General features: G+C 61.0%; 55 protein-coding genes and 1 riboswitch. Of the genes, 41 read left to right on the top strand and 14 right to left on the bottom strand.

From position 1 onward, the window contains the following. Nucleotides 1–122: 122 nt before the first annotated feature. Nucleotides 123–560: a hypothetical protein gene (locus K2Y42_RS00350; RefSeq protein ID WP_291147231.1), complete on the top strand. Its 438-nt coding sequence runs from the start codon at nucleotides 123–125 to the stop codon at nucleotides 558–560. 87 nt (nucleotides 561–647) lie between these two features. Here K2Y42_RS00350 and K2Y42_RS00345 read toward each other — a convergent pair whose 3' ends face one another. The 3 genes from K2Y42_RS00345 to K2Y42_RS00335 all read right to left on the bottom strand — a co-directional run bounded on the left by K2Y42_RS00345 (nucleotide 648) and on the right by K2Y42_RS00335 (nucleotide 2937). After that, nucleotides 648–920, bottom strand: a complete 273-nt coding sequence (locus K2Y42_RS00345) for a hypothetical protein (protein ID WP_291147228.1) — start codon at nucleotides 918–920, stop codon at nucleotides 648–650. A 310-nt stretch (nucleotides 921–1230) separates the two neighbouring features. Further along, nucleotides 1231–1566 (bottom strand): hypothetical protein, encoded by a 336-nt coding sequence (locus K2Y42_RS00340; RefSeq protein ID WP_291147226.1) that lies wholly within the window; start codon nucleotides 1564–1566, stop codon nucleotides 1231–1233. Between the two features lie 138 nt (nucleotides 1567–1704). Next, nucleotides 1705–2937, bottom strand: coding sequence for a DUF3644 domain-containing protein (locus K2Y42_RS00335; protein ID WP_291147223.1), 1233 nt, complete (start codon nucleotides 2935–2937; stop codon nucleotides 1705–1707). A gap of 290 nt (nucleotides 2938–3227) precedes the next feature. Between K2Y42_RS00335 and parA the strand changes: the two genes are divergently transcribed. From parA to K2Y42_RS00235, 20 genes are all read left to right on the top strand, one after another. Next, a complete protein-coding gene (gene parA / locus K2Y42_RS00330; protein WP_291147220.1) occupies nucleotides 3228–3860 on the top strand; it encodes a ParA family partition ATPase in 633 nt (210 codons plus the stop codon). A gap of 36 nt (nucleotides 3861–3896) precedes the next feature. Beyond that, nucleotides 3897–4178, top strand: coding sequence for a ribbon-helix-helix domain-containing protein (locus K2Y42_RS00325; protein WP_291147217.1), 282 nt, complete (start codon nucleotides 3897–3899; stop codon nucleotides 4176–4178). Further along, nucleotides 4178–5200, top strand: coding sequence for a replication protein RepA (locus tag K2Y42_RS00320; RefSeq protein WP_291147214.1), 1023 nt, complete (start codon nucleotides 4178–4180; stop codon nucleotides 5198–5200). Before K2Y42_RS00325 ends, K2Y42_RS00320 begins: the two co-directional genes overlap by 1 nt. A gap of 628 nt (nucleotides 5201–5828) precedes the next feature. Further along, entirely contained in the window at nucleotides 5829–7496 is a 1668-nt protein-coding gene (locus tag K2Y42_RS00315; RefSeq protein WP_291147211.1) for a ShlB/FhaC/HecB family hemolysin secretion/activation protein, read from the top strand. Between the two features lie 8 nt (nucleotides 7497–7504). Next, complete coding sequence (locus K2Y42_RS00310) at nucleotides 7505–9904, top strand: filamentous hemagglutinin N-terminal domain-containing protein (RefSeq protein ID WP_291147208.1); 2400 nt, start codon at nucleotides 7505–7507, stop codon at nucleotides 9902–9904. A 1642-nt stretch (nucleotides 9905–11546) separates the two neighbouring features. Next, entirely contained in the window at nucleotides 11547–12350 is an 804-nt protein-coding gene (locus tag K2Y42_RS00305) for a protein rep (RefSeq protein WP_291147206.1), read from the top strand. Nucleotides 12351–12398: 48 nt separating this feature from the next. Beyond that, complete coding sequence (locus tag K2Y42_RS00300) at nucleotides 12399–12647, top strand: helix-turn-helix domain-containing protein (RefSeq protein ID WP_291147204.1); 249 nt, start codon at nucleotides 12399–12401, stop codon at nucleotides 12645–12647. Continuing rightward, nucleotides 12644–13528, top strand: a complete 885-nt coding sequence (locus tag K2Y42_RS00295; protein WP_291147202.1) for a protein rep — start codon at nucleotides 12644–12646, stop codon at nucleotides 13526–13528. The genes K2Y42_RS00300 and K2Y42_RS00295 overlap by 4 nt, the downstream gene beginning before the upstream one ends. Beyond that, nucleotides 13525–13932 (top strand): hypothetical protein, encoded by a 408-nt coding sequence (locus K2Y42_RS00290; protein WP_291147201.1) that lies wholly within the window; start codon nucleotides 13525–13527, stop codon nucleotides 13930–13932. Before K2Y42_RS00295 ends, K2Y42_RS00290 begins: the two co-directional genes overlap by 4 nt. 1 nt (nucleotide 13933) lies before the next feature. Further along, entirely contained in the window at nucleotides 13934–14239 is a 306-nt protein-coding gene (locus K2Y42_RS00285) for a hypothetical protein (protein WP_291147199.1), read from the top strand. A gap of 56 nt (nucleotides 14240–14295) precedes the next feature. Further along, nucleotides 14296–14529 (top strand): hypothetical protein, encoded by a 234-nt coding sequence (locus K2Y42_RS00280; protein WP_291147195.1) that lies wholly within the window; start codon nucleotides 14296–14298, stop codon nucleotides 14527–14529. Nucleotides 14530–14599: 70 nt separating this feature from the next. Then, entirely contained in the window at nucleotides 14600–15454 is an 855-nt protein-coding gene (locus K2Y42_RS00275) for an AAA family ATPase (RefSeq protein WP_291147192.1), read from the top strand. A gap of 12 nt (nucleotides 15455–15466) precedes the next feature. Continuing rightward, a complete protein-coding gene (locus K2Y42_RS00270; protein ID WP_291147190.1) occupies nucleotides 15467–16147 on the top strand; it encodes a hypothetical protein in 681 nt (226 codons plus the stop codon). Nucleotides 16148–16152: 5 nt separating this feature from the next. Next, nucleotides 16153–16422: a hypothetical protein gene (locus tag K2Y42_RS00265; protein ID WP_291147187.1), complete on the top strand. Its 270-nt coding sequence runs from the start codon at nucleotides 16153–16155 to the stop codon at nucleotides 16420–16422. Beyond that, on the top strand, nucleotides 16419–17759 hold the full coding sequence (locus K2Y42_RS00260; protein WP_291147184.1) for an FtsK/SpoIIIE domain-containing protein: 1341 nt from the start codon (nucleotides 16419–16421) through the stop codon (nucleotides 17757–17759). Before K2Y42_RS00265 ends, K2Y42_RS00260 begins: the two co-directional genes overlap by 4 nt. Then, nucleotides 17756–18541, top strand: coding sequence for a hypothetical protein (locus tag K2Y42_RS00255; RefSeq protein WP_291147181.1), 786 nt, complete (start codon nucleotides 17756–17758; stop codon nucleotides 18539–18541). Before K2Y42_RS00260 ends, K2Y42_RS00255 begins: the two co-directional genes overlap by 4 nt. Further along, nucleotides 18538–19095, top strand: a complete 558-nt coding sequence (locus K2Y42_RS00250; protein ID WP_291147178.1) for a hypothetical protein — start codon at nucleotides 18538–18540, stop codon at nucleotides 19093–19095. The genes K2Y42_RS00255 and K2Y42_RS00250 overlap by 4 nt, the downstream gene beginning before the upstream one ends. Nucleotides 19096–19158: 63 nt before the next feature. Beyond that, nucleotides 19159–20238, top strand: a complete 1080-nt coding sequence (locus K2Y42_RS00245; RefSeq protein WP_291147175.1) for a virulence RhuM family protein — start codon at nucleotides 19159–19161, stop codon at nucleotides 20236–20238. Nucleotides 20239–20393: 155 nt separating this feature from the next. After that, complete coding sequence (locus tag K2Y42_RS00240; protein ID WP_291147172.1) at nucleotides 20394–22025, top strand: serine hydrolase domain-containing protein; 1632 nt, start codon at nucleotides 20394–20396, stop codon at nucleotides 22023–22025. Then, a complete protein-coding gene (locus K2Y42_RS00235; RefSeq protein WP_291147169.1) occupies nucleotides 22006–22980 on the top strand; it encodes a hypothetical protein in 975 nt (324 codons plus the stop codon). The genes K2Y42_RS00240 and K2Y42_RS00235 overlap by 20 nt, the downstream gene beginning before the upstream one ends. A 310-nt stretch (nucleotides 22981–23290) precedes the next feature. Here the strand turns inward: K2Y42_RS00235 and K2Y42_RS00230 are convergent, their stop codons facing one another. Then, nucleotides 23291–23701, bottom strand: a complete 411-nt coding sequence (locus K2Y42_RS00230) for a hypothetical protein (protein WP_291147167.1) — start codon at nucleotides 23699–23701, stop codon at nucleotides 23291–23293. A gap of 195 nt (nucleotides 23702–23896) precedes the next feature. Here K2Y42_RS00230 and K2Y42_RS00225 point away from each other — a divergent pair, with 195 nt between their 5' ends. Then, entirely contained in the window at nucleotides 23897–24301 is a 405-nt protein-coding gene (locus K2Y42_RS00225; protein WP_291147164.1) for a hypothetical protein, read from the top strand. 69 nt (nucleotides 24302–24370) lie between these two features. Then, complete coding sequence (locus tag K2Y42_RS00220; protein WP_291147161.1) at nucleotides 24371–24778, top strand: hypothetical protein; 408 nt, start codon at nucleotides 24371–24373, stop codon at nucleotides 24776–24778. On the opposite strand, the gene K2Y42_RS00215 is transcribed toward K2Y42_RS00220, so the two are convergent. Continuing rightward, on the bottom strand, nucleotides 24775–25164 hold the full coding sequence (locus K2Y42_RS00215) for a response regulator (RefSeq protein WP_291147159.1): 390 nt from the start codon (nucleotides 25162–25164) through the stop codon (nucleotides 24775–24777). The genes K2Y42_RS00220 and K2Y42_RS00215 overlap by 4 nt on opposite strands. 112 nt (nucleotides 25165–25276) lie before the next feature. After that, the gene (locus tag K2Y42_RS00210; protein ID WP_291147156.1) at nucleotides 25277–25957 is read right to left on the bottom strand and encodes a hypothetical protein; all 681 of its coding nucleotides are present in this window, start codon (nucleotides 25955–25957) and stop codon (nucleotides 25277–25279) included. A gap of 490 nt (nucleotides 25958–26447) precedes the next feature. Here K2Y42_RS00210 and K2Y42_RS00205 point away from each other — a divergent pair, with 490 nt between their 5' ends. From K2Y42_RS00205 to K2Y42_RS00180, 6 genes are all read left to right on the top strand, one after another. Beyond that, on the top strand, nucleotides 26448–26756 hold the full coding sequence (locus K2Y42_RS00205; RefSeq protein ID WP_291147154.1) for a MobC family plasmid mobilization relaxosome protein: 309 nt from the start codon (nucleotides 26448–26450) through the stop codon (nucleotides 26754–26756). Continuing rightward, nucleotides 26756–27835, top strand: coding sequence for a relaxase/mobilization nuclease domain-containing protein (locus tag K2Y42_RS00200; protein WP_291147151.1), 1080 nt, complete (start codon nucleotides 26756–26758; stop codon nucleotides 27833–27835). Before K2Y42_RS00205 ends, K2Y42_RS00200 begins: the two co-directional genes overlap by 1 nt. Before the next feature lie 160 nt (nucleotides 27836–27995). Further along, entirely contained in the window at nucleotides 27996–28757 is a 762-nt protein-coding gene (locus K2Y42_RS00195) for a hypothetical protein (protein ID WP_291147148.1), read from the top strand. Nucleotides 28758–29051: 294 nt separating this feature from the next. Further along, nucleotides 29052–31850, top strand: coding sequence for a DNA methyltransferase (locus K2Y42_RS00190; RefSeq protein WP_291147145.1), 2799 nt, complete (start codon nucleotides 29052–29054; stop codon nucleotides 31848–31850). Then, entirely contained in the window at nucleotides 31847–33925 is a 2079-nt protein-coding gene (locus K2Y42_RS00185) for a DEAD/DEAH box helicase (RefSeq protein ID WP_291147143.1), read from the top strand. The genes K2Y42_RS00190 and K2Y42_RS00185 overlap by 4 nt, the downstream gene beginning before the upstream one ends. Then, nucleotides 33906–35084, top strand: a complete 1179-nt coding sequence (locus K2Y42_RS00180) for a GIY-YIG nuclease family protein (protein ID WP_291150101.1) — start codon at nucleotides 33906–33908, stop codon at nucleotides 35082–35084. The genes K2Y42_RS00185 and K2Y42_RS00180 overlap by 20 nt, the downstream gene beginning before the upstream one ends. A 540-nt stretch (nucleotides 35085–35624) precedes the next feature. On the opposite strand, the gene K2Y42_RS00175 is transcribed toward K2Y42_RS00180, so the two are convergent. The 5 genes from K2Y42_RS00175 to K2Y42_RS00155 form a co-directional block, all read right to left on the bottom strand. After that, nucleotides 35625–36272 (bottom strand): hypothetical protein, encoded by a 648-nt coding sequence (locus K2Y42_RS00175; protein WP_291147140.1) that lies wholly within the window; start codon nucleotides 36270–36272, stop codon nucleotides 35625–35627. Continuing rightward, nucleotides 36269–36907, bottom strand: a complete 639-nt coding sequence (locus tag K2Y42_RS00170) for a hypothetical protein (protein ID WP_291147138.1) — start codon at nucleotides 36905–36907, stop codon at nucleotides 36269–36271. The genes K2Y42_RS00175 and K2Y42_RS00170 overlap by 4 nt, the downstream gene beginning before the upstream one ends. Further along, on the bottom strand, nucleotides 36904–37710 hold the full coding sequence (locus K2Y42_RS00165) for a MotA/TolQ/ExbB proton channel family protein (RefSeq protein WP_291147136.1): 807 nt from the start codon (nucleotides 37708–37710) through the stop codon (nucleotides 36904–36906). The genes K2Y42_RS00170 and K2Y42_RS00165 overlap by 4 nt, the downstream gene beginning before the upstream one ends. Before the next feature lie 123 nt (nucleotides 37711–37833). Continuing rightward, nucleotides 37834–38502 (bottom strand): response regulator transcription factor, encoded by a 669-nt coding sequence (locus tag K2Y42_RS00160; protein WP_291147134.1) that lies wholly within the window; start codon nucleotides 38500–38502, stop codon nucleotides 37834–37836. Further along, nucleotides 38499–39896 (bottom strand): histidine kinase, encoded by a 1398-nt coding sequence (locus K2Y42_RS00155; RefSeq protein ID WP_291147131.1) that lies wholly within the window; start codon nucleotides 39894–39896, stop codon nucleotides 38499–38501. The genes K2Y42_RS00160 and K2Y42_RS00155 overlap by 4 nt, the downstream gene beginning before the upstream one ends. A 447-nt stretch (nucleotides 39897–40343) precedes the next feature. Here K2Y42_RS00155 and K2Y42_RS00150 point away from each other — a divergent pair, with 447 nt between their 5' ends. The 10 genes from K2Y42_RS00150 to K2Y42_RS00105 all read left to right on the top strand — a co-directional run bounded on the left by K2Y42_RS00150 (nucleotide 40344) and on the right by K2Y42_RS00105 (nucleotide 50132). Further along, the gene (locus K2Y42_RS00150; protein ID WP_291147128.1) at nucleotides 40344–40487 is read left to right on the top strand and encodes a hypothetical protein; all 144 of its coding nucleotides are present in this window, start codon (nucleotides 40344–40346) and stop codon (nucleotides 40485–40487) included. A 292-nt stretch (nucleotides 40488–40779) separates the two neighbouring features. After that, on the top strand, nucleotides 40780–41463 hold the full coding sequence (locus tag K2Y42_RS00145; RefSeq protein ID WP_291147125.1) for a hypothetical protein: 684 nt from the start codon (nucleotides 40780–40782) through the stop codon (nucleotides 41461–41463). A 219-nt stretch (nucleotides 41464–41682) separates the two neighbouring features. After that, nucleotides 41683–42705 (top strand): sulfate ABC transporter substrate-binding protein, encoded by a 1023-nt coding sequence (locus K2Y42_RS00140; protein WP_291147123.1) that lies wholly within the window; start codon nucleotides 41683–41685, stop codon nucleotides 42703–42705. 414 nt (nucleotides 42706–43119) lie between these two features. Then, the gene (locus K2Y42_RS00135; protein ID WP_291147121.1) at nucleotides 43120–43731 is read left to right on the top strand and encodes an alpha/beta hydrolase; all 612 of its coding nucleotides are present in this window, start codon (nucleotides 43120–43122) and stop codon (nucleotides 43729–43731) included. A 203-nt stretch (nucleotides 43732–43934) separates the two neighbouring features. Next, entirely contained in the window at nucleotides 43935–45314 is a 1380-nt protein-coding gene (locus K2Y42_RS00130) for a porin (RefSeq protein ID WP_291147118.1), read from the top strand. A gap of 196 nt (nucleotides 45315–45510) precedes the next feature. Next, nucleotides 45511–46140 (top strand): XRE family transcriptional regulator, encoded by a 630-nt coding sequence (locus K2Y42_RS00125; protein ID WP_291147116.1) that lies wholly within the window; start codon nucleotides 45511–45513, stop codon nucleotides 46138–46140. Nucleotides 46141–46372: 232 nt separating this feature from the next. Continuing rightward, nucleotides 46373–47203: a sulfate ABC transporter permease subunit CysT gene (gene cysT / locus K2Y42_RS00120; protein ID WP_291147114.1), complete on the top strand. Its 831-nt coding sequence runs from the start codon at nucleotides 46373–46375 to the stop codon at nucleotides 47201–47203. A 65-nt stretch (nucleotides 47204–47268) separates the two neighbouring features. Next, nucleotides 47269–48099, top strand: a complete 831-nt coding sequence (gene cysW, locus K2Y42_RS00115) for a sulfate ABC transporter permease subunit CysW (protein ID WP_291150098.1) — start codon at nucleotides 47269–47271, stop codon at nucleotides 48097–48099. Continuing rightward, a complete protein-coding gene (locus tag K2Y42_RS00110; protein WP_291147112.1) occupies nucleotides 48099–49184 on the top strand; it encodes a sulfate ABC transporter ATP-binding protein in 1086 nt (361 codons plus the stop codon). Before cysW ends, K2Y42_RS00110 begins: the two co-directional genes overlap by 1 nt. A 6-nt stretch (nucleotides 49185–49190) precedes the next feature. Then, nucleotides 49191–50132, top strand: coding sequence for a CysB family HTH-type transcriptional regulator (locus tag K2Y42_RS00105; RefSeq protein WP_291147110.1), 942 nt, complete (start codon nucleotides 49191–49193; stop codon nucleotides 50130–50132). Between the two features lie 49 nt (nucleotides 50133–50181). Here the strand turns inward: K2Y42_RS00105 and K2Y42_RS00100 are convergent, their stop codons facing one another. From K2Y42_RS00100 to K2Y42_RS00090, 3 genes are all read right to left on the bottom strand, one after another. Continuing rightward, complete coding sequence (locus K2Y42_RS00100) at nucleotides 50182–51255, bottom strand: class I SAM-dependent methyltransferase (RefSeq protein ID WP_291147108.1); 1074 nt, start codon at nucleotides 51253–51255, stop codon at nucleotides 50182–50184. Between the two features lie 234 nt (nucleotides 51256–51489). Beyond that, on the bottom strand, nucleotides 51490–52920 hold the full coding sequence (locus K2Y42_RS00095) for a DUF6513 domain-containing protein (RefSeq protein ID WP_291147104.1): 1431 nt from the start codon (nucleotides 52918–52920) through the stop codon (nucleotides 51490–51492). A gap of 56 nt (nucleotides 52921–52976) precedes the next feature. Then, a complete protein-coding gene (locus K2Y42_RS00090) occupies nucleotides 52977–53729 on the bottom strand; it encodes an adenosylcobinamide amidohydrolase (RefSeq protein ID WP_291147102.1) in 753 nt (250 codons plus the stop codon). 146 nt (nucleotides 53730–53875) lie between these two features. Further along, a riboswitch (cobalamin riboswitch) is annotated at nucleotides 53876–54109 on the top strand. A 244-nt stretch (nucleotides 54110–54353) separates the two neighbouring features. On the opposite strand from K2Y42_RS00090, the gene K2Y42_RS00085 reads away from it, so the two are divergent. After that, nucleotides 54354–56273: a TonB-dependent receptor gene (locus tag K2Y42_RS00085; protein ID WP_291147099.1), complete on the top strand. Its 1920-nt coding sequence runs from the start codon at nucleotides 54354–54356 to the stop codon at nucleotides 56271–56273. 182 nt (nucleotides 56274–56455) lie between these two features. Beyond that, nucleotides 56456–57364, top strand: coding sequence for a TonB family protein (locus tag K2Y42_RS00080; protein ID WP_291147098.1), 909 nt, complete (start codon nucleotides 56456–56458; stop codon nucleotides 57362–57364). Nucleotides 57365–57452 lie beyond the last annotated feature (88 nt).

The following is a 57452-nucleotide window of genomic DNA, read 5'->3' as shown; positions in this document are numbered from 1 at the left end:
GCTATGCGGGGCATGCGGACAATAAACGGGGTGCAACATTGAAGTACGACGTATATGGAGGCTTCGAACTCGCGCGTAGGAACAATCGGCTAGGAAGTTACGAGAAAACGTTCTGGACACAGGTGGACGAAGCAAAAGATGGCCTCTCTCGCGCGTGCGGGTGCTACGTTTTTGCGATGAAGAACGGCTCAAACCTTAAGCCATGGTACGTCGGCAAAGCAGAGCGCCAACCATTTTACAAAGAGTGCTTCTCACCAGCTAAACGTCTCATTTTCAATGAGGTTCTCATTGAACGCAATGGAACCCCCCTGCTCTTCTTCCTTCCTCGAGTGACTCCCAAACGCAAACTTTGCAAACCAACGGTGTGGAAACTTGCAGACATCGAGTTCCTAGAGACGATGCTCATAGGCATTGCCCTTGAGCAAAACGCGGATCTGGCCAACATCCAAAAGACCAAGATGCTGCGCGAAATGTGCGTTCCCGGCGTTATAAATAGCCCACAAGCTGCTCCGACCCTGCCCGTCCGAGACTTGCGAAACGCGCTTGGCCTCTCCGTCTAACGATAGAAATTGGAGCCGACGTGATCTCTCACGTCGGCTCTGACGCAATGGTTCACACGCCAAACCGGATTGAACCCCTGCGCAATCTCATGTGGCCGCTTGCGGCTGTGGCCAGCCCACGTTGCGCCATGTAGCCAACTCCCCTTCCGGCCCTTCCAGCGCAGCAATGCGCTGTTGCAAGGCCAGCCGACGACCGGCGGCAACCTGCACGTCGGCCTGCGCTTCACGAAAAGCCTTATGACAACCGCTGTCAGGGGCATCGGCGCGCATGCTCAGCATCTCGTCCACCCGCAGCAGGCAATCAAACCAGTCCCGTTCCGCCTGCTTCTCCAAAGCCCGAAGTTCCCTTAGTGACGCCATCTGAATCTCCTTTGTGTTCTTGCTTTGTTCTATTTGGCAAAATGAAGGGAGTCCAGTTTGAATCCGGCGCTTTCCACCGGTGCGGGACACACACCACACATTAGGGGTTCCCACCTCAACCTCCCCTCGTGTCCAACTTTGGACGAGCCCACCGCGTTCTTTCGTTCCGAAACCTGCACGCTGACGTCAGCGGCACGGTGAAGGTGGCGGGCACGGGCAACGAGATTGTGATGGCGGTTCGCTCGGCACCATCCGCTTCAACCCCGTGACCGGCGCGCCGCAGATTTGCGTGCAGCGATAGCGCGTGCCCTCAAGCTAATAGATGCGAGAGGTCCGTTTCGGCGGCGATGAGATGCGGTTGCGTGCGAAGCCTCTCTGCTAGCTTTGCAGAATTCCGCACGGCAAATCGCATCACGTCTCGCGGCGATAGTAGCCCTGACGTCGACAGATGCCGCAACACCATGCTCGCAACCGCTTTACGCGCATCAGCAGAGAGCGGCTTGTCGACATCAATCAGCAGAAGCTCGATGGCCGCGATTGTCGACGAGCGAAGGTCACTCTCCGTAGCCAGTGCGGCAAACGATGGATTGTCTGTGGTAGCTACGACCGCGTCGAGCGCTTGCGTCGTCAAAATCTGAAAGGGCAAGTCGCCATCCATCACTGCAGAGAGTATTGAGCGGCAATAGCAATCTTTCAAGGCTCGCGTCGACGCAACGGTGAAAGCCCCATCCGCCTCATACCCAGCGACGGAAGAGCCGCATATTTGCGTAGAACGGTAGCAAGGCTAGCTACGATACTTCCACTCAAACAACCTGCCGCCTGGATCCGCATACTTCTGTTTGTTCGCTGCACAGTGCGCGCGCACATTATCGAGCCATTTATCATACCAGACCCATGCGTTTTTATAGTCGCCTTCCCGCCCGTACCCTTTTGAAGGATTCTTGGCGTCCTCCGCCTGCCACAACTCTGTGTGGTCGTGTATCCGAAAGCGCGGGAAGCCTTCCTCTTGCATCTTCGTGACAATCTGGCTGGGCGTGTAGCGCGCTTTATCTACCTCCTTCAGCAGAACGCGACTGATCTCCTTCGCTTCATCGCTTCCAGCTTTAACAAACTCGACGGCTAAGTCCGAGTTGGACGCCTTGCTACCTACCTTCGGCACAAAGGCAACGCGATAGGCAAAGCGGGGGTCTGCTTGTTGATCGGCAGTCAGTCCGCCGTGAAAGTGCTCCATCATCGTTTCGACGTGTTTCGGCAGGTTCGCAGGCTTAAGGTTCTCCCGCTGGTCCGCGCTAAATGTTACGAACTGCAGGGCGATAGGCAGTCGATGTTCTAGCCCGAACTGGGTGCCAAACAGGGCTTTGATGGCGTCGTTGAAATTGATGCAAGCAGCTTGAAGCTTCGAACTTACCGCGTTGTCTATGCGGCTTGTCGAGCGGTGCTCAATCTCATGCCGAAGCTCGATGAGAAAATCCAGGTTGCTTTTTACCTCTATCTCCAATGGACATTTTTGATGCCGCAAGCAGAAGCCCAAGTCCCAATGACAGTCGGCACCATGCTTCGTTTTCTTAACGTCGCCATTCTTCTCCTTGTAAGTGTAATCGATGCCCTCGCGTTTAAACCAGGCGTGTAGCAGGTATGTCCAAGCGATGATGGATGTCACGATGAAAAGCTCGGCACGAAACGTGAGACCGGCCGCATTGAAAATATGAACGGCGCCGATCATGGCTTCACGAGCTTTGATCAGCAATTCATCTCCTCGCAGGCTCAGCCCGCTTGCGGGGTCAATGTCCGGCCAGTTTAACAAGAACTCGTCAAGCTCCTCTTCGCTGGCAGCCACCACATCAGCGTGCAGTTCACCGTTGCGGATTTCTCCAATTTCACGGTGGTTCACCGATCGCGACGGGCGTGAGAAGTACGGCAGAATATCTTGGTCGTTGATATCTTTCGTTCGGGCCTGCATTGCCTTGATTAGGGCGGCCTCCCAAGCCTCAAGCTTCCCTTTTCTCCGTGGCGGCACGTTCTGGTCCCCCCTGAGCGAACACTATCGCTTCGAAGATATGCGTAGCACGAAGCTCATCTCTACTCTTTCAAGCTCATATCTGCTCATATCTGTGGGAAGAGGTAGAAGAGATTGGAAACAATGCTGGGTGCCCATTTCCAGCAACAACCCAGCAGTTTCTAGCGACCAATCTTCGACTGCGGGAACTCCCCGCACATAGCGGCACTCCATCGATCAACGACGCTGCCTAAGCCGTAAGCAATCATCTGCGGCCACATCTTCATCCCCGCGCGCCTACGTGTCAGCGTGTGGATGTGAAGACAATCGTACTCCTCTCGCAGAAAGGTGGTTCCGGCAAAACCACGCTCTCGCTCAATATGGCCATTGCCGCCGCCAACGCCAAGCTTTCCACGGTGGTCATCGATCTCGACCCGCAGCAAAGCGCGTCAAGGTGGGCACGCATACGCAACGACGACAACCCCGTGATCATCAGCGGCCACGCGCCCAACCTCGCAGCCCTCCTTAACCAAGCGCGCGACGGCGGTGCCGACATCGCCATCATTGATACGGCGCCGAAATCCGAAAGCGCCTCTCTTACTGCCGCCAAGGCGGCAGACCTCATCCTCATCCCCTGCCAGCCATCCAGCCTCGACCTCGATGCCGTAGCGGACAGCGTGAACATCGCAAAGCTGTCCGGCCGACCGGCAGCGTTCGTGCTCAACGGTTGCAAGGCAGGCAGCTCCCTAACCGAGATGGCAGCCGAGGCCCTTGGCGATTATGGCCTCACCATAGCGCCGGTTCGCATCGGCAACCGCGTCGCCTTCATCAAGTCGCTCACCGAGGGCAAGGGCGTCGTGGAATACGAACCGTCCGGCCGTTCCGCCCAAGAAATCCGACAACTCTTCACGCATGCACGCAAGCTCGTTGCGTTGAAGCGATGAAGACCTGATGTCGTGAAAACATGAAGGAGTGAAGACATGAAGCAACAAAACAAACTCCGCGAAGCCATGCGCGGCTTGCAGACGACCGCCGAACAGCCAGCAGCGCAGGGCGCCGAAACCGCACAACCACCAACATGGAAAACGCGGCCGACACCTTCAACGCGCGTAAACCGGCGCGCCGTAACGGTCTGGATCAGCCCAGAAGCCTACCGCCAGCTTCACCTTATCGGATTGGACACAGACGCCTCGGTTCAGGACATGGGCGTTGAGGCCGTGAACGATTTCTTCCGTAAGCACAACAAAAGCGCCGTGGCCTGATGCTGCAAGGCGAGATACGCGACGCCGACCTGCTTGCCGAACTTGACGCGGCCCTCGACACCGCAGGCTTTGCGTTCAAGAAAATGGAGCTGGCGCAGAAACAAGCCGCGCGCGACAAGCTTTCCGGCCTCTCCCGCGACGCCCGCCGACGCGAAGTTGTGCGGCGGAACCTCGCCGAAACTCCTAACGATACCGAAGACCTTCGGCACATCCATTCGGTGCTGGCGATGTGCGGACTGCCTTACAGCCGCCAACCGTTGGCCGTCCGCGAATACGAACGCAAGCAAGGCCGCATGTCGCTTGTCGTGGAAGCGGGCAAACTGCGCGACCCTGACGGCAACCGCATCGAGCAACCACTGCCGTTCGGCCCCAAGGCACGCCTGCTCCTGATGCACCTCTGTTCCGAAGCCATCCGCCAAAAAGGCCCGACCATTGAAGTTGCAGATAGCCTCACCGGCTTCATCCGCGACATGGGCTTTCCAGTCACCGGCGGCACGAAGGGAACGCTGCGAGCGTTCAAGGAACAAATCAACGCACTGGCTGCGTGCAAGCTGAGCGTCGGCATGTGGGACGGTCGTCACGCCGTCGAGTATCAGGGAATGCCGTTTTCCAAAATCGACGTGTGGTTGCCGACCAGCCCCGACCAAATGATGCTCTGGCCGTCCACGCTCACGTTCAGCATGGACTTCTACACCACGCTGGCCAAGCACGCGCTGCCGATCCGCGCCGAAGCTGTGCGCGCGTTTGCGGGTTCGGCCCGCAAGCTGGATATGTATTTCTGGTTCAACTACCGGCTCCACCGGCTCAAGGAGCCGACCACGCTGTCATGGAACGCACTTGCCGATCAGTTCGGCGGCGGCTTCGACCGCCAACGCGCGTTTAAGGCACAGTTCGCCGACGACCTGAATGACATCAAGGATGTGTTCCCAAAACTGCCTGTGAAGCTCACCGACGAAGGCATGGAGTTATCACCGGCTGGCCCTGACCTCCTCGCCCTTCCCCCGATGCGCAAAGGTAAGTGACCGCTTACGCAGAATTGCTGGCGCCCTGTGAATAACTCACCACCAAACATTCAAGCACTTAGCAGGGCGCCTACGCAGAATTGGTGGCGACCCTACGCAGAATTGCTGGCGCTCAACCCGCCTCGCTACGCAGAATTGCTGGCGCCTTTACGCAGAATTGGTGGCGCCCTCTATATAGAACAGAACACTTCAGAACACTCTCTCCAGAACACTTCCCAGAATTTTCAGAACACAAGCGCGAGCGAATGTTTTTTTGAAGAAGTCTGAGAAGGGGAGCGTTTTGGTTCTCGTTACGGCAACCAGCCATTCGCCGTTTTAGACGCTCGCCTCCCGGCGGCCACCTCTCCCTTTCGTTCTGTGCCGTAAAATGCTCTAGCGCTCGTTGTGAGGCGCTCACGCGCCGCTTTGACGCGGAGGGACGATGCCGCCGCGGATGACCTGTGGACCTACAGGCTAAGCAAGCCCATGGCAGACGATGACATCACCGCACTGCTCACAAAGAAATCGTTGACTCGCTCCACACAGTTAATACTCTGACGGCGTGCAGAAAGTCGGATATTAAGGGTCTAGTTTCATCACCTACACGTTGAGTGGCATGCGGCCAATTTAGGCCGTGGCGGGGGCCGTAATGCGTCTTATTGCAAGTGTCCTGGCGACTATTGTCGCCATCGCCACCGTTCCATGCGTTGCGCAGCAACATATTCCCCAAGACGACATCGGACAGGTGCGCAAGCGCTTTGAAGCTCCCGACACACCACTTTCGCAGCCCCGCGCAGGTTTCATTCAGATCCAGCCAGGCGAAGAACCCACCGGCGCCGCAGAAGCCGGCATTCTTGTCCGGGCCTTCTCGATCACAGGCAGCAGCGTCTACAGCAAAGCCACGCTTGAGGCGGAATTGTCCGACCTAACCGGACGCCCCATCACCGTTGCAGACCTCTATGTCGCCGTCCAACGCATTACCGCTCTTTACGGCAACGACGGATACGTCCTTTCGCGAGCTATACTTCCGCCGCAAGAACTGGACGAAGATGGCGCACACGTCAACATCACGGTCATCGAGGGCTACGTAGACCGGGTGCGGTGGCCCATCCACATTGAATCGCACCGCAATGTCTTCAATCACTATGCGGAATCCATCACACGGGATCGCCCCGTCAATATCAAGACCATCGAACGGTATCTGCTGCTGGCGAACGACCTGCCCGGCCTGGAACTCACTTCGACACTAACCCCTTCACCCACGCAATCCGGCGCCGCGACGTTGGTCGTTGACGCGAAATCGAAACCCATCGATGCAGTGGCGACGATCGACAACCGGGGCAGCGAGGGCAGAGGCCCAGTGCAGTATGTGCTCCAGGGAACGGCCAACAACGCTTTTGGGCTGAACGAATCCATAGGCGTCACTTATGCCAGCGTTCCTGATGCCGACGAACTCACCTATATCGCGCTGGACGCGGCCGCCGTCTTGAACGGTGAAGGGTTGCGCCTCGCATTTTCCGCCTACCACAGCGACGGTGTGCCCGGCCTCAATGACCTGCAGGAACTCCGCTTCGCCAGCAACAGCCAGGGCGTCCGTGCCGCACTTAGCTATCCGCTCATCCGCACACGCGAAGAAAACCTCGCCGTTTCGGGAACGCTCTTTGCCGACGACGTTTCCTCCGACCTGCTCGGTGCACCCAATTCACGTGACCATGTGCGGGGCATCAGGGCCGCCGTGGTCTATGACCGCGCCGACGAATTCGCGGGCGTGAGTTTGCTGTCCCTGACCGTAAGCCAAGGTTTGGACATCCTGGGCAGCAGCGGGAACCAGAACCCCCTTGCCACGCGCGCCCATGGACAAGCCGATTTCAGCAAGCTTGAGGGTACAGTCTCCCGCCTTCAGGGCCTTCCGGGCGGTTTGTCTTTGTTGGGCTCGCTTGAATGGCAGTATGCCTTTGATCCCTTGCTTTCATCCGAAGAATGCACTTATGGCGGCTTGCGCATAGGCCGTGCGTTTGATCCCGCCTATCTGACAGGTGACAGCTGCGTTGCCGCGCTACTGGAGATCCGCGTAGAACCGTCTTTGCTCACCGGCCACGGCATTCAAACTCAGCTCTATGCCTTCACGGATTACGGCTACGTTCACCGCATTGCCCCGGCCGCTGGAGGCGACGCATCAGACAATGCCGCATCCCTAGGAACAGGTCTTCGCTTCAGGCTACCTCATGGCGCCGAAGCAAGTTTTGAAGCCGCCCGCGCGATCGTCGGCGTTGACGACGGATGGCGCGGATTTTTCAGCGTGACAGCACGGTACTGAGGCACACCATGGTCGCATCTCCTTGTGCAAGAGCATCCGCCGCGGCCATTGTCCTTCTGGCTGCATCCCCGGCCACGAGCAATCCCAACGCCGCGGACGTGGTTGCTGGAAAAGTCTCCATCGAGCAAAGCGGGTCCAAGCTCAACGTCTTCCAGCAAACCGACAAGGCCATCATCAACTGGCAAAGCTTCAACATCGCCCCCAACGAACACACCCAGTTCCACCAGCCCAGCGCGTCCTCCATCGCGCTCAATCGCATCACCGGCACCCAAAAGCCGTCGCAGATTTTCGGACAGCTCTCGGCCAACGGCCGCATTCTCATCATCAACCCGGATGGCGTGCTGTTCGGCCCGGGTTCCCGCGTTGACGTGGCAGGCCTTGTCGTTACCACCAGCGATATCCGTAACGAGGATTTCCTCGGCGGCCGCTACCTATTCAACATACCCGGCAACCCGAACGCCTCCATAGTCAACCTCGGTACAATCTCCGTTACCGAGCATGGCATCGCCGCGCTGGTAGCACCGGCCGTCCGCAATGCCGGAACTGTTTCGGCGCGTCTCGGAAAGGTCAGCCTTGCAAGCGGAAGCCGGTTCACGCTCGACCTTTACGGCGACAACCTGATCAATCTGGCCGTCGGTGATGAAATCACCCACGCGGTTGTGGATGTGGGCACGGGAAGACCTGTTGCCGACCTCGTTACGAATACCGGGAAGATCAGCGCCGATGGCGGTACGGTCGCATTGTCCGCCGCCACGGCGCGGGTTGCGGTGGACAGCGTCATCAACAACAGGGGCATTATTGAAGCCCGCACCATAGCCCGCAGCAAGGGTAAGATCATCCTTGGAGCGCAAACCGCCACTTCGAAAACGGCTGGTGCTCCGAAGCAGCACGTCAACGTGTCGGGCGTGCTCGATGCATCCGGAAGGGGCGAAGGGGATAGCGGTGGCAGCGTTCTCGTACTGGGCGAAGACATTACTCTCGCCGGTACGTTGATAGACGCCTCAGGGCATTCCGGTGGCGGAAAGGTCCTTGTCGGTGGCGACTATGGCGGCGGGACGCTCACGCCCGCGCGAATGACGTTGGAAGCTGATGCCGTTCCGACCGCGTATTCCGTACGCGTGGACAAGGACAGCATTATCGATGTGTCAGCGTTGCAAAGCGGTGATGGCGGTAAAGCCGTCGCCTGGGCTGACCACGACATGACGTTCAGCGGCACTATGTACGGCCGTGGCGGTGTTCAGGGTGGAAATGGCGGGTTTGCTGAGGTGTCGGGCCTTTCTTCCCTCGTGTTTTCTGGCATCCGCGCCGATCTCTCCGCTCCCTACGGCAATAACGGCCTCATCCTTTTCGATCCCGCCACGCCGGTGACGATTAACGCCACCATGGCCCAGGATTTTTCCAACATCCTCAACAGCAACACCGACGTTGAATATGAAAGCGCCGGAGCCATCACCCTCGCCGCCAACATCCTCCGCACAGCGGGCAACGACCAGGTGCAATTCAAATTGGTGTCGGAAGGAAGCATCACCGTCCTCCCCGGCATCACCATCGGGTCATCGGCCGGGCCGCTCGACGTGCATTTCCGGGCAGGAACCCTCGACAGCTGCGTCGCTGTACTCTGCGATGCCGCGGTGACTTTTGGAACTGGCGCCCGCATCTACACTGCGGGCGGCGCAGCGACGATGATCCAGGGCACCAGCTATTTCACCGAAACTCAAACGTATGCCACCTACGAGCAGGCGGAAGCACAATGGGAACTCTGGTGGGATGACGACCCTACATTCGGGATTGGATTTGGCGAATTTGACTCGGTAACGAACACCATCTCACGCACCGGCCTGCGAAAGGAGCATATGCCGAGCAGCGTTGTATCCACCGGTCCGTTGCCCGGCATATCAGTTGACTACGAGGGCAATACGATCCCGCTGACCTTCAACCAGCTTGTTCAACTCAGTAAAGGTTTGGATATTCCTCCACCACAACTGCTCGACATTGCCAGATCCTTGGATGGCACTGACATTACGCCGTCAACCTATCTTGTTGTCCTTGGGAACCCTACCCCCACGCCCCAAAATAAGAATAAATACCTCGTTGGCGGCACCGGCACACTCAATGACCCCTACGTTATAAACTTTGATGCTGCGGATATTCGTGGAGTATTTATCGACTTAGCGACAGACGCCATTATTCGAAAAATACTGAATCCAGCGCGAATGTCCCAAATACAAGATTTTCTTCCAATACCAAACGCCAAGAAAGAAGCAAGAAAGGAACTCATTCGAGACATCGTGAATAACGGTGAGTATTTTCTAGACACTACGACCGGCGTGCGTTACAAAGTTGACAATGGGTATATTTATGAAATCGACCCCAACGGCAAGGTCATTTGCTCTGCTAATTGCGCTTAGCTCTAGCACCGCGGCATCTCCGGGGCATTCGGACGAAATCCAAAAAAGACGGTTTCACGGTCTGAATTACACAATTGCAGAATGCATCAATAATGTGGAAGACGTGGTTTGGAACGAATTCATTGTGCCAGTCCTACCCGACCGCGATTTAATTGACGATCTGACACACCTCATCAGTATAGCTGCCGAAGCCAGCGCCACCCGCACGTCCTGTAATGTCCATCCAAGAGAAGCCGTCCGCGCTGAGTTTATCAGACGTATGGGCACTAGGCTGAAAGCTGTTGATCGAACAGACATACCTCTTCCCCTCGCCTCCGACACTCCTAAACCAGCGCCAGATAGCCGGTATGTTCGCGAGGGGCTTAACCAACAAATGGATGACCGATCTATGGCCGGACCACTCTACTGACAGTCGCTCACGTTCACTGATTACTGCCCTCCAGCAAGGTTCACCGAAATAGCCGCATCGAGCCATCACCATTCCGCTAATCCAGCTGCCGCGTAGGCAGCGTCACCACTCGGGTTAGTAACGGACAGTAGTACCGGGTGTGCCGGTCATCGCTGAAGAGCATCACAACAAAATGCCCGTTACCGAAAAGAGGATTGCGGATGTTGGCAATCGCCAACCGCCACAATACGTGTCCTCCCCTGCGTCGAGTACCGGCATATGTTCTGCGGCATGTTTCGACAGCCGCTCATGGCAGGTGCCAAGCTTAGGAATCGCATTGAGCTCGGCGCCCAGCACCTCCTAGCGCATACGTGTACGCCCACGCGATCGCGCTGACCAACGCCATTAGTTCCCTTCACTTGATACAAGTACGCCGTAACGCCGCAAATCAGGCGGGCAAGCGATGACGACGGCGGACGACGACACGGCCCGAAGGCCGGGGAGGAGGACGACGGTGGCAGAGCGCCGCCTGTTCGTGTCGGCACCGTCGTTTATTAGCAATGTTAGGCACGTGGCGGCGGATTTTTGCGCGCTCCGTGACGCTGGCACAAATCCGCCTGCCAACGGGCCGCGCGTGAAGAAGCTAAGACGTTCTTCTTCTGCCGCCTTGCCGATGGCCCCATACCGCCCAGCGAAGCCGCCGAAACATCCCGCGCGCAAGCTGAACACCGCGCCAAACGGCAAAGCACCAAGCAAGCGCGCCGGACACAGCGAGAAACGTCACCGTGCCGCTCATGGTCTGCCCGGCAACGCCGCCAGACTTCGTCCAACATCAGCTGCGCGTTCCGCACGCTTGCCATGACGTAGCTTCGAGCAAGCACTAGCACCCGCGCGTCGCTGCTGCCAAAGGGTGGCCACCAGCTCAAGAAAGTAGTTCATGCCTGCTCTTTCGCATGTCCGCGTGCCCGGCGGCGGGTCTACATCGCCCTGACGTAGCAAAACGCACCATGCCACGAACCTTCACTTGCTACCCTTCGCGCGCAATTGTTGTGCAGCCGCTTTCAGGAAAAGCAATTTTGTTTCCATTCCCCATGCGGCGCCCACGTTGTGGGAGGTGTTGGCGACAGAAACAAATCCGTCAATCACACAGAAACATCCCATCATCCGAGCAACTTACGAGGCAGGTTGTTTGCCCTATAGTCACTGTGGGGAGCGCGGTACGCTGAAACACGGTGAAGTAAGGAGTTCCACCACATGAGCGAGGTACCGATTTTAAGAGACTATGCCCGCGCGATCCTCAACGCGTATCGCAACGACGCGACGCACATGCCCGCGTTGGCGGCCGAGCTGGAACGCATGGAGGCGTGTCACCGCAACTGGTTGGCCCACCACGGCGCCGCCGAGACCGGAACGGCCGATCAGGAAGACTTTTGGCGCAGGTGCCGCAGCTCGCTTTGCGCCCCGTGCCATACGGCACGCACGCGCGATGATGCCGCCGACATTCTGTCGGTGTTCTTGGATGCGATGGACGACGATGAGGAAGAGGGCGAGGGCCTGCGCCCCACCATCGTCACGTTTAAGAACCGCGCCTATCCGCTGGATGATGCGGAGCAGTGCGTGGACGATACCATCACGCAGTGGCGCAGGTTCTCGTCGCGCAAACACTTCAAGCATGCCGTTGCGGGCTACGTGCGCGGCGTTGAGCTGATGACAAACCACGAGAACGGTACGGTTTATACCGAAGTCAGCGCGTTGATGCTGGTCCGCAAGACCAGCCAGATCGAGCACGCTGGGGGCTGGCTCAAACTTTGGCGCAAGGCCGACGACAACAATCCTGCAGAAAAAGCCACGTTCGAGCAGCCTGACATCGATACACGAGAAGGCTACCTGAGCCTCGTCGATTTCGTGAGCCGCGTCGCCACCGTTGCCGTTCGTCCCGTGCATCTCTGCGAGGAACATCCACACGGGGTCGTGTGTGATGCCCGCAAGCTGAAGAAGATAAAAGCGGCCCTGTCGGGACGACGGCTGATCCTCTTCTCAAGAAGAATGCGCCGCTAACAGGCAACCCCACTTTCCATCGCTGCAACCATTCAACGGAGCGAACCCATGTCCGCTGCGAACGGCACAGCCGTGTCTGAACCCAGCACCACCTTGATGAACACCGCCCGCCTGTCCGGCTATCTCGGATTGTCGGTGCCAACACTGGAACGCTTAAGAGGGACGGGCGAAGGCCCACCCTACATGAAACTCGGCTCCGGCCGCACCTCGCGGGTCATGTACGACAAACGCGACGTGGATGCGTGGCTTGCCTCCAAGCGCCGGAACAGCACCGGCGATGGAGACGCCGATGCATGACGCACCCCACCGCTTACAGGTCGCCGATCACCAAGCGGTTCCGCCGCTGGAAATTCCAACAAGCCGCATCCGCAGCTGTCGGTGCGGCCTTGCACCGCGCACCGCCGTTGGGCGGCATCAACGGCCGCCGCATCGAAACCTTGGCGCGCCGCATCTCGCAATGCGCGGCATCGGCTACGATCAAATTGGAAACGCCGCCCGGCGAGCCGACTTCCATCGTCTTCCGCAACAAGCGGAGCTGCCGCAACGGGCTTTGCCCGCAGTGCGCCCGACGCCGCGCGCGCGACACGGTGCGCAGGGGCGCCGAAAAACTGGATGCCCTGATGGCCGCCGCACCCGGCACGCGCTTCGCATTCCTTACGCTCACGTCAAAGAACATGCCCATCGCCGAGGTCGCCACCATGCTCTCTAACCACGAACGCGCCCTCACCCGCTTTTGGCGACGGCGCCAGGTCGCTGCAGCATTCACCGGCCATATCACCGGCATCGAAATTGCCATTCGGCGCAATGGCGATTCTTGGGAAGCCGGTGTGCATAGCCACTCCACGGTTGTCCTCGGCGAGGGATATTTCGACAGGCGCGCAACAACCTACCTACGGCAACCTGCCATCGTGGCTCATTGGCGGAGGGCATTGGGCGTGGACTACAACCCCATCTGTCACGTCAAGGCCATCGCGGTCGGCGATGCCGTGCGCGCCACGCTTACGGAAACCCTCAAGTATGCGGTTGCGCCGCATCGGCTGTTCGAACGCGGCGATACCGGATTCAGCGTAGATCCCGCCGTGGCCGCGCACCTTGCAAGCGCACTTTACAAGCGCCGCCTCTGCCGCATGGGCGGAGTGCTCATTAAACGCCGCCCCAAGCAGGGAGGCACGTCATGAGCGTACTGCAACCCGCCGACCCTTCGCTGTTTCTTGTCGTCACCGGAAGCGCGCTTCCCGCAGCGGTCATGCGCACCGATGCGGAACTGTTCGCCCACGGCCTGACCTTCCGCTTCCCGTCGGTCCAAGGCGCCATCGATCTCGCCCTCGCCGCGCCAACCGACCTCGCCGCGTTCTCTGACCTCTCGGCCGCCGCCATCCTGAAGCCGGTGTGCATTCCCATCGCGCTCACGCATGTCCGCCACGGCATCGTGCACGCACGGCTCAATGAGCAACCAGCGGCCCACAAGCTCGCGCAACGCTTTCTCGCGGCCATGACCGCGACCAACCATCCGGCGCCCCCGTGCCGGTGTCTTCACGACCGCACGCCCCCACAACCACGCACGGACACAAAGGAGCAATGACATGTCCACACGCCTGCAAGGCCACGTTCTGTTCGGTAAGTTCGAGAAGAACGACAGCTTCCAGTGGACCGATCCGCTGACCGGCACGCCGAAGCCGATCAACTCATTCAAGGTGCTCGTCGCCCACAGTGACGGAACCGTCACGCGCGAATCCATCACCCTTCCGCCGAATTACCGCATCCCCAACCTCGAAAGCGGAGAGATGTACGGCTTCCCCGTGACGGTTCGCCTGAACAAGAAGCGCCAGCAGGTTTCTTGGGACGCACGCCAAGACCTCATGCCGTTCCCAGCACCCGAAATGGGCTGATCAAAACCACCCGGCGGCAATCGCCGCCGGTATCCTCGCGCACAGGGAGACAAGCAATGAGCACCGAACCGCCGCCGCCCGTTTGGCCGCCGGAACCGACACCGCCTCACGCGGACACGACACCACAGCAGCACGCCGACACGCCTGCACCAATACCGATGACCGCTGCGGAGCAGGCCACCGAGCGCGCCGCTTTCGCCGAGCTGATCGCCTTCGTCGCGCAGCACAAGGACGCCGACACCACCGTCACGCACGTTTCAGCCGACGAATACGCCAGCACACTGGAATAGGAGCCAGACCATGAGCACCAAATTTCCCGACCTCGCCGCCGTACCTCCCGCGAAGACACGCTTCACCGGATTGATCAGATCGGCCGATGACGCCGCCGTGCGCCATTACATCGATGTGCCTTCGCTCACGCTCGAAATCCGCAAGTTCGCCGCCTTGCAAATCGCCGCCAGCACGCGCGACGTCGCCCCCCGCATCATGGTCATTGCCGGGCCACCCGGCGCGGGCAAGTCGCAAGGCGCACTCAAGGCGGCGCTGTCGTGCGGCTATGACGTGGCGACTATCTCGTGCAGCTTGTTTGCGTCCGATGTTGAAGGCGGCGCCACCAGCACCCTCAACGCCATGCTGGAAGAGTTCGAAGGCTACTCTGCCCAGCATAGGAAACGCGTCCTCGCCATCTTCGATGATTTTGACCTGTCCATCGTTGCCCGCGATGACAAGACCGGCGTGTCCTCCAACACCAACCTGCTCACCGAACGATTACAGTATCTGGCGGACAACCGGCATGTCTACCGCAACGCCGATGGGACCAACCTCGCGTTCATCTTCACCATCAACAACGCCGAGCCGCTGCGGGCTAGCCTCTTGCGCGACATGCGCGCCACGTGGGTGGAGCACGACCCCTGCAGGGTCACGAAAGCCAACATTGCCTTCCGCATATTGGACCCGCAGACGGCACAGGAACGCACGCTCGTAGAGAAACTGATCCGGCGCCACGCCAACCAACCGGTGGCGTTCTGGAAGGCGCTGCGCCTCGACCTTGATGCTGCCCGGTTGGACGACCTGCTCGGCAACGGCATGCCTTCTGCTCATGTCATCGACGCCGCCATGGCCCAACGCGCGCCGATTGACGAAGCCGTTCTTATGCGCGCAGCCCGCAAACGCAGCGGCAGCCGCATCCGCAATTACCTGTTCACACGCCGCTAGGAGCAAAACGCCATGTCCACGCCCAAGGTCAAGTTGTCGTTGCAGCCGGTGCCGAAGTCGCTCGTGCGCGTGTCGGTGGCAGGTGAGTTCTTAAAAAACATGGGCCTCACCGACGAAGGCGAAATCCGCAACATCCAGCAGGCCGTTGCGGAGGGCCTCGTCTCCGAGCTGATGGTGCTCGGCGTCAACGGCGCCAACATCGGCAAGGAACGGTTTATCCTGCGCTTCGATCCTCTCGGCCGGGACGACACCATTTCCCTCGACCTCAGCAACGGCAAGAGCACCACGGAAGCCCTCGACACCGGATTTGCCGGGGCGGTCGCCTACAGCGTGCAACTGCTCAAGCGCCGCGCGCTCTCGCCAAGATTTTACATCATCTGGAGCGCGCAGGCGCTCGCCGACAAAAACGAATTGGCTGCTGCCTGCCGCCGCCTCGGTCTTACCATGGACGCCGGGCAGCAGCCCGCTTTCTCGCCCGACACCATGCCACCGGCACTCATCGACATGCCCCGTGTTCCAACGGCACCGTCCTACGATTCCGAGCCATCGTTCATGCCGCCCACCGTCGCCCGCTATCTGGCGAGCTTGCCGCCAGCAGCATCCGGATACACCTACAAGCCCGTACTTTCCATCACGCCCGCGAAGGGAACCGGCATCTCGTACCGCATTGAATCCGCCACCCGCAAAAAGTGACCGTCATGTTCCGTTGGCTGCAAGGCAAGAAGCACGCGCGCGCTCAAGACCTGCTCCCCCGGCCGGACATGCTGGCGCCGTTGCCGCCGCATGCGGCATGCACGGACGACGTCGACGCGCGCTTACTCGCCATGCTGGATGCCGAGGATGGCTTCCGGTCATGGCCGGAGGTGATCGAATGGCTGGAAAACCGTGTCCGCACGCTGCGGTCGGAGAAGGCCGACCTCCAACGCCAATTGGCGGCCACCCAATCGTTCGTGAGGTTCCGGCGATGACGGGATCGATGCAACAGCGCCATCACGCCCGCGCCTTGCTCCGCGAGTGCGATCGGCTGCACAACGAGGTGGCGGGCATCAAGCAGCTCATCCAAAACGCCGACATCCTCCGGCGGGCGCACGACACGGCGCGCTTCGAGAGACTTCTTTTCACTCTCGACGCAAACCGTCTCGCCGGATTGGTGGAACTGCTGCGCACCACCGATCACGAAAGCGCGCGCCTCGCGCCAATCCGCTACCACCACCTGCTGCAAGCCCTTCATCCCGCCACAACGCTAGGCAAGGTCATCCAGCACATCGACTACGCGGCCCTACGGCCCGACGCGCGTCCCTACCTCCTCGGCCCGTTCCTTAATCTCTCGTTCGGCAACGCGTTCCCGCGCCTTTGCCTGCAACGCTCCAACCCGGCATCCGGCCGCTTGGTCTACATTTCGCCGAATGGCCCGAGCGAAGAAGACGCATGGCGCGCCCATTTGCCAGCCATCCGCGATTGGCTCGGCGGCGATTGGGAACTCATCCGCCACACCGTGAGCGTCGCCGAGCTGGAACAGCGCACACCGCTTCCCGCCGCATTCCCATTCAACAGCCGAAGCCTCGCACCCGGCCATCTTTATGCCGGTGTGGACGTGAAGACACGACAGCATGTCCACATACCATTCGCCGACCTGCCATCGGGGACACTCCTCGCCGGAGCGACGGGCACGGGTAAAAGCAACGCGCTCCACATCCTCCTGCAATCCATCTTAGCCAACCTCCGCTTCTTCTCTTCGGTCTATCTGGTGGACGGCAAGGATGGCGTCACCCTGCAACGGTATGCCCGCATCGCGCCGGGGAAGGTTCATGTGCTGTGGGCGGAGCCGCACCTTTGGAAACTCACCACACACTTGGTGGAGTTCATGCGTGCGCGCAACGCCGATCAGCGTGCCCGCAACATCGATAACGCCACCGGCAACTTCGTGGCCCTCATCATCGATGAGATGTCCACGTTCACCGCCAAACCTTCGGGCGACGCCAAACATCCCGACAACAAGCTCCACGCGCGGTTTCTTGATGAACTGGCCATGGTCGCGCGCCGGGGACGCTCCACCGGCATCCGCCTGTTCGTCACCGCGCAGGAACCGGTTGCCGAACAAATCCCGCCGACCATTCGCGCGAATTGCCTCAACACCATCAGCTTCAAGCTGCCCATCGATGCCCACGCCACGGCGCTGTTCGGCCAGCTCGAGGGCCTGCCCGCAGACCCGCGCCATTTGCAACGCGGCCGGGCACTGCTCAAGAACGGTGTCACCGGCGAGATCCGCCACGTGCAATTTCCGGTCATGGGAACGCCGCGATGATGTTTTTGCGCCTCGCCTCTCTCGTTGCAGCGGCCGTGACCATCACGCTCAATGCAACGTATGGGTTCAAGACCTCGGCCGTTCTGCAGTACGCCATCCTGTTCGCAGCCCTCAACGCGGCTTTGGACATCGCCAAATGCGCCTGCCTCGTGGGCGCGAGCCGCGCATGGCGAACCAGACAACCGGTCGCGGCCGTCCTCCTGTTTCTCCTCTTCTGGCCACTGCTCGCGAACTCGCTGTGGTGCGGCCTGTCCGAGGTTGCGTTCAACCGCGCCAGTGAGCAAAGCCAATTTAATACCGACGACGGCAACCGAACGCGCGCCGCCGCAACGCACCAGCGCGCCGGCGCCGAGTTGCAAACACTCGAAGCCAACCCGCTGTTTAAATCCAGCACAGCCTGCGCCCTGCCGAAGACACAGCGCGAACGCGCACTGTGCAGCTCCCATGCATCCGCAAAGAATACGCTTCGCGAAGCCGACGCCATCCTCATCGCGACACCCGCCGCCGACCCGTCACCGCAAATCACGCTGCTGGCCACATGGACAGGGTACGACATGGCGACCCTGCTGCTCGCCACCGCGCTGTGGCCGATTGCGCTGGCCGAGCTATGCAGCAGCGTCGGATTCTACCTTTCCGCATCGCCAGCCCGCACAGGGAGTCGCTGGAATCGGTTTCGGAGGCAAAACGAAATAACCCCTGCCCAGACACCCAAAACGTCTCCAAAACCTCAACCAACACCCCATGCGCAAGAAGGACTGCGCTGGCCGGTGATCGCATCATGACCCGCACTGGCTCACCATTCCGCGCTCCGAACGACTATTATCCGACTCCGCCGGAGGGTACGCGCGCACTGCTTGCCGTGGAACGCTTCAGCGGCGCCATCTGGGAACCGGCCTGCGGAGAGGGCGCCATCAGCAAAGTGCTAGCGGCGCACGGCTATCAGGTGGTCTCCACCGATCTCATTGATCGCGGCTTCGGCTCCGGCGGCGTCAACTTCCTCGCCGAGCCCACAAGCCGCGCCCGCAACATCGTAACCAATCCGCCTTACGGCAGCGGACTCGCCGATGCGTTCGTGCGCCATGCGCTCCGTCTCGTCCAGCCCACCGGCGGCAGCGTTGCCATGCTGCTCAACCTCGCCTCACTGGCGCATCCCATGCGCCATGCCCAATGGGTTAGCCGCCCACCGGCATCTCTTTATGTCCTTGACGACCTGACCTGCTGGCCCAACGGCATCGAGCGTGGATTTGCTGCGGAACATCGGTATTGCTGGGCGGTCTGGCGACCAGGCCACGTCGGCCGCCCTTCCCTGTGGTGGCTCTCGACCTCCGTGCAGTAGGCCTTTGTTCCCATTATGTTCGCATCATGCTATTAGGACGATTCCAGCAAGAAAGCCCTTCCCATGGTCAAGCCCACTCGCCCCAATGATAGTGAAGAGACCGAAGGCAAGGGCCTTGGCGAACTCGTCATCTACAAGACCGAGGACGGCCGCGACCAGATTCACCTGCGGCTAGAGCATGGTTCGGTCTGGCTTACGCAGGCAGAAATCGCCGGGCTTTTTGAGACGACGAAGCAGAATGTCAGCCTGCATCTCAAAGCCATTTTTGCTGAGGAGGAGTTGGCTGAGGGAGCAGTTGTCAAGGAATCCTTGACTACTGCCGCCGACGGCAAGCGGTACAAAACCAAGCTCTACAACCTCAAAGCCATTCTCGCGGTCGGATACCGCGTGCGCAGCCCGCGCGGTGCGCAATTCCGCCGCTGGGCATCCACAACGCTGGAAGAGTACCTGATCAAAGGCTTCGTCATGAACGACGAACGCCTGAAGGAGCCGGGCGGCCTCGATTACTTCGACGAACTGTTGGAGCGCATCCGCGACATCCGGGCGTCGGAAAAGCGCTTCTACCAAAAGGTCAGGGATCTATTCGCGCAGACCAGCGCCGACTACGACAAGGCGAGCGATTTGGCAAAGACGTTCTTCGCCACCATTCAGAACAAGCTTGTCTACGCCGTAACGGGAAACACGGCCGCAGAACTCATCGTCGCGCGGGCCGATCCTGCCAAGCCCAACATGGCCTTGACCAATTGGAAAGGCGAACGCGTCCGCAAGGGTGACGTCTCCACCGCGAAGAACTACCTGACGGGTGATGAGATCGGCCAATTGAACCTGCTCACCACCGCATTTCTGGATTTTGCGGAACTCCGCGCCCGAAACCGGCAGCAAACCACCATGGCCGACTGGGTAACGCAGACCGACCGCTTCGTGTCCTTCAATGAACGCCCGGTGCTCCGTGGCGCTGGTCGCGTTTCCCACGCGAAGATGGAAGAGATCGCGCATCAGCGATACGAAACGTTTGATCAGAATCGCCACGCCGCCGAAGCGGCCCACGCCGAGCGAGAGGCACTTGACGAACTGGCCGACATGGAACGGCAAGCCAAGGCACTTCCAAAAGCAGCCCCAAAGACCAAGCTAAAGAAAAAATGAGCTTCTCCGGAAACCAGACCCAAGCTTCTAGTGGTAACGTCTTCGCCGAACTGACGCGGCCGGATGTCAAAGCGCACATGCATAAGTCTCAAATTGCGGCTGAGCTTTACCGGCTCACGCGCGCGAGAACCTTGTTGCTGCGATGGTAACGCAATATGTTGGAATCCATGTCTTCAGATCGTTTCCATCCGCACCTCAACTCCCTCATCTCGCAAGCGCTTGAGCACGTCGGAATCAATCCGATAGGTCTACGGCCATCAATAACATTTGCGATCTTGGAGGGAACACGGACCCACATCGACACGTGGGGACTTTCCAACCTAAATTATAACTCACCGGCGACAGACCAAACTCCGTTCCACCTAGCGTCCCTAGCGAAGCAGATTTGCGCACTCGTCATTCTGATCGCGGAAAATGACGGAAGGCTCGACCTTTCCGATCATCTGGGTCGTTACATCAAACGCCTGCCCGCTGTTATTTCAGCTCAAAAAATATCGGACCTGCTCTTTCATCGCGGCGGGGTACGCGATCATTGGGCTTTGGCAACGGCCCTAGGTTGGCGAGCGGGCGATCGCATCGATACATCCGACGTCATGAGACTCGTTCAAAATGAACGCACGTTGAACTTTGAGCCGGGCGCCCGTTTTCTGTATTCCAACACCGGCTATGTTCTTTTAGCTGAACTGGCCGCACACCTTTATAAGACGCCCTTCGACACGCTTGCGCGACAACTCGTCTTCGCGCCAGCAAACATGCCCACAGCCTCATTCCACCTTTCATTCGGTGTGCCGATGCTCAATAGGATCGTCGGCTATCAACTTAGTTCGACCGACGATCAATGGACTGAACGCGATCCCCCCTATGCTGTAGCTGGTGCTACCTGTCTCAGGGCATCCGCGAATGACATGATGTCTTTTGCCAGAGCTCTCACAAGCGAGAACGTTTTCCCGAAAGCCGTTCTCAGTAAATTCAACAGCAGCGCAGAAGAGTTAGGGTATTTCCCGCAACCCTACGGCTTCGGTCAGTTCATCCTACGTGATGCAGCGTCAAATGGGGCCTATGCCCGTCACGGTGGCTTCGACTATGGCTTCAATTCTGTATTCTTAAGGCATCTGCGACAACCATTCGCTGTCTTTGCCGCGAGCGCAGCAAGTGAACCCGAAATTGAAGTCGCCGCAGATCGCGTCTTCAGGTCTTTATGTGGCGAACTGTTGCCTACGCACGCAGTCGTACCAGCGCATCGTGCTTCCTCGCTTACCACTCGCCCCGAACTTCGGCCGGGATGCTATCGCTCTAAACTTGGCGATGACGTTCGCGTCATCGAGAAGGTTGGCGACAACCGATTTCGTCTCAAGTGGATGCAAGGCTTTGATCTCCGTCCCAGCGCGACTTGCTGGATTCTCGACGGCACACCTTGGGAACTGCGCCAAGCCATGGATGGAACTTCGATCACTCTGGAAAATACCGTCTCAGGACAGCAGGATCAGTTAGACATTCTTCCCTCGCAGAGGTCATGGGAAATGCCAATCGATGCACTCTTCCTCAACAGAGAGCACCAAGCTATCCTGCGGCTAACTGGCGGTACATCGCCTAATGTGAAGCTCTCGTTCGCCAAGGGTTGCGAGCATACCGCAACGGCGGTTTCGGAAAATCTGCTCGTCTGGGATGGAGGATTCTGGGCCGAGATCTATAGAGAGGCGGGCGAGGTGGTCAAATTAATAGTCAATCACCCAAGGTGCTTGAAAGTCGTTTTCAGCAGGGTCAGCGATGTTGCGGGATATCAATAGATTTCTGTTATTTACGATTGTCGGTTTTCTTATTTATGTGGCGGCTTCAGCGTATCTCGTTTGGCATCGATACGAGTCTCTCAGTCAACGCACCAATGAAGCTTTAGACGAACTCGCGATCAGCCACGTCTCCAACATCCTGTTTTTCATCTTGGTTGGAGCGGTAGGGGTTGCGGCGCAGTTTTTCGGAGAGCGGGGAGATGTCCTACGCGAAAGACTACGAAAAATGTTCGCAAGCCGGACCGTTAGCTATCCCGTAATTGAATACTTCGAGGAGGTTGTTCGCTCAACCTGCGTGTTTGCCGAGGTGGCAAGCCACAAAATTACCGTCATGGAATACAATCCGACCCTTCATGCGTATCGCGGCGGCTTCCACAACGTCTATCAACTTCGCAACGCGTTTGGTGATGTCCCCTATGATGCGGAGCTATCGGTGGAGATAGCGCCGGACATGGTGCGAGACGACGTGTTTCCTCTGGCATACATATCTGAGCTTTGCATCACCACACCCGATGGAAAGCGAACCCGACACCTAAAAGGCGGAAGAGAGATCGGTAGATCTGGGTTCAAGCATCCAATACGAATAACGCTTCCACCGAACGGCGTAGCCACGTTCGAAATGGCATGGTGGTCTTGGATTGAAGTGGGCGGAGAGTCCGGCTTCAGCCAGAAACGGTTTTCAGAGCACTTCGTTGTGCTGCTTGAGAACCGATCCATGGTAACCCCGATGATCCACGTAGCTGGGGAAGAGCGATATCGTACCTTGCCTTACGGGCAGGTCGAGCATGTCGCCGACTTGCGCAATCATCCACCAAGGGTGAGGGTTGGATTCAATTGGGGTCCACCGTTGGAGTACGCCCATCTTGGAACTGGGCAAACTGCTCGCGATGCCCGGGCCGAGGGACTCCTTGACTTCGAGAGGCACATTCACGAGCCAAACGAATTGAAATTCTAGAACAGTAGGCAAGGAGCCAACGATAGCTCTGCCTCCATATTGCCGCCGTCGACGTATGACGCCACTCTTCGCACCCCGCGCAGAAATCTCCGCCAGACCGTAGACACCACTCTCAGTTATCGCTCCTGCTCCCACCAAAGAAACACCCCTGTTGGGCTGGATCTCCGCCGATCCCTCGCGGGGCCGCGCTGAAGCGCCCCGGAGGGTAAGGCCCCGCGACGGCTCGGCTCCGAAGAAACAGCCCGGTGAGGCTTGGGCTTTCGCCACACATTTTGGGAACGTCACCTCACCTAATCACGGTCGTCCGAGCCTAAGCAAAGGTTGCGTCGGATTTTACTCGCACCATCAGCTCCACCCGCTCGGCAAAAGGATAAGTACTGGCCACCGCGCGCAGCAGTTCGTCGGAGTGCTCGACCTCGATCCAATGCTTCAGGAAAGCCGCTGGCACCGAAAGGATCAGGACACCTGCGCGGTACTCCTCAAACTCAAGAACGTGGGGCAGCCCATCATACATATCCCGATTAGGTAGGTTTCGCCGGAATGCTTTGCGCATGGCTTCGAACGCCTCGCAGGCATGTTCTTTTAGGATCGGCGACGTGTCCGCGATTGGGGCAACCAACGGCCTCCCCTCGGCGGCGTTCGGAAAGTGGCAGCCAATTATCACAACTCCGCCAAACCCGCAGAGCACGGAGAAAAACCCGCGCCGTGACAGCTCGTTCATGGCAACCTCGATGTGTTGAATACCGAACATGACGCACAACTGTGGCGGCATTTGCTCGCCCCACCAACGAGCATTCCAACCGTGATGCGGGGCTGCCACACGTCGTCGGGCCAAGCACCTTTCTAAGACGCGAACCCGCACACCCAATGAGCACCGACCATTGCTCTCATTGTTCGGCACGCCTCAGGCTTCTGCATGATCATCACGCACACGCGCAACGCCCAAGGTCACACCCGCGTCTATCTCGGCGGCAAGGCCAGCGTGGAGTGCTGGATTGAACCGGCCGCTAATGGCATAGCCTGGTCATTCCACATGGACACGGCTCCTACCGCCTATCCCCTCCCTGTCGAGGAGATGCGCGGATGGGCCAAACGAGTCCTCTTCCAACTTGCCGCCGAAGTCGGCACCGAACCCGAGACCCTCAAGGCCGTGCCGTTCGAACGCATTGCCGCGCTTCATACGACCAACCCGGCCGACTATGGCCGCGCACCCGCTCCACGCCGTCAAGCGTACGCACATGCCTTCTTCACGATGCCGCCGGAGACGAAACAGCCCGCCGAGACATCCTCAAACTTCTCCGGTGGCAGGTTCCGCCGCTAGCCCGCGCCGTCGGCGAAAACCGCCACAATCCTCCGATACGTCTCACGCAAGCTCGTTGGAGGTATGGACATGGAAAACGTATCACGGCGCGGACTATTCAGCCTCATGTGTGGTCTCGGCGGTGCCGCCATCGCCAGCAGCCAACAATCACGCGCTGGAACGACAGCGGCAATGCAAGCGGACAGTGCATCGCCAGCATCCCCGGCGCCACGTGAAGTGCTCCGCCGAACTCCAATGGACGACGATGCCGAAGTGTTTGAAACGCTCGGCCGGTTTGAATGGCTGGATCTCGACGGCCGCCATGGATTCCTGCGCGAAGTGGGAAGCGACCGACGAATCTTGGTGCACGGGTCAACGCTTCACGCCTCGGGCATAAAAAAAGTGACGACGGCTGCTGTGTACCGTTGCCAAGTCCTGCGGCGACCGAAGGGCTGGCAAGCTTTCCGCATTTTAGATGTCATCAGGAGCGCAGCTTAAACATTGGAACCGTTAGGACGGCTTAACTCAGCTTGCGCCTTCTCCGCCACCAGTGCCAACAACACGCGTTGTGAGAACGGCTTGTTGACGTAAGCCGTGGCCGGTCTATCGATCGCTTGCAGATGGGTCGCAATCTCGTCGGCGCTCGCCGACAGAAAGATCACCGGCGCCTTGGAGTACTGCCGAAACATCAGAAAGAAATCGATCCCGTGCAGGCCGGGCATACGGCCATTGAGGATGAGCAGAGTTGGCGGCACACAAATGAGCTTTGGCAAAGCCACGGCCGGATCAGAGAATACCTCGACCGCGTAGCCTTCCGACTCTAGCGTAAGCCGCAGAGACGTCAGAATGGTTGGTTCATCATCGACAACGGCGATACGCTTCATCACGTAGAACGTGCCGCCCAACCGGTGCGACAGTAGGGCGATTTCAAGAATGCTGGGGTCGCGTGGCAGAAGCGCCCGTTTGACTGCAGCCCTCGCCAGTGCGGCTGTCAGTTTAAGGTGAAGGTAGACCCACCAGCGGATCTTCGTGTCGCCAGACAGCGAACCGTTCAGACATTTCCTTCGCTGCAGGCTTGAACTCTTCTGTATAGCCCTCATTGCGCCGTGACCACCCGACGAAGAAATTCCAAATTTCTCCGACGTGGCCAAGCAGGTCAGACATTAAAAGTTCTACGGTATGAGGTTCGTTTCTAAGAAGCACCGCGCCAGTCGGAACCGGATGGCCACCAAGTTCACAGTGAAACCCATAATCCTGCCCTCGAAATTTCCCGCCAGCTGCCTCGCGAAGCTTCGCTGGCCTGAAGAACTCGTCCCGAGTTGCTTTATCACTTTGAAGCCAACGCTCGGCGTCTTCGTGGCGCGCATCAAAGGCCCAAGCTAGGTACTCAACTTCAACAATTTGCCTGAGTAATGCAGCCCCAGCATATGGTCGACCGTTGGATAGCAGTTCAGAACTAGCCGATATGAGCTGACCCGCAATCAGCAAAAGGAAAGACATTCCGACCACTTCATCGCTGCCGTGGCCGAACGCAGACCGTCCTGTAACTCGCCCATCACCCAACAGATGGCCAGAAATATGGAGCCGAGTGCCGACGTCGGAAAACACCCTTGCTGAATGCGCCGCCAGCTCTAGCCGCAGCGCTTTGAGCTGGGGAGTGAGGCTTTCCTCAGTCACAATCCTTTTGACTTCCGCCAAATCCATTTGAACCGAAGTTTAAGGCGCCCCACAAACCGGGGCGCGATTTCATCTGCACGGTCATCGGCTTCCCAGCCTGTACCGCAAAGCCAGTATCGCCCTACATTGGCAAATGGCAAATCGCATGCACACTTTGTGCGCCGTATACAGTTCTGCCCCTCACCTGCCTTAAATATCCCACGGGGGGTTCGGGGGGCGTGAAGCCCCCCGGTGGTGATTGCACCGTGCGCGGTTATCGCAACGATCTGCCGTCACGCTGCTCACGCCGTAGGCAATCAACTTGTATGCAGGACGTATATTCGGGGAAGGTAAGAGGGACGGGGCGAGGTATGCCTTTGACCACCATGTGAGGTCAAAGGCATTGCGCTGACGCGCGTGCTTGCGGGGCCACGGCCCCGCATCGCCCCGTCCCAAAGAAAGAGCTGCCATGCCATCTAGACCAACCCGCAAACATCGTCGCACGCGAAAATTGCTTTCCAAGTTCGTGCGCAGCCGCATAACCGAGACGGAACACCGCCAGCTGCTCAACCAATCCCGAAGGCGCAATGTCACGGTTTCGGATTTCGTGCGCATCGTTGTGGTGGCGCACCTCAACGATCACCGCGCCGAACTTCCGCACCAAAGCCGCAACGATGCCTTCCTCCGCGAGCTGGCCCGCATCGGCAACAACCTCAACCAGCTGGCGCGTCAGGCCAACACCGGCCGCGTGCCGGTGGCGGAAGACGAACTCCGGACCTGCATCGCTGCCGTCAACAATCTCGCCCGCGCCTCTGACTGATGCTTGCCAAGGTCGCGCCACCTACCAACGACTTCCTCGCGTTGGCGCGCTACCTCGTGCGTGGAAAGTCCGGCAATCGCACTGACCCGAAACGCGTGGCTTGGGTGGCCACACAGAACCTTCCTACCACCGATCCCGAACTTGCGGCGCGATACATGGGCGCCACCGCCCAACTGTCGGCGCGCACGAAGAGCGCCGCCTATCACCTGATGATCGCGTGGCACGCGCGCGAACGGCCGACGCCGGAGGTGATGCAGGCTGTGGCAACAGTCACCTTGGAGCTTGCCGGTCTGGCCGAACATCAAGCCCTGATCATGGGCCACGGCGACAAGCCCCACCCGCACCTGCACATCCTGCTCAACCGGGTACATCCCGAGAGCGGCCGGGCATGGAAAACATCCCACGACTTCGCCCGCTTTGACCGCATCATGAAGGAACTCGCCGAAACCTACGGGTTCGAGTTCGCCCCCGCGCACACCTTCAACCCGGAACGCACGGACACGCAAGAAAAGCTGCCCAACTCAGCCGCAACCTACGCAGCCAGGCGCGGAGCGCGAACCACCAGACCACAATGGAGCAAAGACAAGGCGCGCAAATTCGGCGCCGAAATATCCGAGCGGTTGTCCGCCAATGCCACACACGACGATTTCAGGGAATTACTCGCCGCCGATGGTCTTCGCCTCGAAGCGAAAGGGCAAGGCTTCGTCGTCGGCGATGACAGCACTTACGCCAAGTTGTCGAGCCTTGGCCTCGCGGCAACCGCCAGAACGCTGGCACGCAGACGTGACTACACGCCTTCACACCCTCACATCAACACGTCTGTACGTCAGCACCGCAGCGTATTCGCTGTCGATGCCGTTGACGTAGCCCGCGCTTTCCACACCTTGGGTCTGCTATCGCGCGAGGACGTGCAAGCCGCTATGGACGACGCAAGGGCGGAAAGGCGACAGCGCCAACAGGAAACCGCACTCTCGCGCGCAACGCACACCACCGCCCTCACGGCTTTTCTGTCTCCGCGTGAGCCGCAATCACGTCGCTTACCCGCAGGCGCTCCAAGAACGCATCCAAAAGCACGCTAATCCGCTGCTGCTCAGCCTCCATCAGCAGCGGCGACCATTCATACAGAAATTGGAGAGGAGCGATGCCTCGCGGATTCTGCCGGAACGTCCGCCAGCCACCAATGGGTCTTTGTCCAAGGCGCGGAAGAAAGCTTGACCACGATCCCGATAGAACCGCCCCATGGCGGATTTGATACGGGCAGGAACGGGCAACGCGATCATCACCGGCAGCTTACGACAAAAGTGCCGCCCGCATAAGCAGCCTGTATGGACTTCGTATTCACTCTCCCGCAGCCTTTTCGTGAACCAACGAAAGCATGCTGCAATGACCACGACGCCTGACACACAACCGCACGGCAACTTTATCGCCTTCCTCCTCCGCGAGAAAGAACCAGGCGACAAACGCCCCATGTTCGAAGGACGCCTGAGCCTGCCCGACGATCCCAAGGTGGAATACGGATTCCCGCTGTTCGCCCACGAATACACCGACCCCAAGACCGGCGAGGTCATGACCATGTTCAACGGCAGCACCGACCCGGTGTCGTTGAACGCCGCGCCGATGGATCAGGTCGCAGCGCTCCTCAAGAGTGCCGACAGCAGCACTGCACTTGTTTCCCTTGGCACCTTGCAGCTCCGCGCCCGCCAGCTGGTCCTGTTCCCGAACCGCTTCAAGAATGAGGCGCCGGACAAAGATCGGCCGGACTATTGGGGCGCTTATAATCACGGAAGTAACCAACCCGTGCTGCGCATAGGCGCATGGCTGCGCAAGGACCGTTACGGCCGGGCCATGTTCGGAGGCTCCACCAGCTATCCCTTGCCGGGCAAGAGCGAAGCCGAACAACAGGATTTGGCACCGTCGCTGGACCAGCTGGAACAGGATGGCGTGGTCACGCGCGGAATGCCGGAAAAAGCGAAGAAGCGCGGTGGCGGTCGCGCGGATTGATAGGGAGGTTTGGCTGCACCCGCGCTACGCGCGGGCCGGGCTGTCGCGCGCCGAGCCGCTAAGTGCGTCTCGGCCCTTCGGGCGTCCATCCCTTGCAGGATAGGAGCTTCAGGAAGAACCGGGCAGTAGAGGCGGCCCGGCAGGCAAATAGAGGCCTCCGCGCCCGAAAATTGGAAAAATGCAAGTTATCCCCAGTTGCACAAGACGCGGGCATAAGCATTGCCAAACCCATGCTGCGCCTTGCAAAGTCTTGCCCGAGCGTCGCTTGGGTTGCTGATGCTTTGGGGGGAATGAATGAACGCTGTCGAAATCGAAGAAGCCGTATCGGCGCTTGCCCTGGCGCCGTTCGAGCGCACCGAATTCCCGTTCGCGTTCCTCGCCGCCTTTGGCAACAAGGAAACCGCCATTCAACGCCTGCGGTCGGGCAACACCAACCAGTCCGACATCCCCGGTGGCGTCCTTCAACGCAACCACATCCATCTGGCCACCTGCGATCCGGGCCACGTCGGCGACACCCTCACCGCGCTGCGTACCAGTCCCAGGAACGCCAAGGGCAAGCCCAAGTTCGTACTCGCCACCGACGGCATCGACCTGGAGGCTGAGGAACTGGCCACCGGCGAGGTGGTCGCCTGCAAGCTGCCCGATCTCGTGAACCACTTCGGGTTCTTCCTCCCCCTCGCCGGCATCTCCACCGTCGCCGAGATCAAGAACAACCCCATCGACATCAAGGCGACCAGCCGCCTCAACAAGCTCTACGTCGAGCTGCTGAAAGAAAACCCCGACTGGGGCGCTGCCGGCCGCCGGCAGGAACTGAACCAGTTCATGGCCCGGCTGATTTTCTGTTTCTTTGCCGAGGACACCGGCATCTTCAACCACCAGGGCATGTTCACCGCTTGCATCAAGCAGATGACAACGGCGGAGTCCTCCAACACGCACGAGGTCATTACCGAGCTGTTCCGCGTGATGGACACCAAGCCCGAAGACCGCGCCGCCAAGCGGCTGCCGGCATGGGCCAAGGAGTTCCCCTACGTCAATGGAGGGCTGTTCACCCACAAGGTGGATAGCCCGCGTTTTTCCAAGATCGCCCGCTCCTACCTGGTCCGCGCCGGCGAACTGGACTGGAAACAGATCAACCCGGACATCTTCGGTTCAATGATCCAGGCCGTCGCTGACGACGACGAACGCGGCGAGCTGGGTATGCACTATACCAGCGTGCCGAACATCCTGAAGGTGCTGGACCCACTGTTCCTCGACGACCTGCGCGAGGACCTGGAGAAGGCCGAGGACAACCCGCGTAAGCTGTTGAACCTCAGGAAACGCATCGCCACCATCCGCGTGTTCGACCCCGCCTGCGGCTCCGGCAACTTCCTGGTCATCGCCTACATCAAGCTGCGCGAGATCGAGGCCGAGATCGTCAAACGCCGCAAAGACGAGGATAAGAAGAGCTGGATCAAGCTCACCAACTTCTACGGCATCGAGATGAAGAGCTTCGCCGCCGAGGTTGCGCGGCTTTCCCTGCTCATCGCTGAGTTCCAATGCAACGTGCGCCTCATCGGTCAGCGTGAAGCGTGTCTTGAGGTGCTGCCACTCAACGACACCGGCAAGATCGTCACCGGCAATGCGTTGCGGCTGGATTGGTTGGAGGTGTGTCCGCCGCCGACGGGGGGCAGCGCTGTTGAGGAGGACCTGAGCGGGCCGACCGGGCGGATGGCGCTGGATGGCAAGGAGCCGGAAGTTGAGACGTATATTTGCGGGAATCCGCCGTATGTCTGGGGCAACGAACAGAGCAACGAGCAGAAGGAAGATTTGAAAATCGCCTTTGCGGGACGATTGAAATCGCTTGGCTCAATTGATTACGTTGCTGGATGGTTTATTAAGGGCCGCGATTACATATCCGCGATAGGCGGACTTACTGCTTTCGTGGCAACCAACAGTCTAAATCAAGGGCGACAGGTCTCACTACTTTGGCCCTTACTCCTTTCCAATACCCTCTCGATTTCATTTGCGCACACCTCTTTCAAGTGGAGCAATTTGGCTTCCCATAAGGCTGGCGTGACCGTTTCAGTTATTGGTTATGGGGCGACTCTTGCGAACTCACGTTTCATTTATTCGGATGGTACCCGCAGAGAAACGGCCAATATATCTCCATACCTAGTTCCTGGTCCGGCATTGATCGTGCAGCCCACTGCGGAGCCAATTTCTCATATCGCACCAATGGGCTTTGGAAGCATGCCGAACGACGGAGGAGGTTTACTTCTGGACAGAGAAGAAGCCATCCAAGCAATAACGAAGCATCATGTGCCTCAGGAGCTGATACGCCGGCTAGTTGGCTCGCAAGAGTTAATCGACGCGATAGACCGCCGTTGTATTTGGGCTCCCAATTCAGATATCCACACGCTGGAGGAAAACAACTGGTTATATGCGCGCTTTCGCATTGTTGAGTCTGCACGCCAAAAAAGCACACGCCCCGCAACAAGGAGACTCGCTGAAATTTCACATCGGTTTGGTGAAGTAAGGCAGGCCGGAGATGAGACTATCATCGCAGTTCCTGCAATCAGCTCCGAGAATAGGGAGTACCTTCCCTTCGACACTTACGACAAGGGTTGTATAATAACAAATCGCAACTATGGCATTTACAATGCACCGTTGTGGAACGCAGCGCTGGTTGCCTCGCGGATGCATTGGGTCTGGATGGGCACTGTATGTGGCCGTCTAGAAATGCGATTTTCATATACCAACACCCTCGGCTGGAACACCTTCCCGGTCCCACCGCTCACCGAGAACCAAAAAGCCGATCTCACCCGCTGCGCCGAGGACATCCTGCTGGCACGCGAGCACTATTGGCCCGCCACCATCGCCGACATGTACGACCCCGAGCGCATGGATAAGGAGTTCCAGCTGGTGCGCCAGGCGCATGAGAAGAACGACGAGACGCTGGAGCGCATCTACATCGGCCGCCGCTTCAAGAACGACACCGAGCGGCTGGAAAAGCTGTTCGACATGTACACCAAGATGACCGCCGCCGAAGCCGCCAAGGCGCCGAAGAAGAACGGCCGCAAATCCAAATCCTCCGACGAAAGCCCCACCGCATGACCGCCAAGATCGCCGTCCCGTCCGTCTCCGTGCAGTACCAGCGCACAGGCGCTTCCACCAAAGCCAACGAGCTTGGCATGCGGGCGATGCAGGAACGTGCCTACGCCCATCGCGGCGAGCAGTATCTGCTCATCAAGTCGCCGCCGGCGTCGGGTAAATCGCGCGCGCTGATGTACATCGCCCTCGACAAGCTGACCAACCAGAACGTCAAGCAGGCCATCATCGTCGTGCCGGAGCGTTCCATTGGCGGCAGCTTCGCCGACGCGCCTCTCAGCAAGTTCGGCTTCTGGGCGGATTGGACCGTAAAACCCCAATGGAACTTGTGCAACGCGCCGGGCAACGATGAACCGGGCCGCGTGGCAACGTCTAAGGTCAAGTCTGTCGGCGCGTTTCTGGCCAGTGCCGACAAGGTGCTGGTCTGCACCCACGCCACGTTCCGATTTGCCGTGGAAGAGTTCGGCATCGAGGCGTTTGATGATCGCCTCATCGCCATCGACGAGTTTCATCACGTCTCGGCCAGCGACAACAACGTGCTGGGCCGCCAGCTCAACGCCTTCCTCGGCCGTGACAAGATCCACATGGTCGCCATGACCGGCTCATACTTCCGGGGCGATGCCGCACCGGTTTTGAACCCGGATGACGAGCGCAAGTTCACCACCGTCACCTACACCTACTACGAGCAGCTCAACGGCTACGAACACCTGAAAGCCCTCGATATCGGGTACTTCTTTTACCAGGGGCCCTATATCGACGCGATCATGAAGGTGCTCGACCCCGACCAGAAGACCATCATCCACATCCCCAACGTCAACTCCCGTGAAGCGCTCGGCGATAAAATCCGCGAAGCCAACGACATCATGCACGAGCTGGGCACCTGGAAGGGTGAGGATGCCACGACCGGCTTCCAGCTGATCGAACGCCCTGATGGGCGCGTCATCAAAGTGGCCGACTTGGTGGACGACGGACCAAAGCGCGAAAAGGTTATTGCCGCCCTCAAAAAGCCGGAGGCAAACCAAGACCGCGACTACGTGGATATTATCATTGCGCTTGGCATGGCGAGGGAAGGATTCGACTGGATTTGGTGCGGGCACGCGCTAACCATCGGCTATCGCAACAGCCTCACCGAGATCATCCAGATCATCGGCCGCGCCACCCGCGATGCACCGGGCAAGGCCCGCGCCCATTTCACCAACCTGATCGCCGAACCGGATGCCGCGCAGGAGATCGTCACCGATGCGGTGAACGATACGCTGAAGGCCATCGCCGCCAGCCTGCTGATGGAGCAGGTGCTGGCGCCGCGATTCAACTTCACGCCGAAGACGCCGCAGAGCGGCCCGCAGGACGGTTTCGACTACGGCGAAGGGGGGTACGACCCCAAAGGCAACAACATCGGTTTTAACGGCGCCACAGGGCAGCTTCACGTCGAGGTCAAGGGGCTCGCCACGCCCGAAAGCCCCGAAGCCGCCCGCATCTGCAAGGAAGACATCAACGAGGTCATCACCGCCTTTGTGCAGGACAAGCCGACCATCGAGCGCGGGTTGTTCGATGACGACACGCTTCCCGAAGAGCTGACCCAGGTGCGCATGGGCAAGATCGTCAAAGACAAGTACCCCTCCCTGTCCGATATCGACCAGGAGGCCATCCGCCAGCACGCGATTGCCGCCCTGGCCTTGACGCAAAAGGCGCGCCAGCTCGTAGAAGCCGGCGAGGATGAAACCCTCAAGGGTAACACCGCCATCATCGACGGCGTGCGCAAGTTTGCCATGGACGTGCGCGAGCTGGATATTGACCTGATCGACAGCATCAATCCGTTCGAGGCGGCCTACAACGTCTTGGCAAAGGCCATGAGCGAAGGCACGCTGACACAGGTTGCGGCCGCGATTTCCGCCAAGCGCACGAACATACCTGCTGACGAGGCATGGGACCTTGCGGAGCGCGCGAGTAAGTTCAGGCGTGAACGGGGACGTTTGCCGTCCATCACTTCAACCGACGCCTGGGAGAAGAAGATGGCCGAGGGCATCCTCGCATTTCAACGGCACAAGGCAGCTGGGGCGTATGACAAGAAGAACAGCTGACGATCTCGCTGAAGAGCTGGGCCTCGTCGATGAAGCTCCGCAACAAAACAGCCGCTCGCATGAAGAGGCGCGCATTGTCGCGGGCTTCGAGGACATCATTCGCTTTGTCGATAAACATGGCCGTAAGCCCGAGCACGGCGACGGCAAGGACATCTTCGAGCGGCTCTACGCCGTCCGCCTTGATCGCGTTCGTGGCAACGCCTCCTACCGCGCACTGGTCGCCGATCTCGACACGCATGGCTTGCTTGCGGGTGCCACTGAATCCACGCCGCATGAGAGCAAACATCTCGATGCTGACGCCTTGCTCGCCGAACTGGGCTTCGAAGATGAGGATGACATCTCACAGCTGAAGCACGTCAAACCGCGCGCAGAGATCCACGCTGCCGACGATGTGGCCGACCGCACCCCCTGCGAGGAGTTTGAACGGTTCAAGCCGCTGTTCGCCAAGGTGCAGCACGATCTGGATGCCGGTGTCCGCGAGTCCCGCCGCTTCGGCAACGATGCCAGCATTGACCCCGGCGAGTTCTTTATCCTGGGCGGACAAATGGTCTACGTGGCCGACGCCGGCGAAGAAGAGCGCCGCACCAAGAACGACCGCGCGGACCGGCGCCTGCGCGTCATCTACGACAACGGCACCGAGAGCGACATCCTCATGCGGTCGCTGCAACGGGCTTTGCACAAGGACGACGCCGGCCGGCGCATCACCGACCCCGACGCCGGGCCGTTGTTCGGCAATGCGTCCGACGACAAGGACGTCGAGAGCGGAACCATCTACGTCCTGCGCAGCCTGTCCCAGCATCCGGCGATTGCGCCGCACAAGGAGGTCATTCACAAGATCGGCGTGACCGGCGGAGCCGTGGATATCCGTGTCGGCAATGCCGAGAACGACCCCACGTATCTCTTTGCCGGGGTTGAGGTGGTAGCCACCTACAAGCTCTTCAACATCAACCGCAGCAAGCTGGAGAATCTCCTGCACCGGTTCTTCGCCGCTGCCCGGCTTGATGTGGAAATCCCCGACCGCTTCGGCCGGCCGGTCAAACCGCGTGAATGGTTCCTGGTTCCCCTCAACGTCATTGACGAAGTTGTCGAGCGCGTCCGGGACCGGTCGATAACGGCCCATGTTTACGAACCCGCAACGGCAACGCTCAAGAAGCTCTAGGAAGACGGCTAACGACGTGTTCTCGCCAAAGCTGGACGCGCTCACGTGAGCACGAAAAACAGACATTCTTTACACGCAGCAATTATCAACTTTTTTTGATTTCAGCATGCAGATTTTACTCACACTGGTCTGCATCACATTGAATTAACGCGCAAACCGCTCCAATCCATCATCGGGGCGACGCAGAACCTATGTGTTTGAAGTTGCATATAGTTCAGAAAATCCTCAAGGGCGTAGCACTCGACCTGCCACGCTTGCTGACGCCCTTATAACCGCTTCCAGCCGCATCCGCGTGCACGTTTCGCGCGCGACACGACAGCGCCACGAAACGCCGAATTCGCCAAACGCTCCTGCGATAGCGGCGCTGGAAGCGCAGAGCGTGCGCTTCGCGCGGGATGCCGCAGCGTCTCGGCCCGTCGGGATTACATCCCTTACAGGCTGCAATGTCCCAAGAGCAAAATCTGGCCATCTGGTGGCTTTTGCATCCGGCACATTTTCACTTTGTCCGCAATGAAGCGCCGAACGGACGTTCGATCTCCGTCACGGAGCAATCCCTTCCAATGACGGATCGTCCTTTGGCGGCAAGACAGGTTTCGGTAGGGGTATGAGATCGATGGACTTGGATTGGCCGCCCAAGGCCGCCGGATCCAGCACGCCTCCGCCGGACGGATCGCCGCCGGGCGTCGCGCCCTGCGAGATGTTCCTGATGTTGACGCCTTCGATGTGGCCGTCCGTTGCGCTCATCCCGACATTAGGGGCTAGATCTGCGGCACCGGCCTTGCCACCCTGTGCGTTACCCTTCTTGATCTCTTCCTGGGCCACCGCAGCCTTGGTGGCGAGCGCGGGCGAATACGGCAGAAGGTACGCGCGCGGCTCCCCGCTGGGAATATTGTTATCGTCCAGAGCCTCTACCCAAAGATGGATAGAGCCAGGCTTGCCCTTCGACAAGTTGGGTTCTACGACGCGCGCCCACAAGACCTGGAACCGCTGTGGCACGGCCGTCGCGGACGACCACCCGACCAGCCCCTGTGACCAGAAGAAGACGCCGACAGTGAAAGCGAACATTGCCACTATCGCCGCAATCTTTGCGACGCGGTAAATCGGGATACGGATCAGAATGATCAGCAACAGCGCGACAAGCGCGGCGTATGCGAGCACCAAAAGAAAGATGTAGCCCTGAACCGTCATTGTGACCCGCCGTTCATGGATGGATCGAAAAACGTCTGCAGGATCGAGCGTTCGACCTCGCTCGTGCTCACCACTTCTCCCTCGGCGTCGAGCGTGAACCGGGCGGCCGTCTTCTCGACGCTCGAGCCCTGAACTTCTAGCGTGCGTTTGGCGACGACGCTGACCCGCGGATTGAGCTTTTCGATCGTAACGGTTACAGGCACTGCCTGGCTGGTTAGTGCGCTGAAATGATAAATGTTGACCGTGTACTCGCCTGCGACGATACCGCGGATGCTTACCAACTCCTGGCGCGCCGAGGATCGGATTTTCTGAGTCCCGACTGTGATGAAGTCGTTGGCGCCGCCCCGGTTGTCTCGCTCAAGCGACATGAACCCCACGTCGCGTCTGCGATACCAGACGACGTTGCCAATCGGGTCCTGGACGAAGAGATCGAAGTCGTCCGGATGGTCGTCCGGCCAGGTCATTGAGATGAAGAACTCAGCCTTATTGTCGACCTTGCCATCATCTTTCTGCTGCGAGATGGCGAGGAAGGCTATGAAGAACAGGAAGGCGACCACCTGAAGCGCTTTAAATAGTACAACGCTCAGGGGGTCGAACGGCGGCTCGCTTGGGCGGAGGCTGAATTCGTCGATCATTGCGCCATGTCCCTGCGCCGTTGAAGAACGGGGATGACGCAGACCTCTGTCAACGTGACTGCCGAAGTAAAGAGCCGGGACGTTGCGGTCTCAACGAACTGGTACTGAATTTTAATGAGGATGGACGCAACGAGACCCGCGAGCGTGGTGTACATGGCGACGGCCATGCCTTCGCTCATCAGCGCCATGGACGATTTGATGGCGGCCTGATCGTCGGTATTGAGGCCAGCGATCGGCGCCAACATCATGATGAAGCCGACGATGGTGCCGAACAGGCCGAGCTTCATCGCCAGATCGCTGGTGAAAGCACCACTTCTGTTGCCGCTGCTCAAGCGCTCCCCTAGCACGCGGAGCAGGATCGTTTGGTCGAAGCCGTTGCTCTCGCCAGTGAGTTCGGATTTTTTGACGAGATTGCTTACGTGATCGGCAACGACGCCAGCGCTGGCGGCTTGTGTAATGGCGGCCGAGAACGGATCACGATGTGCGCGGATAGGCGCGCTCAGGAGTGATGAGATCTCTTGCGCGAGATGACTGCCGGCCATGGCCTCCCGCGAGATCGCAACCGCACGCCATAGGCAATGCAGCGATGCGGCAATGTAGATGAGAGCTATGACGCTCGTGATGTGCGAGGGATCGGACGTGAGCGCCTTCTGCGCCAAACCGTAGAACCACAGCAGCAGGAACGCGACCACGGTGAGGCCGGTGAAGATCAGCCACGGCAGAACCGGATCGTCGGAACCGCTAAGTCGTGACCTAATGCTGTTTATCAAGCCTTGCGAAACATGCGTCGCATTGCCGTTCATGCGTGTCTGCCTTTGATTGTCCCAGTGTGCGGGACGATAGGCAGTTCGCGGCAGGCTTCTCAGAGCCGAAAGCCCGATAGGGCACGGGCATATTGCCTGATGTCAAAACTGAGAAGTTCGCTTTCAGTCGTCGGACAGTTGAGGCTCGGCGTGTTCGATGCGCACTAAGCCCGCACCGGCGGCAAGCCAGACCATATGCGCATCGTTGCGAGCACCAATTTTGTTTTTTATGGCGTAGTGCTGATTGCGTACGGTTTTCGGGCTGAGATGCAGAAGCTGAGCGATATGCTCGCTTTCCATGCCCGACGCCAACAAGCGGAGGATCTCTGTCTCGCGCGGCGTGAGATCCGCGACGATCTGCGACCGCGGCTCGAGCCGGTCATCGGCGATGACCTGAGACACGTCCGGTGACAGCGCGCGCCCGCCGGACGCGACAGTGGACACGGCCCGTATCAGCTCGGCAGGACCGCTGCTCTTGGTAACGAACCCCGAGGCTCCTGCCTCGAATGCCTTAATCGTCATCGCGGCACTGAGATGCATGCTGAACACCAGAATGCGAGCATTCTTGTCCCACTGCCGGATGTGGCGAACCGCCTCGACGCCGCTAGCACCCGGCATAGCGACGTCCATGACCACGACGTCAGGCCCGAACTCCTTATAGGCATGGTAGGCACTCTGAGCGTTGTCTACCTCAGCGCAAACCTTGAAGCCCGGTTGTCGCTCGAGTAGACGCCGGTATCCCTCACGCACCACGGGGTGGTCGTCGACGAGCAGGATCGAGAGACCAGTCATGCCGCCTCTCCCACTGGGAAGTCATCATTCGAGCCCGTGAGAGGGATCACGGCAGAGATGCGGATGCCTGCCGTAGAATTGGCGATAGAGAGCCGACCGCCGAGCGCCGCTATTCTTTCGCGCATGCCGACAATTCCATACCCTTCGCCGGTTCCGACGTGCATGGCGTCTCCGCCGCCGTCGTCCTCGATGGCGACGCTGACGACACGGCTTTCCCGTGTCGGATACTCGACCTCGAGCCGCACCTCGCTTGGCGAACCATGCTTCACCGCGTTGGTGAGGCACTCTTGCGCGATGCGATAGATGTCGGTTTCGACCTGATCCGGCAGCTCGGTCATCTGGCCAACGAGATTTAGATGGAAGGCCGTGCGTGAGATCGACCGCGTCGTATAGTCCGAGACGAGGTGGCGGAGCCTGGTGGCAAGGTCGAGCTCCTCAGTGTTCGGCCGCCTGAGGCGAACGAGCGTGCTGCGCAAAGTGGTCATCATGCGTTCCTGCACGGCAGTGATCTTGCGCGCATCCTCGGCGATCTCTTCGCTGCCCGATGCAGAACTCGACTCGATGAGTGTCGCCAAGGCGACGGTGGCCGTTAGGCATTGACCGAACTCGTCGTGAAGCTCGCGCGCCAAGGCGCGGCGTTCCTCCTCCTGGACCTGCATCAGGCTGCTGGTCAGAGCTGCGCGAGCCGTATTGGTGCGTGCGAGCTCTTCGGCAAGATCATTGACGGCGCAAGCGATATGATCGAGGTCCTTGGGACGGAAGCGCGGCAGGCGCCACCGATTGTTGCCCTTCTGAAGTTCCCGCAACCCATTGATGATGGTTCGTGCGGGCATTAGTGCGTGTCCGATCATGAGGGCTGCCAGCACAGCAATGCCTGCAGCGAGCGCGCTCGCCACGGCGGCAATCACGGATACGCGGCTCCAAGATTGCCTGAGGGCTGCATCCGGATCGGCTACGGTTACGAAGCCGCCTGCGTCCTTGTCGCGGACGGAGAGGGCGCGCGAAACCGGCTCATGCGCGCCGAGAAAACTCGTGTAAATGGTTGCGAACCAAGCTGGCGCTGGATGACCCAGCGTCTCGACTTGGCTGCATAGACGCCGGGGCTGGTCTCCTGGCGGCGCGAACGAGACGCAAACGCCCGGCGAGATGATGGTTAGCGTCGAGAGCGTCTCCCAGTCAGGCATAGGCAAGAGCGTGTCCTTGCTCATGCCGTCGCGCCAGACGAGCTTCTGCCAGTAGAGGCTTTGGAGCTGGCGGCCCATCCGATCGGCCGACGCCGCGGTTTCGCGCTCGATCGACCTATGGGCGTCGAGCATCACCCACCAGAAGGCGCCTGCGAGACACAGGACAACAACGGCGACGAGCCTCACAAGAAGATGCATCAGGAGCGACATGGCTTAAGACCCTCTTTTTTCGCCTGAGCGGGGACTATGCACCAAGACGGGCGCGAATAAATGTGCGGGCGTGCACATCGGGCATATTGCCCGTTGCGCACCGTGTAGCGGGCCCTTCCGACAACGGCCGGCGACTGCCACTTTCCCCCTGGCATGACCAACGACACGACAGCAGATCAGCGGCACGTGCCGGTCATCGCCGGCGCGTTCTGCGGTACTCCGTTAACGTTCGCGCCCTCGGACATGCTGACCCCAATGTGACCGGACTCGCAACCTGCAGCGCCTGCTTCCCGTCTTGCCGCTTCCGGCCACGTCCGCATTTCCCCCGCGCCACGAAAGCCCCACTCTCTCTTTCCGGATCCACGGCGAAAGCGTAGAATTGGCGACAATATCCCAAGCGGGCGTTTGCCCGCTGCAACGTCGCGCAGATCTCGGCGGGCTCCGCACATGATCAACGGCCTTCGGGTGCTTCTCATTCTTGGCTGCCTCGCCGTGACGATCACGGGACATCCGGCGCGCGCCACAATTCAGGAAGAAAGCTGCATCGAGCCGGACGTCGAGTATCCGGTCCCCTGCGACGACGACGAATAGGCAGATCCGTTAGGTCCCCATCCGCCCCGTGGCGCCTGCCTTAGCGCCCAGCGGTCCTGACGGGCGCGTTGCCGCGCCCATGAGCGATGGCGGAACACGGAGGGATATGACGCGTTCGTATGTCAACACAGTTGGCAGCCCAGGACGCCCAATAATGCCTAACCCTCGCAATACACGCCGCGAACACTCAGCCGCGACGAGCAGCCGTAGCCTGTGCCGCCAGCCACCGATCCCGCCCCGCGCCTTCACAGGATCCCGGATCGCAGGCCTTCAGCTCCCCCGCATCACCGGCATGATCGGCGCCGTCGCGTTGGCCGTGATCGCCGCAGCCCCGATCATCGTTCACACCACCCCGGCCGCAGCCCAAACCGGCGGCAGCTCCGGCGGAGCAACGAGCGGCGGAGGCGGAAGCGCTGGATCGCCCGGCGCATCTCCCGGTGCAGGTCCGGGTGTCGGCGGCGCGACCGGAACAGGCGTTCCATCCGCGCAATCACCGTCGCCCGCAATGCCCGCGCCGCCGTCGGGGCCGCAGGTCAATTCCCCGGCCAACCCGCCCTCCACCGTACCCGAACGCAATACGGGACTTCGCCCCGTCCCGTCGGCCGGCAACGCCGAGCCCAACTCGCCGATTTACCGGCAGGATCGCGAAGCAAGCCCGGCCGGCCGCGTCCCCAGCGGCGACCCGACCGCCGCAGGCAACCGCCAACCGCAAACCGGCGAGATCCCGAACAGCACAGGCGGCACCGCGGGAAACGGCGCGAGCTCGGGCGCAAGCGGCGCGGCTTCGGACGATCTCGGCGGAACGCAGGTCGAAACGACCAAGGCCCCCTCGTCGATCAGCGACGAGCCGAACCGGATCAAGCGCGGTGGCGGGGCGGCAGGCGCCGATATGAAAAGCTGCATGGACGTGTGGGATTCGAGCACGCACATGACCAAGGAGCAGTGGCGCACGACGTGCAAGCGCCTCGGGCGCTAAGCGCCCGCGCCGCGTTCGGCGACTCGCGCGCCCAACGCACGGACACGAGCGAAGCTTGGATAAGTGCGCAACTTGAATGAGATACGGTCGCGGGCGCGCAAATGGCAGAGCGCCCGTCCATCATATTCGTTGATAAGCTCAGCAGGTCTTCTTGGTTCGCTCACGCGGAACCGCCGCCTACCTTTGGCCTCAGTTCACGATTTCCAGAGGAAGGACACCATGTCGATCACCCGCATTTCGCGCCGCGCCGCCATTGCTCTCGGCGTATCGGCCAGCCTCGCCGGCGCCACGTTTGCCGCCAGCGCCACCGAGCTTCTCAACGTCTCCTACGATCCGACGCGCGAGCTCTATCAGCAGTTCAACGCCGCCTTCATCAAGCATTGGAAGGCTGAAACCGGCGAAGACCTGACCATCAAGCAGTCGCATGGCGGCTCCGGCAAGCAGGCTCGCGCCGTGATCGACGGCCTCGAGGCCGACGTCGTGACACTCGCCCTCGCCGGCGACGTGGACCAGCTTGCCACGAAGGGCAACCTGATCTCGGCCGACTGGCAGAAGAAGCTGCCGCAGAACTCCGCGCCCTACACGTCCACGATCGTCTTTCTGGTCCGCAAGGGCAACCCGAAGGGCATCAAGGATTGGTCGGATCTCGGCAAGGACGGCGTCGAGGTCGTGACGCCGAACCCCAAGACCTCGGGTGGCGCGCGCTGGAACTATCTCGCAGCCTGGGGCTACGCGCTGAAGCAGGACGGCGGCAGCGAGGAGAAGGCCAAGGATCTCGTCACGAAGATTTACAAGAACACGAAGGTTCTGGACTCGGGCGCACGCGGCTCGCTGACCACCTTCACGGAGCGCGGCATCGGCGACGTGCTGATCTCGTGGGAAAACGAAGCCTATCTCGCCACCAAGGAACTCGGACCCGACAAGTTTGAGATCGTGACGCCCGCCGTCTCGATCCTGGCCGAGCCGAGCGTGACCGTCGTCGACAAGGTCGTCGACAAGAAGGGTACGCGGAAGGTGGCCGAGGCTTACCTGAACTATCTCTACACGCCCGAAGGCCAGGACATCGCCGGCAAGAACTACTACCGCCCGCGCGATGAAAAGGTCGCCGAGAAGTACAAGAGCCAATTCTCGCCGGCCAAGCTCTTCACCATCGACGAAGTGTTCGGCGGCTGGACGAAGGCAACTGAAGTGCACTTCAAGGACGGCGGCTTCTTCGACCAGATCTACGGCTCGAAGAGCTAATCGAAGGTCTCAAGGTTCTGCCGCTTCGGCCCGCTCTCTGAGAGCAACCGGCCGGGGCGGCAGGCCCACCTCGAACCAGCATCTCCCGCGCGTATCGCTCAGTCACAGTTGAAGTTCCAGTCAAGCCGCCGCCCGGCGCAACGTCAGTCTTCCCGTCCGACTTTCGAATTCAGGAGCAACCGGCCATGGCCCCAGAGAGCGCGACAGCATTTGTTTTCGCAGCCGCAGCGGGCCTCGCTTTTGCTGCCATCCGTACTCAGATTTTCCGTACTCACCACGCGGCCACAACTCTTCCGATGATCTCGAAACCCGAGATGTCGCCGGCCGCGATCTCCTCTCTGCTCTGTCGATGCTCGCGCTCTGCCTGACGCAACTCCGCGACGACATCCACTCGAGCTTTGCAGGACATCCATCATGACGACGACCCTGATTATCCCGGGCCTCAATTCCAGTGGCCTCGCCCACTGGCAGACCTGGTTCGAAACCCGCCTGCCCGACGCCGTCCGCGTCGTCCAGAGCGACTGGAAAAGCGCCGACCTACCGCAATGGTCGCGCCGCGTGCGCCGCGAAATCTCGCGCCACGAAGGCCCGATTCTGATCGCAGCACACAGCTTCGGCGTACTCGCCGCCGTCCAGGCGGCCGAAGATCACCGCGAGCGCATCGCAGGCGCGCTCCTCGTTGCGCCCGCCGACCCGGACAAGTTCGGCGTCTCCGAACACTTGCCCCAAGGCCGGCTGGGCTTTCCGACCACCATCGTGGCTTCGCTCAACGACCCCTGGCTCAGCATCGACAAGGCCGCGCGTCTGGCTGCGCGATGGGGATCGAACTTTATCGACATCGGCGCGGCCGGACACATCAACGCCGAAACCGGCTTCGGGCCTTGGCCCTACGGATTGGCGCTTCTTCAGCAACTCGATCCCCAGCGCGCCGCAGACTTTGAAAGCGCGACTAGCGAACCAATTTCGCGGCAACCGGCCAGCCACAGCCTGCGCCCAGAGATTGCGGCCCGGCCCAAGGCAGCCTGACGCAAATCAAGACGTGTAAATGCCGACGATAACGGACTCGATTCTCATCTAGGCGACAGTTTCGAGACAATAAAACAACAGCGCCATCGCATTGCGAAAGGACATCGGAAGCAGAGCTTGAATCACACCATAGGAATCATGGAAAATACGAGAAATATCAAAACGTTATAGCAGATCTAACATCTAACATAGTGGAGACGGATATGGTTGGGGGAGTTTGGGCACGCGGGGGAGTGCTGGCGGTGTTGACCGCCGGGCTGCTCGCCTCTGCAGGCACGACCACGGCGAGTGCGGCGGATCTCGGGGGAGATTGCTGCGCGGACCTGGAAGAGCGCATCGCCGAGCTTGAGGCGACGACAGCTCGCAAGGGCAACCGCAAGGTCTCGCTGGAGATTTACGGCCAGGTCAACCAGTCGGTCATCTACTGGGACGATGGCTTCGAGGATAACGCGTACGTCGTGACGAACGACAACTCGCGCTCGCGCATCGGCTTCCGCGGCAAGGCCAAGATCGACGGCGACTGGGAAGCCGGCTACCGCCTCGAGATCGGCATTCGCACCGCCAACTCGAAGCGCTTCACCCAGTCCAACCCGATCGGCAACGACACGTCGACCGACGTCGGCTTGGATACGCGCGACGCCTACTGGTACGTCAAGAGCAAGACCTATGGCGCCGTCTCGCTCGGCACGCAGGCCGCAGCCTCCGACGCCATCACCGAATCGAACCTGACGCAGACCAAGGACTTCGCGAAGTACTCGGACGTCGAGGATACCGGTCTCGGTCTCTTCCTGCGCTCCAGCAACGGCGGACTGTCGTCCCTCTCCTATCGCCGCCTGCTGATCGACTCGGGCGACCAGCCCGGTGAAGGCGATCGCCGTCAGGATTCGATCAAGTACGAATCGCCGACGTTCGCGGGCTTCACCGCTTCGGCCTCTTGGGGTGGCGACGACTACTGGGATATCGCACTGCGTTACGCCGGTGAGTTCGGCGGCTTCAAGGTCGCCGCGGCTGTCGGCTTCCTGCAGATCACCGACGGACCCGAGACGAAGCATGAGTGCCAGGCGCGCGGCGGCGGCATTCCGAGAGACGAGGATTGCCAACACTTCGGCGGCTCGTTCAGCGTCGTGCACGAATCTACCGGTCTGTTCCTGAACGCGGGCGCCGGTACCGTCACCGACGACGTGCTGAACACGACGGCGCGCTTTGCCGGCACCAACGCCGACGACGAGGCCAACTTCTGGTCGGTCCAGGCTGGTATCGAAAAGAAGTGGCTCCCGCTCGGCAAGACCACGATCTACGGCGAGTACTATGACTACGAGGGTGGCGCGATCAATCGCGGCATCACGGCGGGCGACGCAGTCAACATTCCGGGCTTCGGTGCCTCCTCGATCTGGAACACGGGGCTGCAGGTCTACGGCTTCGGTTTGGCCCAGGGCTTGGATAACGCTGCGACCGTTCTCTATCTGTCGTACCGCCACGTCTCGGCTGATCTGACGCTGCGCGACAACGCCACCGGCGCGTTGGGCAACGCCGACATCGAAGACCTCGATCTCGTCAACGCCGGTGCGATCATCAAGTTCTGATACCGCTTCTCCCGGTCTTCAGACGAAGGAAAGGGCTGCGCCGCAAGGCGCGGCCCTTTTCTTTGAGCAGCCCCTCATTTGTGCGGGCACTCGAATGCAGCGATTTGCATAAGCTCAGCAGAACTTCTTGGTTCTGTCACATCGAGCGCCCCACTAGCGTGCTCACATGTCGGAACCACAACCTCACAATATTCAGATGCCGCCTGCACGTCCTCGCACCAAGCAGGCGAGCGCTCAAAAGCCGCTGGATTCAGCGACCCAGGTCGCCAAGCTGGTAGGCGACAGCCTGCGCACGATCCGCCGCCAACAGGGCCACTCGCTCGATACGCTCGCGCGCGCTTCAGGCGTCAGCCGTGCCATGCTCGGCCAGATCGAAACCGGCAAGAGCGCCCCCACAATCACGCTGCTCTGGAAGGTCTCCAAGGCGCTCGGCGTGCCCGTCGCCATGCTCATCGCGCCACAGGACGAGCCGAGCTATCAGATCGAGCGCAAGGACGCCGCACGCATCGTCAGCGCCGGCAACGGACGCTTCGAGGCGCGCCCGATCGCACCTACGGACGATCCGGCCGAAACGGCCTTCAAGCAGCTCCGCATCGCCCCTGGCCACCGCGAGCGCATTGCCGCATCCCGCACCGCGACCCGCATCAGTCTGGTCGTCGGGCGCGGCACGCTTGAGTTAACCATCGGAGACGAGCCTCCCGTGCGTCTCGCCGAAGGGGACGCCGTTTTCTTTTCTTCGACGCTCAAGCACGTTCTTTCCAACACCGGCCCCGACGAGAGCATTCTCTACCTCGTCGTCTCGCCCCAGCGCACGTGTCGTCCCTGACACTGCCGCGCCCTCCGCTGCGGCTTAGCGCTTATCCCGATATCGATTGCAGTTCTTATTCGTTTGGGCCCCGCTGGGGCTCCGTCATAGTCCCACGCACGGAAGAGTATCGCAGAGGGGGAAACCATGCGGATCAACACCAGATCGATCGAAACGATCGCGGCATGGAGCGGGCTTATCGGCTCCATCGCCATCGTCGCCACCATCGTCCTGACCTGACTAGGAACGTCAAATGCCACGCGCACACAGGGTCTTGCCGGGGTTTGGGCTCTCGCTCGGATTTACGCTCGCCTACCTCTCACTGATCGTCCTCATTCCGCTCTCGGCCGTGTTCATCAAGAGCGCAGGCATGGAGCCCGCGCGCTTCTGGCAGGTCGTCACCTCGGAACGCGTGGTGGCCTCCTATGAGCTGTCGTTCGGCATGTCGCTGCTGGCCGCGGCCATCAACATGGTGTTCGGCCTGCTGCTGGCCTGGACCATCGTCCGCTACTCGTTCCCGGGCCGCAAGCTGATCGACGCGCTCGTCGACCTCCCCTTTGCGTTGCCCACTGCTGTTGCCGGCATCGCGCTGACGGCGATCTATGCGCCCAACGGCTGGATCGGACAGTTTCTCGCGCCTCTCGGCATCAAGGTCGCATTCGGACCCGCCGGCGTTCTCGTCGCGCTCGTCTTCATCGGCTTGCCGTTCGTGGTCCGCACCGTGCAGCCGATCCTCGAAGATTTCGAATCCGAGTTTGAGGAAGCGGCCGCGTCCCTCGGCGCCTCGCGCTTCCAGACCGTGCGCCGTGTCGTGCTGCCCGCATTGATCCCGGCGCTCCTGACCGGCTTCGCCCTCGCCTTCGCCCGCGCCGTCGGTGAGTACGGCTCGGTTATCTTCATCGCCGGCAACATCCCGATGGTGTCGGAAATCACGCCGCTGATGATCATCACCCGGCTCGAAGAGTTCGACTACGAGGGCGCAACCGCCATCGCCAGCGTCATGCTGCTCGTCTCGTTCGTGCTTCTCCTGATCATCAACAGCCTGCAGGGCTGGATGTCTCAACGCGGCCGGAGGATCTCATAGTGTCTGGCGCAGTCGCAACGTTATCCGGCCGCGCGCCCTCGCGCGAAACCCGCTTCGAAAGCCGCGTGGCCACGCGCGACAGCACCTGGGTGAAGACCGTCGTCCTCACCGTCAGCCTGTCGTTCTTCGCCCTCTTCATCGTGCTGCCGCTGGTCGCCGTGTTCGTCGAAGGTTTGCGCAAGGGGTTCGGCCCCTACTTCGCAGCCCTGGTCGAGCCGGACGCAGTCTCGGCCATCAAGCTGACGCTGCTCGCCGCCGCGATCTCGGTGCCGCTCAACCTCATCTTCGGCCTCGCCGCCGCATGGGCCATCGCGCGCTTCGATTTTCGCGGCAAACAGTTCCTGATCACGCTCATCGACCTGCCGTTCTCGGTGTCGCCCGTCGTCGCCGGCCTGATCTACGTGCTCGTCTTCGGCGCGCACGGCTGGTTCGGAAGCTGGCTGTCGGACCACAACATCCGCATCATCTTCGCGGTGCCCGGCATCGTGCTCGCCACCATCTTCGTGACGGTGCCCTTTGTCGCCCGCGAGCTCATCCCGCTCATGCAGTCGCAAGGCCGCGACGAAGAGGAAGCCGCCGTCACGCTCGGCGCCTCGGGCCTCAAGACGTTCTGGCGCATCACGCTGCCGAACGTGAAGTGGGCGCTTCTGTACGGCGTTATTCTCTGTAACGCCCGTGCGATGGGTGAATTCGGCGCCGTGTCCGTGGTCTCGGGCCACATCCGCGGCGAGACGAACACCATGCCGCTCCACGTCGAGATCCTCTACAATGAGTACCAGTTCGCAGCCGCCTTCGCCGTCGCCTCGGTTCTTGCCCTCCTCGCCCTGGTGACTCTGGCACTCAAGACCTATGTCGAATGGCAAACCGAACGCAACGCCGCCCCGGAGACTGAATAATGAGCATCGAGATCCGCAACATCGTCAAAGCGTTCGGCAACTTCCGGGCCGTCGACAACGTTTCTCTCGACTTGCCGAAAGGTGAGCTCGTCGCCCTCCTCGGCCCCTCGGGCTGCGGCAAGACCACGCTTCTGCGCATCATCGCCGGCCTCGAAAGCGCCGACGAAGGCCATGTGCTGTTCGAAGGCAAGGACGCGACGTCCAAGCACGTCCGCGAGCGCCAGGTCGGCTTCGTATTCCAGCACTACGCCCTCTTCCGCCACATGAGCGTGTTCGAGAACGTCGCGTTCGGCCTGCGCGTCAAGCCGCGCGCCACACGGCCCAGCGAGGCGCAGATCCGCGAGCGCGTCCTGCGCCTGCTCGATCTCGTGCAGCTCTCCTGGCTCAAGGACCGCTTTCCGGCCCAGCTTTCCGGCGGCCAGCGCCAGCGCATCGCGCTTGCCCGCGCCCTCGCCGTCGAGCCGCAGGTGCTGCTGCTCGACGAACCGTTCGGCGCACTGGACGCCAAGGTCCGCAAGGAGCTGCGGCGCTGGCTGCGGCGCCTGCACGACGAGCTGCACATCTCGTCGATCTTCGTCACGCACGATCAGGAAGAGGCCCTCGAGGTCGCTGATCGCATCGTGCTCATGAACAAGGGCCACATCGAGCAGATCGGTACGCCGCGCCAGATCTACGAGGAGCCCGCGACGTCGTTCGCGTACTCGTTCATCGGCAACGTCAATGCGTTCCGCGGCAAGGTCGAGGGCGGCTACGTGCGCGTCGGATCGGATCTCTTGCCGCACTCCCGCACAGATCTTTCCGATGGCCAGCCCGTCATCGCTTACGCGCGCCCGCACGACACGGAGATCGTCGCCGACGGCCCGGCCGCCAACGGCGTCGCGGCCCGCGTCAATCGCGTGCTGACCAACGGCAACGTCTCGCGCGTCGAGCTGATCGCCAACGGCCCCGACCGCGGCGTGGCGAAAGACTACTTCGAAGTCGAGCTTGGCGCGGAAGAACTGGCCCAGCTTCAGCTTGCCAATGGCCAGCGCGTGCGCATACAAAGTCGCCGTCTCAGTGTCTTCGAAGATCAGCCGCTAGGATAATCCTCCGTGAACTTCCAGCAGCTTCGCATCATCCGCGAGACGGTCCGGCGCAACTTCAACCTCACTGAAGTCGCCAACGCGCTCAACACGTCGCAATCCGGCGTGTCGAAACACATCAAGGATCTCGAGGACGAGCTTGGCGTCGAGTTGTTCGTACGCCGTGGCAAGCGCTTCCTCGGGCTGACAGAGCCCGGGCGGGAGCTGATCGGCATTGTCGAGCGCATCCTGCTCGACACGCAGAACATCAAGAAGCTCGGTGAGCAGTTCTCGAACAAGGACCGCGGCCAGCTCTCGGTTGCGACCACGCATACCCAGGCGCGCTATGCGCTGCCCGCCGTCGTCACCGCCTTCAAGAAGGAGTTTCCGAAGGTCAATCTCGTGCTGCACGAGGCAAGCCCGATGGAAATCGTCTCGATGCTCCAGGACGGCCGCGCCGACATCGGCATCGCCACCGAAGCCCTGCAGGACGTACCGGAGCTGGCGGCGTTCCAGTACTACACCTGGCACCACGGCGTTATCGTCCCGCCCACAAGCCCGCTCGCCAAGGAAAAGAAACTGACCCTCGACGCCATCGCCGAGTGGCCGATCGTCACCTACCAGCAGGGCTTCACGGGACGCGCGCGCATCGATGAAGCCTTCGAACGTGCCGAGGTCGTGCCCGACATCGTCATGACCGCCCTCGACGCGGACGTGATCAAGGCCTACGTCGAGCTGGGTCTCGGCATCGGCATCATCGCGTCGATGGCCTGCAGCGCCGAGCGCGACCCGCACCTCCGCCTGCTCGATGCCCGCCACCTGTTCGACGCCAACACCTCGCGCATCGCGGTACGCCGCAACACGTATCTGCGCGGCTACGCCTACCGGTTCATCGAATTGTGCTCGTCCGACCTGACCGAGGCGACGGTGCGCGAGCAGGTCAACACCGGCAAGCCCGACGGCGCGCACTGATCGATCTCTCGCGACCTCACGTCAGGCGCAGGCTCCTCGCGCGCTGAGATCAATCGCGCTTGCTGCGACCGCGATCGGCACCGAGGGCCGGGCGCAGAACGTAGTGACTGACGCCCCACTCGCGCCCGCGGCGATGGCCGAACTGCTCCGCCGTCGCGAGGAAGAACAACCGCCAGCGCCGATACCACATCGGCGCGTCCGCCCCATAGGTCGCCTTGAAGATCTCGCGGATCTCGGCGCCATGCCGGTCGAAGTTTCGCAGCCAGTCTTCAGCCGTGCGCGCATAGTGCTCGCCGCTCCAGCGCCAGCTCTGCTCGACCGTGACGCTCGACGAGAATTCATGGATCAGCCGCTCGCTCGGCATGATGCCGCCGCCAAGCGCTGGCCGGCCGAACAGGTCCGCCGATGTGTTGCGCGTGAGATAGGGCGTCGTCGCGTGCGTCACCACATGCAGAAACACGCGCCCGTCCGGCGTAAGCCACGTCCGCATGCGCCCCAGAATCTCGGCCCAGTTCGGCAAGTGCTCAAACGTCTCGACCGACACCACGCGATCGAAGCGCTGCGCCGGCCTGAACGCGTTGACGTTCGCCGTGATCACGCGCAGGTTCCGGATGCCGCGCTCGGCCGCCTGCGCTTCGATGTAGGCGCGCTGCGAGTTGCAGCTCGCCACCGCGACGATCCGCGATGCCGGATAGTGGCGCGCCATCCAGAGCGACAGCGAGCCCCACCCGCATCCGATCTCCAGCACCGTCTGCCCGTTGCGCAAGGCCGCGTGCCGCGCGGTCTCGCACAGCGCCGCCTCCTCTGCCTCCTCCAGCGTCGTGGCGTCCGACGGATAGAGGCCGCACGAGAACTTTCGCTGCGGCCCGAGCACCAGCTTGAAGAAGTCCGCGGGCACGTCGCAGAGCGGCAGGTCGAGATTGACGGGCGCCGACATCGGAAAATCGGCCATCGCGCGCGCGAAGGTCGCGGTCGCCGCGGGATCGGCATTGGCCAGCGAATGACGCTTGCGCCCCAGGACCATCCGGACCGCCAGCCGTGACGCCGCATCCGGCAGCGGCATCCGCGCGAGAGAGCGGATGGCCGCTGGGATCAGGCCGGTGCCCGGAGCGTGATCAGACATCGTGAGTGGTTCCCGGGGAAAACGCGCTTCGCACTGACGATCGGCGCGGCGCTCTTATCCGTGGGGGTCACCATAGGCTTTTCCGGCCGCCTCTCCCCCGAGACGTAGCGAAGCAGCCGGGGAAGAACTTGCCGCATGATTCCGCCGATCTGCACGATCATCAGACGTGCAACCAAGCGCCGTTGTGCCGCCCACGCGCCGCGCTAAGCGGACCCACCGCCCGGATGCCAACGGTCACTCGTTGTCCTTGGCGTCCTTGTCGCTCTTGGCGTCTTTTTTGAGGGTCGAGCCCGCCTCCTTGAACTTCATGAGATGGGCATCGTCCGCCGCACCCCTCGTCTCGGCCACGACACCGAACTCCAGGGGCTCGTCCTGGGCGTAGCGCTTGCCGAGCCGGTAGGCGATCTCCGCCCGCGCCGTCTCGACCCCGAGGTAGAAGGCGTGTCCCGCGTCCGCCCGCGTATCCAGATGCGGAAACAGCTTGAACGGATCCTCGGCCACATGGTGGCCGGCCTTGTTGTAGATGTGGACCCCGTCCTCCGCGACCTCGATGCGGTAGTTGGCGTCGCGGATCTGCGACGCGAGCGTCTTGATCTCGTTGGAGGTCGTGGCGAAGCCGCGCCGGTCGCGCAGCGCCATCAGTCCGCCGCCGAAACCCTGCGGCAGCGAATTGGCTTTCTTGGCCGCATAGAATTCGCGCCGCGCCCGGTCGAACTCGCGGATCGCCGTCCGGCAGTGCGGGCTCACCTGCACGGCGAGCACGGCCGTGATGTCGAGCTCCGAGCAAAGGCCCATCAGGATCGCGTTGATGCCGGTCGTGTCGGCGTCCGTCAGCTCGGTCACGTTGCCGATGCCCATCAGGATCGGGATGTCCGGCCGCCGCTTACGCAGATCGATGTAGCGCGCAACGGACGCCGCAAACCCGTAGTGGATCGGATCGAGGATTGGGTCGGCGTAGTACGGCTTGCCCTTCGCGATCATCATGTCGATCGCCCGGTCGAGCGAGTCCATGTCGGCCGCGCCCGCCGACACGAGGATCGGCACGGCCGGCCCCTCATCGGCGATGGCAATGGTCTTCTCGGAGAGGCTGAGCAGGAAGTCGGCGCCCGCTTTCGTGGCGCGCGACAGCTCCTCGGCATTGAAGGAATCGACGCTCACCCGCACGCCGTCCGCATGCAGCGCCGCAATCGCCTCTTCGAGATGGGGAAACGGACTGTCGGGCAGGCACCCGAGATCGATGACGTCCGCGCCATCGGCACGCAGCACGCGCGAGCGCTCGACGATCTGCGCCGGCGTCATCAGGGTTGCATCGACGATCTCGGCAAAGATCGTCATGTTGTGCTGCGAGAGATCGACCGGCTCTTTCGCGTGCCCGAGATATTCCGGCAGGTCCGCCACCTCGTCCGGCCCGCGTTCGAAGCGCGTACCGAAGTGATCCGACAGCCGGTCGAGATCGCCACGGAACCGGCCGGGCATCACGACGCGATCCGCCCCTTCGGGCAAGGTCAGCCGCCGCTCGACAATTTCCGTCGTCATCAGCGCCGCGACCTTGACGCCCACGTTGGCAACGATGGGTTCGAGCGCGTCGCTGGCCACCTGGTCGGCCACACGCTGCACGCGCGGCTCCGCCAGCGACCCCGTTACAAGCACCACGCGCTCGGCCATCTCAGCCTCTCAAGTTCCGAATAGAAGTCTCTTGTCGCGCACCATACGCCCCCGCCTCAAGAGCGCGTGGCGTCACGAGGCCTCTTGAGCCCAAAGAAATCGTCGCGCCACACGGCGATCCCCTCCCGCATGACATGGTAAACGACCTTTCCGACCGCTTCCCCGATGGCCGTGTGGAGGCCCGCGAAGTTCGCGGCTTCACCCTCCTGCGGGGCCGCGACGACGATGCAGTCCGTGCCCGTGCCCGTCACCTGCACGCCGCCGCGCGGAACGAACGCCTCGATCACCGCCAGCGTGCGCGCCTGCGTGGCGATGGAAATCGTCTCGATCAGCCCCGCCTCGGTGAGAGGTTGCGAAACGTGGACCAGCGTGTTGATCGTACCCGGCACGCGCACCGGAACCGCCGAGCGTTGCCCGACGCGTTCGCCGTTCGAAAGCCCCACTGTCGCAAGGCACGTCGCCGTGCAGCCCTCCACCGTCGCCTGCGCGTGATGGTAGCGCGTGATGGTGCGCGACGTGACGAGCGTCACGGCGTCCCCCAGACCGTCATCTGAAAAGGTCCGCTCGATCCAGTGCAGCGGATCGGCGCCAGGCGGCAGATCCGCGTTGCGCACTTCGAGCCACGCCACCTCCCGCGCCACCCGAAATCCCGGCTTGGTCAGCGACCAGCTCAGCATCGACTGCGGCGCATCGAACGAGGCGATCAGGAACGGCGCGCGACATGAGAGCGCAAACGGCAACCGCGACGCGCCGTCAGGCGGTGAGCGACCCGGACCGTCCGGCCGGTTTTCGTCCGCAGTGTCGAGCAACGGATACGGCATCCCTGTTCAGAGCCAAGCGGCGGATGGCGAGCTGTGCCCCGCGCGTGTCGCAACGATGTGCCACGTCTGTATCCAAAATGAAACGACGCTCAGAACATTCGCGCCGGGCACCTTGACAGACGGCCACACATGCGGCGCTTTAGAGGCGTGACGGTGTTGCCACGCATGCAAGTGCGTGGATGACTAAGAGGGAACACGGTGAGACGCGCCAGTTCCGGCGTACAGTGTCGATCCCGTGGCTGCGCCCGCAACTGTTAGCGGCAAGTCCTTTCCAACGACGCCACTGAGGCTTTTGGGAGCTTCGGGAAGGCTGGAAAGCGACGTTTGAGCCGTGAGCCAGGAGACCTGCCTTCACAAGTCGCCCATCCCTCGTGCGGTGCGCTCGGTGGAACGGTTACCCGTAGTGGCGGCTGATGTGCAACCGATTGGGAGCAACGTCAGGTATGGCCGGGGTATCGATCACCCTTTGAACTGAGAACGTCGGGCTCGCGGCCGCGAGCAGCGCAAGGCGTCGCGGACATCCGCAGACGCCAGGGCGTTGCGCTGTAGCCGGAGACACGATGTTGGCCGCATCTGCTGGGGCTTCCGTCATCATCCGTGACGGGGGGACTTGTGTCTTATTCAGTTTACACGACCGCAGAACGAGCGCCGAAAGGCACCGCACGGCGCGCGCTGCTGTCATCGGCCGCAAGCATCGCACTTCTGGCGATCGCCGCGCCGGCCCACGCCCAAGGCGTGACGCAGCTCGAAGGCATCGTCATCAACTCCGCCAACCGCACGCCGACGGAAGCGGCCAAGGTCGGCTCCGCGGTCGAAGTCCTGACCGAAAAGGACATCCAGAAGCAGTCCAAGACCTACCTCAAGGACTATCTCGAACAGCTCGCCGGCGTAAGCTTCAGCCAGAATGGACCTCCGGGAAGCTCGACGCGTCTCAGCGTGCGCGGCGTCGGCCTCAAGTACGTCAAGGTTCTCGTTGATGGCATCGACATCAGCGACCCGTCAGGCACCACCACCGAGACGCATTTCGAGCATCTTCTCGTTGGAGACGTCTCGCGCATCGAGGTCCTGAAGGGCTCGCAGAGTACGCTGTACGGCGGCGACGCCATCGGCGGCGTGATCAGCGTCGAGACAAAGAAAGCGACGAAGCCGGGCTTCTCCGTCAGCGGCGGAGCCGAAGGCGGCCAGTACAATACCTTCAACGGCGCGGCAACCGCCGGTTATGCCGCGACCGATGGATCCAACATCTCATTCACGGTTCAGGGCGTCGACACCGACGGCTTCTCGGCGTTCGCCGACGGCATCGAAGACGACGGCTACCGCAACGTCACGTTCTCGGGCAGGGGTGAATACTACCTATCACCGTCGGCCAAGATCTTCTTCGCCGCACGCTCCCTCGACGCGCGACTGGACGTGGACGGCTTCGGTGCCGATACCATCGGCACGTTCAGCGATACCGTTCAGCACGCCGGGCGCGCTGGCATCGATTTCTCGCTGCTGGATGGCGCATTCCAGAACACGCTCGCCATTCAGGGCATGCGGATCGAACGCAACTTCACCGAACAGTTCGGCGACAGCTTCTTCGACGGCGAACGCGTCAAGGGCGAGTACAAGGGCGTTTTCTCGTTCAACGAACGTCTTTCGCTGCTTTTCGGTGCGGACTGGGAGCAGACGAGCTTAGAGAACAGCAACATCAACTATCGCCCCGAGGCAGACGTCGCGGGCTATTTTGCGCAGCTCATGATGGAGCCGATCGACGGCCTTGTTCTGACCGGCGGCGGACGCATCGACGAGCACAGCACGTTCGGCCAGTTCGAAACGTATCGATTGACGGGCGCCTACCATGTGTCCGCGACCGACACGAAATTCCGCGCAACCGTGGGCACCGGCTTCCGGGCGCCCTCTCTCGACGAGCTTTTCGGCGGCTATCCGGCTTTCGGCCTCGTTTTCTACGGCAACCCGGACCTGCAGCCGGAGGAAAGCCAGAGTTGGGATGTCGGCATCGACCAAGGCTTCCTCAACGGACGCGTAAAGCTCGGCGCCACGTACTTCGAGCTCGACACCGAAAATGCGATCGCGTTCGCAGGTCTCGGCATCCCGGGTCAGCCCAACATGATCAACATCCCAGGCGTCACTGAGCGTAAGGGCGTGGAGCTGACGGGCACCGCGCTGATTACCGAAGGCGTCGCCGTCACGACGGCCTACACCTACATCGATACGGAAACGCCCACCGGAGGCCGAGTGCCATTCGTTCCGCGCAACGCCCTGACCGTCGGCATTGACCTCCAGCCCATGGACAAGGTCGAGCTGAACGTCACAGGACGTTACGTCGGCGACCCCTTCCAGAGCAATTTTGTCGAACTCGACGACTATTTTCTGCTGAGCGCCAAGGCATCGTACGAATTCACGCCGGGCTGGAAAGCCTACGTTCGCGGAGACAATCTGCTCGACGAGGAATACGAAACGATCGACAGCTACGGCACCGCGGGCCTCTCGGTGTTCGGCGGCATCACCATGTCGTTGCCGAACGACTAACCGGAATGGACAGGGAGGTCCGGGCCGCGCGCTGTGCTGCATCACACGCCGGGCCGGGTTTCCTTGTTCCTCCCTTTCGGCCAGACAATTGGCGGGAAGGACAATTGGCCTGAAACAAGGTATGTCGCAGCGAATGCCGAGCGCGTAAGCTGCGACAGAATATAGTTTTTGCAAACCAGGACATGACGATAGGCCCCGCCGAGAGCGCACCGAGCCGGACCACTGCGGTCATCCTGAGCGCGGTATTCTCGCTCGCGCTGCACGGCAGCGTTCTGGCCGCGGCGTTCGTCTGGCTTGAGAGCGATCCGGGCGCCATTCCCGTCCCTACTGACGCGATCAGCATCGAGCTCTTTCAGACCGAAGTTCTGGAAGCCGTCGAACAGGCCGCCTCGCTCGAAGCCGCCGCTTCCCCCGCAACCGTCGAAACTGAAGCCGGCGCCCAGCGCGACGCCGCAGCTTCTGCCGCCGCCATGGACGTCGTCAAACCCGCCCCAATCGAGGAGATGGTGGCCGTCGCGCCGCCCGACCCGGACACCGCCGAGGACGCACCGAAGGGTCTCGACGTTCTCAAAGGTGATCTCGAGACGCCCGACGCGGCCGGCACGGAGCACGCACGTCCGGCACCGCCTCCCGTCAAGGCCGAAGCGCCTCCCACCAAGGCCGAAGAGCGCCCCCGCAAGCCGCAGGAAAAGACCAAACCGCAGAAAACGGCCAAGCTCACCGATCCGTCAGCGACCGACAGAACGGACGCCAAGGCCAGCAAGAAGGGCGGCGCACCCTCCAAGGCCAACTCCGGCTCGGCGGCGTCCAAGGCCCGCGTGTCCGGCAGCACCGGCTCGTCAGTCAACTACGCCGCCATGGTCCGCGCCCGCGTCGCCGCCCGCAAGCCCGGCGGCGGCGGCCGTCGCGGAACGGTTGTGATCGCCTTCGGCGTCACGCGATCGGGCGGCCTGGGCTACGCCAGCATCGCCCGCTCGTCCGGCGATCCCGGCCTCGACCGCAGCGTCCTTGCCGCCGTCCGCGGCGCTTCCTTCCCGGCACCGCCCCCCGGCGCCGGCACGCGCTTCGCCGTCCCCTTCCACTTCCGCTGACGGCCCGTCCCCCCACTGCCCACTGCCCACTGCCCACTGCCCACTGCCCACTGCCCACTGCCCACTGCCCACTGCCCACTGCCCACTG

This window comes from Hyphomicrobium sp. (assembly GCF_019744875.1).
Classification (GTDB): Bacteria; Pseudomonadota; Alphaproteobacteria; order Rhizobiales; family Hyphomicrobiaceae; genus Hyphomicrobium_C.
The sequence above is the reverse complement of the archived record's forward strand: the minus strand, read 5'-3'. Positions and strand labels throughout refer to the sequence as shown.

Bases quoted from the DNA above. Each gene is read 5' to 3' on its own strand.
- K2Y42_RS00280 (WP_291147195.1), top strand. From the start codon at position 14,296: ATGAGCACCGAACCGCCGCCGCCCGTTTGGCCGCCGGAACCGACACCG.
- K2Y42_RS00270 (WP_291147190.1), top strand. From the start codon at position 15,467: ATGTCCACGCCCAAGGTCAAGTTGTCGTTGCAGCCGGTGCCGAAGTCG.
- K2Y42_RS00345 (WP_291147228.1), bottom strand. From the start codon at position 920: ATGGCGTCACTAAGGGAACTTCGGGCTTTGGAGAAGCAGGCGGAACGG.
- K2Y42_RS00310 (WP_291147208.1), top strand. From the start codon at position 7,505: ATGGTCGCATCTCCTTGTGCAAGAGCATCCGCCGCGGCCATTGTCCTT.
- K2Y42_RS00240 (WP_291147172.1), top strand. From the start codon at position 20,394: ATGTTGGAATCCATGTCTTCAGATCGTTTCCATCCGCACCTCAACTCC.
- K2Y42_RS00220 (WP_291147161.1), top strand. From the start codon at position 24,371: ATGGAAAACGTATCACGGCGCGGACTATTCAGCCTCATGTGTGGTCTC.
- K2Y42_RS00260 (WP_291147184.1), top strand. From the start codon at position 16,419: ATGACGGGATCGATGCAACAGCGCCATCACGCCCGCGCCTTGCTCCGC.
- K2Y42_RS00285 (WP_291147199.1), top strand. From the start codon at position 13,934: ATGTCCACACGCCTGCAAGGCCACGTTCTGTTCGGTAAGTTCGAGAAG.
- K2Y42_RS00325 (WP_291147217.1), top strand. From the start codon at position 3,897: ATGAAGCAACAAAACAAACTCCGCGAAGCCATGCGCGGCTTGCAGACG.
- K2Y42_RS00080 (WP_291147098.1), top strand. From the start codon at position 56,456: ATGACGATAGGCCCCGCCGAGAGCGCACCGAGCCGGACCACTGCGGTC.
- K2Y42_RS00100 (WP_291147108.1), bottom strand. From the start codon at position 51,255: ATGTCTGATCACGCTCCGGGCACCGGCCTGATCCCAGCGGCCATCCGC.
- K2Y42_RS00190 (WP_291147145.1), top strand. From the start codon at position 29,052: ATGAACGCTGTCGAAATCGAAGAAGCCGTATCGGCGCTTGCCCTGGCG.
- K2Y42_RS00225 (WP_291147164.1), top strand. From the start codon at position 23,897: ATGATCATCACGCACACGCGCAACGCCCAAGGTCACACCCGCGTCTAT.
- K2Y42_RS00165 (WP_291147136.1), bottom strand. From the start codon at position 37,710: ATGAACGGCAATGCGACGCATGTTTCGCAAGGCTTGATAAACAGCATT.
- K2Y42_RS00315 (WP_291147211.1), top strand. From the start codon at position 5,829: ATGCGTCTTATTGCAAGTGTCCTGGCGACTATTGTCGCCATCGCCACC.
- K2Y42_RS00290 (WP_291147201.1), top strand. From the start codon at position 13,525: ATGAGCGTACTGCAACCCGCCGACCCTTCGCTGTTTCTTGTCGTCACC.
- K2Y42_RS00265 (WP_291147187.1), top strand. From the start codon at position 16,153: ATGTTCCGTTGGCTGCAAGGCAAGAAGCACGCGCGCGCTCAAGACCTG.
- K2Y42_RS00140 (WP_291147123.1), top strand. From the start codon at position 41,683: ATGTCGATCACCCGCATTTCGCGCCGCGCCGCCATTGCTCTCGGCGTA.
- K2Y42_RS00180 (WP_291150101.1), top strand. From the start codon at position 33,906: ATGACAAGAAGAACAGCTGACGATCTCGCTGAAGAGCTGGGCCTCGTC.
- K2Y42_RS00200 (WP_291147151.1), top strand. From the start codon at position 26,756: ATGCTTGCCAAGGTCGCGCCACCTACCAACGACTTCCTCGCGTTGGCG.
- K2Y42_RS00175 (WP_291147140.1), bottom strand. From the start codon at position 36,272: ATGACGGTTCAGGGCTACATCTTTCTTTTGGTGCTCGCATACGCCGCG.
- K2Y42_RS00255 (WP_291147181.1), top strand. From the start codon at position 17,756: ATGATGTTTTTGCGCCTCGCCTCTCTCGTTGCAGCGGCCGTGACCATC.
- K2Y42_RS00110 (WP_291147112.1), top strand. From the start codon at position 48,099: ATGAGCATCGAGATCCGCAACATCGTCAAAGCGTTCGGCAACTTCCGG.
- K2Y42_RS00185 (WP_291147143.1), top strand. From the start codon at position 31,847: ATGACCGCCAAGATCGCCGTCCCGTCCGTCTCCGTGCAGTACCAGCGC.
- K2Y42_RS00150 (WP_291147128.1), top strand. From the start codon at position 40,344: ATGATCAACGGCCTTCGGGTGCTTCTCATTCTTGGCTGCCTCGCCGTG.
- K2Y42_RS00245 (WP_291147175.1), top strand. From the start codon at position 19,159: ATGGTCAAGCCCACTCGCCCCAATGATAGTGAAGAGACCGAAGGCAAG.
- K2Y42_RS00305 (WP_291147206.1), top strand. From the start codon at position 11,547: ATGAGCGAGGTACCGATTTTAAGAGACTATGCCCGCGCGATCCTCAAC.
- K2Y42_RS00095 (WP_291147104.1), bottom strand. From the start codon at position 52,920: ATGGCCGAGCGCGTGGTGCTTGTAACGGGGTCGCTGGCGGAGCCGCGC.
- K2Y42_RS00135 (WP_291147121.1), top strand. From the start codon at position 43,120: ATGACGACGACCCTGATTATCCCGGGCCTCAATTCCAGTGGCCTCGCC.
- K2Y42_RS00195 (WP_291147148.1), top strand. From the start codon at position 27,996: ATGGCGGATTTGATACGGGCAGGAACGGGCAACGCGATCATCACCGGC.
- K2Y42_RS00160 (WP_291147134.1), bottom strand. From the start codon at position 38,502: ATGACTGGTCTCTCGATCCTGCTCGTCGACGACCACCCCGTGGTGCGT.
- cysT (WP_291147114.1), top strand. From the start codon at position 46,373: ATGCCACGCGCACACAGGGTCTTGCCGGGGTTTGGGCTCTCGCTCGGA.
- K2Y42_RS00295 (WP_291147202.1), top strand. From the start codon at position 12,644: ATGACGCACCCCACCGCTTACAGGTCGCCGATCACCAAGCGGTTCCGC.
- K2Y42_RS00125 (WP_291147116.1), top strand. From the start codon at position 45,511: ATGCCGCCTGCACGTCCTCGCACCAAGCAGGCGAGCGCTCAAAAGCCG.
- K2Y42_RS00155 (WP_291147131.1), bottom strand. From the start codon at position 39,896: ATGTCGCTCCTGATGCATCTTCTTGTGAGGCTCGTCGCCGTTGTTGTC.
- K2Y42_RS00170 (WP_291147138.1), bottom strand. From the start codon at position 36,907: ATGATCGACGAATTCAGCCTCCGCCCAAGCGAGCCGCCGTTCGACCCC.
- K2Y42_RS00215 (WP_291147159.1), bottom strand. From the start codon at position 25,164: ATGAAGCGTATCGCCGTTGTCGATGATGAACCAACCATTCTGACGTCT.
- K2Y42_RS00320 (WP_291147214.1), top strand. From the start codon at position 4,178: ATGCTGCAAGGCGAGATACGCGACGCCGACCTGCTTGCCGAACTTGAC.
- K2Y42_RS00235 (WP_291147169.1), top strand. From the start codon at position 22,006: ATGTTGCGGGATATCAATAGATTTCTGTTATTTACGATTGTCGGTTTT.
- K2Y42_RS00145 (WP_291147125.1), top strand. From the start codon at position 40,780: ATGATCGGCGCCGTCGCGTTGGCCGTGATCGCCGCAGCCCCGATCATC.
- K2Y42_RS00130 (WP_291147118.1), top strand. From the start codon at position 43,935: ATGGTTGGGGGAGTTTGGGCACGCGGGGGAGTGCTGGCGGTGTTGACC.
- K2Y42_RS00300 (WP_291147204.1), top strand. From the start codon at position 12,399: ATGTCCGCTGCGAACGGCACAGCCGTGTCTGAACCCAGCACCACCTTG.
- K2Y42_RS00250 (WP_291147178.1), top strand. From the start codon at position 18,538: ATGACCCGCACTGGCTCACCATTCCGCGCTCCGAACGACTATTATCCG.
- K2Y42_RS00230 (WP_291147167.1), bottom strand. From the start codon at position 23,701: ATGAACGAGCTGTCACGGCGCGGGTTTTTCTCCGTGCTCTGCGGGTTT.